Raw genomic sequence first — 45,644 nt, 5'->3', positions numbered from 1 at the left:
CTTCGAAGGACGCCGAAAAGTCGCCGCCGGACGGGTGGAGACGCTAAACGCCTCGTGGAGCGCCGGTAAGACCAGGACGAAAGTCCCGGCACAGCGCGGTGAAGCAGGAAGCCCCCGGAAGGGTCAGACGACCCAGACCGGAATCCCTGGACTTTAGGCCAAGGAGCACGTCAAGTATCTCCTCCCGAGATCGCACCGCACAGTGCCGGAGCAGCCGTCGACTTGACCCTCGTAGACGACAACGGCCGTGAACTCGACCTGGGCACCCGCATGAACGCGACTCCTGAGGAGAGCGCGGGCGCCTGTTACACCCAGGCCGACAACATCAGCGACGGGGCCCGCTCCCATCGGCACCTCCTGAGCAGTGCGCTCACCGCTGCCGGCCTGGTCAACTACCCCACGGAGTGGTGGCACTGGTCATACGGAGACCGCTACTGGGCCTTGATGACAGGAGCGGAATCCGCCCACTACGGCCCCAGGGAACTCGACTGACCGCTGACGTTCCTCTGGGCCGCTTGGGATGATGAGGGCGTGACTCGCAGTTCGGCCCGCCGTCGGCGCTCCACGGGGTTGAGTGGGATCTTTGCCGCAGATCTCCAGGTGTTCCGGTTCTATCGGGACGGAACCGTCCTCGATGTGTTGGTGCGTCCTGCCCCGGGCCCTCGTGACGCGGAGGACATCGCACGCTGGCTTCGACGTGAGGACCCTGTAGCGGGGGTCCGTACGGCTCACTACGAGATGCAGGGCCGGCGGGTGGCTCTCACCACGCGCAGCCATCTCAGGGACGAGGACGTCACGGTGCGGGGCACGTGGGTCAACGGCTCACTCTCACTCAGCAGTACCGGCCCGGGCTGGACAACCGGACCTCAGGACTTCGTACGCCTGGACGGTGGGAGGTGACTCGGGGAGAAGCGGCTCTGTCACCGCACCGTGTCAGGCCGGAACGCGGCGCGGTAGTCCCGCGGCCGCCGGCCCGTGTGCCGGGCGAAGATGGCGCTGAAGGTGCTCGTGTCCGCGTACCCGAGATCGGCGGCGATGCGCGCGATGGTCCTGTCGGTCGACTCCAGCAGATGACGAGCCCGGCGGACCCGGGCCGATTGCAAGTAGGCGAGCGGGGTCTGACCGGCCTCCTGACCGAAGCGGCGGAGCATGGTGCGCGTGCTCACGTGAAACGCTTCGGCCAGGACGGACAGGTCGTAGCGAGCCCCGAGGTTCTGGTCGAGCCACCGCTTCACAGCGAGTGAGAACTCACGGCCGACGGCGGGCATCAACTCCAGGTCGACGTAGGGAGCCTGGGTGGAGCGGGCGTCGTCGACGAGCGCGATGCGTGCGGTACTGCGGGCGACGCGGGAGCCGTCGTGCTCACGGATCAACTGGAGTGCGAAGTCGTACATGGCACTGAAGGCGGCGGTCGTCGTCACACCGCGATCGGTGACCACCAGGTGCTCGGGGCGTACCTTCACGTCGGCGTATCGACGGGCGAGTTGATCCGCGAACAGCCAGGCCGTCGTCGCCTCGCGCCCGTCGAGCAGGCCGGCCTCGGCGACGAGGAAGGCGCCGACACAGATTGACACGACAGCGGTACCGGAGGCGGCCTGCGACCGGATCGACGCCACTTCGGGCCTCAGGTTCGCGAGCGTGGCGTCGAGATCGAGCCTCGGCGAAAGCTCGAATCCCGGCACGATCAGGACGTCGACGGGCCGCAGCGCCGAGACCTCGATGGCCGATCCGCCGGACGCGACCACCCGCCGCCGGGGCGAGACGACGGACACCTCGTACGGCGGTCGGTCCGACCCGTGCGCCGCCGCGATGTGATCGGCCATGACCAGCAGGTCGGGGATCCCGAACACCTCCGAGGCGAAGCAGCCGGGATACGCCAGCACACCCAGGCGCAGCGGTTTCATCGCTCCTCCGGCTCCCGTGGGGATGGCGATATCACCGCACTTCATGGCGATGCCGCCGCTTCTCGCGAGGGCAGTGTCCCACCACACTCTCGATCATGACAACGATGCGAGCACGGCGCGACGACCCGCTGGACGACTTCTCCAAGAGGGCCGTCAGCGTCGATGACGTCAGCAAGACCGTGTACGTCGCCGGGAGGGGACCCGGCGTGATCCTGATGCCCGAGATGCCGGGCATCAGCCCCGACGTCGCGCGCTTGGCACGCTGGATACGCGACGCCGGCTTCTGCGTGTACCTGCCCTCTCTCTTCGGCGTCGACGGCGCCTACCCGACCACCGAGGCAGGCGAGGCCGTCGTCCGGCGCGCATGCGTCAGCGTCGAATTCCGTGCGTTCGCCGGCGGCGGCACCAGTCCCGTCGTGGCGTGGCTGCGCGGCCTCGCGCGTATCGCGCACACGGAGTGCGGCGGGCCGGGCGTCGGCGCGGTCGGACTGTGCTTCACCGGCAACTTCGCACTGACCATGGCACTCGAACCGGCCGTCATCGCCCCGGTCGTCAACCATCCCTCGCTGCCGCTCGACGACCCCGGAGGACTGGAGATCGCAGACGAAGACGCGGCTGCCCTCGCCGAACGCATCGAACGAGACGGACTGAAGGTACTCGCCTACCGCTTCGACAACGACAAGTGGTGCACGGGCCGGCGGTTCGCCGCCTACCAAGCACTGCTCGGCGAAGCGTTCGACGGCCGCGTCCTTCCCGCCGACGCGGCGAACACCAACCCTCCGCCCTTCTTCCGCGACGTCGTCGGCTGCGCCCACAGCGTCACCACGGCACATCTCGTGGACGAGCAGGGTCACCCGACGGCACGTGCCCGTGATGAGATCATCGCCTTCCTCACGGAGCGGCTCGGAAGGTGAGATGCGAGGCTTCCAGCGGGAGGCAGGCCGCCTCGCCGGCACGTGGCTGTCTCCTTGATACGGGATACCCCCCCAGTGCCGCGTCAGGATGGGCCGCAGCCGGTCCGCGAGTGTCCCGGCTCCGGCCCGCGACCGCCTTGCCCGCCAGGACGGCGGACTGGGCGAGGCGGCACCGTCGGAGTCAGGGGAGGAGGACGACCTTGCCCTCGTTGCGGCGGGCCAGTACGTGGCTGCAGCGGTCGTGCGTGTCGGCGGAACTGTCTCTCGAGTGTCTGTCACATCTTGGTGGGCTGGTGCGTCAGTGCAGTGAAGTCGCCGACCAGGCTGATGCGAAGGAGTGCAGTCATGACGAACACCTCGATCTCCCGGATGCCGAACCCGGCCGAGTTCGTACCCGAGTTGAACGACATCAGCGCGGCTCTCTTCCGGGCCACGGGTAACCGCTCGGTGCCGCGGACCACGATGAGCCTGGTTCACCTGCGTGCCGGGCAGATCGTCGGAAACACCTACCTGACGGTCCTGAACACCGGTTTCCTGCGCAAGGCCGGGGAGTCGGAGGAGCGCATCACCGCCGTCTCCTCCTGGCAGGACGCCCCCTACTTCAGCGACGCCGAGCGTGCTGCACTCGCCTTGGTGGAGGCTACCCTCCAGCCCGCCCCACACGGCAGGGAACGCGTTTCCGACGAACTGTATGCCGAGGTGGCCAAGCACTACGACCAGAAGGCGTTGGCCACCCTGACCATCGCGATCGGCCAGATCAGCTTCTTCATCGCCCTGGCCGTCATCGGCAAGCCGCAGCCGGTCAGCTCTCTCGCGGACGAGCAGTGGGACTGACCTGATCCGTTCATCACGGGGGGCGGAACTGCACCCATTACGGCCGCTCGCCGCAGCAAGACGGCGGCGGCGCTCGGTGCAGCTGTAGCCGAGCGGGCCGCCGACGCAGAACCCGCCACCGCCGTCCGTGGCACCCGGTGGCACCCCGCCGGTGCGTACGCCGGCGATGTATCCGTTGGTACTGGAGCCCGGAGCGCCGCAGGCTGCGCTCCTCGTCGGTCGCGCCCGTGATCGTGGGCCCCGTCGGCTTGGCGGGGCCTGATGTGCGGACCTTGATCGTGTGGTCGAGGTCGATCAGCGGCGTGCGGTCGATGGTCCAGCGGTGGCTCGTGGGGCTGCGCCACCAGCGGTGGGCCGTGGTGCCGTTGTCGTATTACGTCCACTGCCGGGTGGTGGCGTAGCTGTGGTGGTCGGTGCGCGAGTACAGGTACCTGTCGCTGTACCACTTGCTGTTGGTCTGCCAGCTCGTCGTGCTGGTGTGCTGCCTGGTGCCGGTGACGACCGGCTTGGTGGGGCGGGGGCGTCCGGGACTTGACCGGGGCGGTCGGCGGTGGCGGCGCCACGGCGGGGTCGGGGGCGCCGAGCTTCGCCGGGTCGACGCCGGCGGCTCCGGTGTCGGTTCAGGGATTGCCGACCCCGGGGTAGTAGTCGTACCCGAAGAGGCCTCCCCGCCCGCCCGCGAACAGAACTCGGCCGTCGGGGCTCCACGTGCAGCACCGCAGAGGGGTGTCTGTTCGCATCATGGTCAGCGCCTGTCTCGAAGCGCCGTCCCAAACACGCAGGGTCCCGTCGTCGCCCGCTGTGGTGAGCCGCTGCCGGTGGAACGCAAGAGCGTTGACGCGCATGGCATGACCTGTGAGCGCGCCTTGCACAACTCCAAGGCGCATGTCCCAGAGGTCGACCACTCCTGTGTCGTTGACCGTGGCCAGCGTCGTCCCGAGCCCACTGATGGCCATGGCACTCGTCCCACGGGCGGTGCCATCGGTGAAAGTCCGGAGTACGGCGCCCACGATCGGGTCACACAGGACGATGGTGCCTTGGTCGTTGGCAGTGACGAGGAGTGACCCGTCCAGGGTGAACGCCACCGCTCGCACGCCGCGGAATCTCTCTCCGGTCAACGCACGTTGGACGTTGCCCACGTCCGGATTCCACAGTTAGATGCCTCGGTCGACGGCAGCGGCGAGGATGGTTCCTGCGGGATGAAAGGCGGCCGCGGTCACGCCGCGGATGCTGTCGTCCGTGAACGGGTGGGCAGGTGTGCCCGTGAGAGGGGACCAGACCCACATCTGCCCGTCGTCCCCGACGGTGGCGAGCGTGGTCCCGTCGGGACGGAAGGCCAGAGTCCGTGCCCCCCCTGATGCGATTGGTGAGAGTGTGCCGTTGTGACCCTGTCTCCGGGTCCCAGAGACCTTCCCCGGGCCGTGCACTGCGAGGTTCGACGGCGCCGGCCGCGGCTGGCTCAGCCATCAGGACCCCGACACGGCAGGAGCAAAACCCGCCGACTCCCGATCAGGGACGTCACCCGCCCGAGCGCACGCTGCAATTCTGGCCACTGAAGGTCGGCTTCACTTCGAGTTGAGGACGACGGTGCAGTCCGTCCACCACAGCCCATGGTCGTGCGTGTCCGCGGACCATGCGGCCGACATGGCGTCGCTGGTGCCCCGTTCATAGGCGTCCGCGAATGCCTTTATGTCATCCGCGTCGTTTCGAAGTTCCCTCGCGATCTTTGGGTCCCGCGCGGAACTTGCGGCCAGGCTCAATTCTTGTGCGTATCTCCTGTCAATCTTGATGGACATGCTCTTGTCGGAGCCTGTACCCGCTGTCGCATGGTCGCTCCATGCATCTTGTGCCTGTCGACAGGCCGAGCGTGTCGCGTCAAGCCGGGACTGCTGTGCAAGATGATCATGCAGCCACCATGATCCGCCGCTGATGAGGCCGAGCATGACCACGACGCTCGGCCCCTTCTCCTTCACCGTCGCGATGATCTTGCTCCATGGAAGCGCCCCGATACCCCGCGCCGGACTATGGAAGTGGTTGTTCTGGACACTGTGCGATCCGCCTTGTATGGCAGTCGGACCGTGGAATTCCGTGTGCCCCGACGAATCCTCTCCGGGGACGCCGCGATTTGGTGCTGTCATGCACTGTGACCGAAGTGGTTGTCCTGGCGGTTGCCGCTGCCGGTCTGGACCGCAGTTGGTCCGTGGAAGACATTGCCACTGAGGTTCCCCCCGCCGTCCCGGCCTCGTACGGTGCTGCCTTCGACGAGGTCGCGAAGCTCTGCAATCGCAGAGTCGCGCTCAGCGCCGTGCAGGCGCTCAAGCAATGCCTCGAAGTGAGCCTGCCAGACGGCAATCTGGCGGATCTCCACTGCTTCCGCACGCTCGGTTGGCAGCAGGGCCGCAGTCCGGTCCAGCCGTTGCAACTCAACGAGCTCGGACTCGGGGCTACTCTGGGCCATCAAGCGCGCCACGCGGCGCCGCGTCTCAGTCCATGCATCCGTGCCGGCCGCTTGTACCACTGCGGCCCCTCCGGCAGCGGCCAGCGCCGCCAACGCCTCCGAGAGCATTCGCCGATCTCCCCTGTCAGTCCGCATTCGCCAACGGCAACGGTACCCCCAACTCATCAGCCCTCTGGGCGAGTTCCGGCGGCAAGGCCCTGTGAGGAGCTTCCTGTACTCGGGTGTCCGTGGATGGCTGATGCAGTCGAGCTCGACTGGTCCAGGCTTGAAGGCCAGGTCCTGGCCCGCGCCCTGGGCCACGGCCTCGAGCGGTTCGTCCCGTACCGCCGCCACCGCGCTCGCCGGCTCATCTCCACTGTGTCCCCCTCTTCGCCGGTCTGACGTCCGGAGCGGGGCAGCGCGTTGTGCAGGTCACTCACCGTGGAAGAAGACAAACGCACCGCTCAGCCATTTCCCCGGTGGCCGGAGGGGAGCCTGCGGCCGCAAGGCCCTGAGCAGGGCTTCTTCGGTAATGCGCTGCAGCAGAGCCGCTCGCTGTGTCGTTCGGTGGCTGCTTGGCGCGTCAGTGGGCCCGACTATGGATCTCGCTGTGAAGGGCTGCTCGGGCATTCCGGAGCCAGACTCGGATGATTGTCCTCGCGCGCTTCAGTTGTGCCCTGTTATGGGCAACGATCTCTGTCTGGTACCGGGTCACGGCTTTGCTCCAGCTGTCGTACAGGCTGGTCCGGGTGCGGCACTGGGCGTCGCTGACAGCTGTGGCGATCTCAGGGGCGCTTGGGGCGGTGTGGAATCGGCCGTCCATTGCCACGGGTCCGGCTGCGTCTTAACTACTTCCAGGCCACCGACGACGGGGCGGTGATGGGGCCGCAGCCGTATCCGCTGTCGCTCACTCCGACGAGATTCCCCGAAGCGGCGTCGGCGTCCACCAGTTGGTAGGTGCCGGCGTTCTCCAGATTCCAGCAGTCGTTGGGCCACGCCCCCGTCTGGATCTCACGCCACTGCTCGTTCTTCTGCCTGCTGTAAGCGCAGCTCCAGGTGTCGAGGTGATGGTTCGACCCGTTCACCTCCATGTACTGGTTGCCGTTGTAGGGCTTCTCCAGCCAGTTGCCGTTGGACAGATGGACGTCGTAGATCCTCTTCGCGCTGTCCGTGGTCAGACCGAAGCGGGCGCCGTTCCCATTGGCGCGGCTGTACAAGTACATGCCGTACTTCTTGCTCTTCCAGTGAACCCAGCCGCTCGCGGAAGCTTCCGTCGCCGACGTGGCGATGCCGGCCAGCGCCAGCACTCCGCACAACGCGAGGCGTGCGCCCCTTCGCTTCACCCTCATGTGGTGTCCCTCCGTGTCCAGTTCTTGTCTGAACGGATCGAACCGTGCGCTTGGACTTGCGCCTCACGCCGCCCGTGTTCCGTCGTGATCGAGTTCAGAGGGCCGTGGATCGAATGGGCAGCCGGCTTTGTCACCCTGATCAGTTGGCCGCACCGCAGGTCGGGGCCCGGAGCGTGCCGCTGGCCAAAGAGCGCGCTGCCGATTGCCCTGTCCCGGGGGGCGTGCATACCTTCAGGTCTGCACCGCGTCCACGGGGGAAGCGGGGCAGGGGGTGTTGTTGATGGCAGGGCGTCCGGAGAGTCCGCTGGATCCGAGCGCGGGGCCGGTGGCGCGGCTTGCTGCCGAGTTACGCAAGCTGCGGGCGGAGGCCGGCTCCCCGACATACCGGATGATGGCCGAGCGCACGAATCAGGGGGCGAGCACCCTGTCCCAGGCGGCTGCGGGGGAGCGGCTGCCGACGCTGCCGGTCGCGTTGGCCTACGTGCGCGCCTGCGGTGGCGACGAGGCCGAGTGGGAGGCGCGGTGGCACGAGGCGGCCGTGGCGGCAGCAGCCGAGCCGCGCCCCGAGGACGAGAACGCTGAGCCGCCCTACCGGGGTCTGACTCGCTTCGAGCCGGCCGACGCCGATCTGTTCTTCGGCCGCGACGAACTCACCGACCGCCTGCTGCAGACGGCCCGCTCGCGGCGGTTCACCGCGGTGTTCGGCCCATCGGGCAGCGGAAAGTCGTCCGTGCTGCGCGCCGGCCTGATCCCCCGCCTGCGCGACCCGGACGCCGCCGGTCCGCGCCCGGCCGCCCTGCGGGTCCTCACTCCCGGCGAGCACCCACTGCGCACCCACGCCCAGCGCCTGGTGCCGGCCGACGGGGAGGGGGACACGTGGCTGATCGTGGACCAGTTCGAAGAGCTCTACACCCTGTGCTCCGACCCGGGCGAACGCGAGGAGTTCATCGATCGGCTCCTGACCGCTACCGACCCGGCGAGGCGGCTCCGCGTCATCATCGTGGTGCGCGCCGACTTCCTCGCCCGCTGCGCCCAGCACCCGCAGCTGACCGCGACTTTGCAGGACGGCACCGTGCTGGTCGGCCCGATGAGCCGCGATGAACTGCGCCAGGCCATCGTCAAGCCGGCCCGGACAGCCGGGCTGACCGTCGAGCGCGCCCTGACTGCCCGTCTCATCGAGGACCTCGATGACGAGCCAGGCGCGTTGCCGTTGATGTCGCACGCGCTGCTGGAGACGTGGCGCCGCCGTAAAGGCCGCGCCCTCACGATCGAGGCATACGAGGCCGCCGGCTCCCTGCACGGCGCCCTCGCCCGGACGGCAGAGGACACCTATGCTCGCCTCACCCCGGTCCAGGCCGACCTCGCCGGCCGAATCCTGCTGCGGCTGGTAACCCCGGGCGAAGGGACCCCCGACACACGACGTCCCGCTCCGCGCACCGAGCTGGGCGTTTCCGGTGACACCGCAACTGTCCTGGAACGCCTTGCCCGCGCGCGGCTGATCACCCTCGACGGCGAGACCGTCGACCTCGCCCACGAAGCACTGATCACGGCCTGGCCGCGACTGCACGTCTGGATCGACGACGCCCGCGAACGGCTGCGCCTGCACCGTCGGCTCACCGAGGCAGCCTCCGTCTGGGATGAGGCGGGCCGTGACCCGGGAGTGTTGTACCGGGGCACACTCCTGGACGCCACCCAGGAGGCGTTCCCCGCCCAGGACCGCGCAGATGCCCTGACAGCGCCGGAGCGCGCGTTCGTCTCCGCCAGCCTGCAAGCCCGGCGCCGCCAGCGCACGCGCCGGCGGATCCTGGCCGCCGCACTGTCGGTCCTGGTTGCGGTGGCTATGACAGCGGGAGTGATCGCCTGGCAGCAGAACAGGACCAGTACCGTGCAACGCAACCAGGCCACCGCCCGCAGGATTGCCGCCCTCGCGGAGAGCCTGCGCTACACCGACCCGGTCACGGCCATGCGGCTCAGCGTCGCTGCCTGGCGGATTTCCGACACGATAGAGACGCGTTCCGCTCTTCTCGGCGCGCTGGCCCAGAAGGAACAGGACGTCTTCACCCCTTCCGGAGACGAGGACAGCCAGTACCTCCTCAGCGCCGATACCCGCACTCTGGTTGTCGTCGACAGCGACCGCGTCGTGCGCTGGGACGTCAGGACTCACCGCAAAACGGGTACCTTCCGTGGCCCGGGTGAGGACGGCGCACTGGATGCGATGCAGGTCAGTTCCGACGGGCAGTACCTGTTGATGTGGGGCGACAGCGCCCGGGTATGGGACATTGCCGCGGGCCGGTATGCCGGCGTCGGCTTCCGCCTCCGCAACGCTGTGCGTGGGGGGTTCAGCCCCAGCGGGCGCACGATCAACGTCACCGACAACCCCGGTGACATCGCCCGTGTCCGGGTGTGGGACTGGCGGCGGCACCGGTTGCTCTTCGAGCGACAGGGCCGCCGCGTCCAAGATGCCATCCTCAGCCCCGACGACCGCCTGGCCGCCGTGTGCGAGACGGGCAGGCCGATGCGGGTATGGGATATGGCCCGGCACCGCGCCCTGCCTTTGCCCGGGGCGCCCAAGGCGCCCGCCGACGGCGGATGCGGCCCTGCCGTCTTCAGCCCGACCAGCCACGGGATCGCGGCCGCCTTGCCGCACGGACAACTACGCCTGTGGAACCTGACACCTGGAGCGTCCGCGGTCCCCAAGGCCCACGACATTCCCAGCAGTTTCGGCGATGAACTCTCCGAAGATTCTTCCGACATCACAGACATGGCGTTCAGCCGAAACGGCCGCTTCGTGGCGACCACCAGCGACCACGAGGTCCGGCTGTGGCGGGTGTCGGCCGACGCATCCGGCCCCGTCTTTCGCTACCCGCTGCCCGCGGGTGGTGCCGACCGGCCTGGCATCATGCAGTTCGGCCTGGATCCGGACGGCCGCACGGTCCGCTACCTCACTGGGTACGAACCCGATTCAGCGACGGGATCCATGGTGCGCACTGTGTCAGCGAGCGACGCGACCGCAGCCGGCTGGCGCGATGAACCGCTGGAGCAGGCGCAGTTCAGCCCCGATGGCCGAATACTGGCAACTACGTGGCGGAGCAGGCATGAGAGCCGCTTCCGCCTGACGGACGCTCGCACAGGCAAGGACCAGGCCGACTTGCCGGGCATACCCTGCCCACAGCCCCACGACCCAGAGGCCGGCCCGCCTGTCTGCGGAGAACTGATGGCTTTCAGCGCCGACGGCAGGACCTTCGCCTACACGGCCAGCACCGGCGAAGACTCGCCCACCACACAGCGGGTCACCGTGTGGGACGTACGCGCCCACCGCGCCCGTGCGACCCTGGACCTCGGCCGCCCGACCGACGCCCGGGGTGCCACCCACGCCATCGCCCTCAGCCCGGACGGCCGAACACTGCTGGTCTCCCGACTGACGGACGATTTCCGCACCGAGACCTGGGACATCAAACGCGGCAGCAGAATCGGACCGTTCTCCGTCGGCGGAGGGTACTCGCTGGCCATCCGGCCCGACGGCAAGTCCTTTGCCACCTCGGACGGACACGTGGGCAAATTGCCCTCGAAGCACGTCATCAGCAGACAGCTCACGCCGGACACCACCGAAGCGCTGGCCTTCAGCCCGGACAGCCGATACCTGGCCGCCGGCGACCGTTCCGGCCGGGTGACCCTCTGGGACGGCCGAGCCGCGCACCGTCTCGCAGTGCTGGCCGGCACCTTCCCCGACGCCCGGCAGGACGCCGGTCCAAGCGTCCGGACCCTGGCCTTCTCTCCCGACAGCCGCACGCTCGCCGTAGGAGGCGGCGACGGCACGCTCCAGTTGTGGGGCGTCCCGTCCGGCCAGCGGCTGGGCGCGGCTCTGCCCACAGCCAACGAACTGATCCTGTCCGTGGGATTCGACACGGACGGGAGAACACTGCGAACGTCGAGCAGTTTCACGCCTTTGCATGCATATCCCGCCGACCCGTTCTCCATCTCGGCGCGGATCTGCCGCCGCACAGGAGGTAACCTCACGCACTCCGAGTGGCATGACTACCTTCCGGCACTGCCCTACCGAAACACCTGCTGATCCGGCAGGTCTGCGACCGGAGCGACTGGTGCCCACTTAGAAGCCAGTGGGCTTCGCGGCCATCCCGGCCTGCGTCCATGTCCGCACCCCGGCGACGATCACGCGTTTCATGCGCTTCGACCCTGCGGGGCCTCGATCTCTCGGCAGCCGACGTCCCCGACCTGCCGGTCCTGGCCGGCCTTCCGGACCTCCGCCATCCCTCACCGCTCGCCAGTGGTCCACCCTCCTGAACGAGGCCAAGGTGCCACTCACCCTGGCCGCGGCCCGTCTGGCCGACGCAAACGCCACCCTCGACGACGCCCTCGCCTGGGCAGCCCGCGCTGATAGAACGCCGGCCGCGAGCAGTCTCCTGTCGCCTCCATCACCACCAGGGCGACCTTCTCGGCGAGTAGCCACTCCCGCAGCTCGAGAAGGGAGTTGGTCATGGTCGGACAGGTGCGGATCTCCCGGCGTCGCGAGCGTCCACCGCTCGGATTCGGGGTGCGGACGCACGCCTGGAGGTCCTTCTTGCCGATGTCGAGTAGCGGCGCACCGCTCGTGCAGTACGTCCATGAACCCCACCTCCTGGAACAGCACTTGCCGAAGTGCCGTCCGCAGGAGCCACAGGGCTGGAAGAGTCTGGTCCGCGTGCTGCCGCAACAGTCAACGGTCCCTGTCAGCGGGTTCCCGACGTCATACTGACACGCGAGCTCACAAGGCATCACAGCTTCGTCGACGTACCGGACGGCTACGGCCCCCATTTTCCGCCACCACGGCGGGCAGGGCAGCGGCCTGGATTACTGATACGGAAATCCCTTGGAGCTTGACCTGTTGGACGTGCCAAGCTTGCACCCACCAAAGGGGTGTAGCTCAGAGGCCAGAGCGCCGGTCTCCAAAACCGGATGCCGCAGGTTCGACTCCTGCCGCCCCTGCCACTGACCATGTCCTCAGCGTTCGGGCAGCAAGCGGTCGATCGTGCTGCGGGAGATCGAGGTCAGAGTAAGCCGCGCGCGCCGCGCAGTCGTGCGGACTGGGGCGGGACTGACGCGGCGGCAGAACGTGACGGCAACAGGTAGAGCGGCCCAACAGTTGAGCCGGGCACGGCGGAAGATCCGCCAGGACTTGAATGGGGCAAAGGCCCGCTCAACCGGGTCGCGGAGTCAGGCGTGTGCGCGGTTGAAGGTTTCTGTGCACGTTCAGTTCATGGCGACAGTCCGGTTCGAAACGGGCAGTCGATCACTGACCGCTGTGAAGAAGCTCAATGAGAATAGAGACCTGCCTCCGAGGCGGGGCAGACGCCAAACCAGCGGGACTGCTGGGTGCTGACGTTGCTGAAGTTGTGCACGGCCCCCTCGGGAATCCTGATGTATTCGCCCGCCGAGACTCGGAATGATTCTTCGTTCACAGTCCACTCGAATTCGCCATCGAGGACGCAAATGTACTCCGCGCGGTCCGCGTGGATGTGCGGGCCAGGGCCATGGAATCCAGGCTCGGCAGTGAACTCCACGACAACACAGTCGTTCATGATGCCGGGCAGTCGGTCCTTGATGACGATCGAGGCGCCCGGCAGGGTGATGATTTCACCCTCTCCGGCTTTCAATACGTTCGTGGTCAACATGGCGCTTCCCCCTGGCGTAGGGTGATTCAACGATAGCGACCGGGCGAATTGATTCTGGCGTGGGTCGACGAGCCATGTCTACGGCACTATTCGGTCGCCGGGGGGGGTATGAACACTGCATTCCAGGACGGCTCTGCAGCTGTCAGTGGGCCCTTTACGGATCAGAGGCCCCCGGCGCCGCCGTACGCTTGCCTTGCCTCCCTGATCCTCTCGTCCAGTTCGGTAACCCGCTGGTCCAAGCCCATGTCGCTGCACAGCGCTCTGGCTTGCTCCCACACCGCGACGGCCCGTGCCGGATCCCCGCCTTCGAGCGCCGCCTTACCGATGCCGCTCAGCGCCGTGGCCTGTCCTGGCCTGTAACCGATCTGCTGGCAGAGATCATGGGCGGCCTGGTAGTGCGCAACCGCGGACTCACCGTTGCCGACAGCTTCTTCCAGGCTGCCCAGCCCGAGCAGGGCACCGGCCTGGCCTCGCAGGTTCCCGATCTCCGCACAGATCGCCCGGGTGCGTGCGTAATCGGCCCGGGCTCTGTCCCAGTCGTGGGTGGCTCGTGCGACCTCCGCCAGGCCGTACCTGGCGTTCGCGAGGCCACGGCGGTTCCCGATAGTGCGGCAGATGGCCTCTGCGCGTTCGAAGCGCTCACGCGCCGCCGCATGGTCCCGTGCGCCTTGCTCCACTTCCGCCAGGCCCAGGTAGGCGTACGCCTGCGCGTAGAAGTTGCCCGTCTCCTCGCTCAGGGAGAGGGACCGCCCGTAGTGCTGACGGGCGGACTCCAAATCGCCGAGCGCCTGCGCGACCTCGCCCATGCCCCGCAGGGCATCCGCCTGACCCGGCACATCACCGGCGTCGCAGCAGACGGCGTGCGCAGCCCCGTGGTACTGGAGGGCGGCGCCGAACCGCCCCGCCGTCCGCTCGATCTCCCCAAGGCCGTAGAGGGCACGCGCCAAGCCTGCCCCGTCCTCGAGTTCCGCACAAAGAGCGCGGGCCACCTCAAAGGAGTCACGCGCTGCGGCGACACGGCCTGCGAACCGTCCCACTTCGCCGAGGCCGAGCAGCGCGGCTGCCTCAGCTGTGCGATCCCCCAGCGCGCGAGCGGCCCCGAGGGCGGTCTCGTAAAGCGCCCCGGCGTCATCGGCGTACCCGAGCAGCAACAGGGGGCCTGCAGCGACCGTCAGGGTGAGGGTATGCACGCTCCGGCTCTCAAAGGCGGATTGCGCGCAGGCGACGATGTTGGCGTGTTCCGCGACCAACCACTGCCGGGCTTCGGAAGGGAAGAGTCCGGCAGCGCTTGCCGGCAGATCGGGGTGCTCGCCCGCTTCCGGCGTCCCGGTGCCAGCAACTGCGCGGGGAGGCAGGGGGGACAATTCCCGGTCGGCTGCCGCGGCCAACTCGGCGTAGCGCCCGAACAAGCGGTGAAGAGCGGCTGCCCGCTCGGCGGGTCGCTCGTCCTGCCGGGCGCGGTCGCGCGCGTAGTCCCGCAGGAGATCGTGCAGCGAGAACCTGCCGCTTTGCAGTTCCTGGACCAGGTTGTCCCCGAGGAGTTCCTCCAGGAGCCGCTCCGCGGTGTCCCGGGGCAGTTCGGCAAGCTCCGCGGCATCCGTTACCGTGGCGTCTTGGCCGGGGTGCATGCCGAGACGCCTGAACAGCCTTTGTGCGTCCGGTTCCAGCGCGTCGTAGGACACGCCGAAGGCCGCGCGCACGTCCCGCTCCGAACTGCGAAGCGCGCCGAGTCCGCCGTGGGCACCGGTCAGTTCGGTGATCAGGCCGGACAGTCCGAGCTGCGGCCGACGCCGCAGACGAGCGCCGGCGATCCGGATGGCGAGCGGTAGGTAGCCGCAGAGCCGGACCACCTCGCGCATCCGTTCGTCGTCCTCGTCAGCCACGGGGATCGTTCCCGCGGTGATCCGCTTGAGCAGCTCCACGGCAGAGGGCTCATCGAGCGTGTCCACGGTCACGAACTTCGCTCCCTCCAGATCGATCAGACGGCGTCGGCTGGTGATCAGAACGGCGCACTCCCTGTTGCCCGGTAGCAAGGGTGTGACCTGTTCGGCGGAGATGGCATTGTCGAGTATCAGCAGGGCACGGCGGCGAGCCAGGGTGGCACGCCAGAGCGCGGCGCGCTGCTCGAGCTCCGAAGGCACCTGTTCGGGCGCGATTCCGACCGCAATGAGCAGTGACTCCAGCGCGGAACCCGGCGGCACTGGGGACCGGTCCCGGCTGAACCCTTGGAGATCGATGAAGAGCTGAGCGTCGAGATAGTGGGCGGCCATCCGGTGCGCCGCATGCAAGGCCAGTTCCGTCTTGCCGACCCCGCCCATGCCGTCGATGGAAGCGACGCAAACGGCTCCGTCACCAGCCGTGGCATCGAGGAGGTCCCTCAGTGCGGTATCTCGTCCAGTGAAATCCGGCACCGATCGTGGCAGCGTATTGACGACAGAGGCGGCGGTTCCGGTGCCGGCTGCGGTCAGGACCGGGAGCTTCGCTGCGTCCTCCACTCCGAGCATCGCCCAGAATCTCTTCCGCACCTTGGGAGGCAGCAGCTCGAGTGCGGTCAGCGGCGTCACTGTCAGCGAGTTTTGCCCGGCCGCTACGTTGTGACTGCGGACCACGCCGATCACCGTGTCACTTAAGACAACGCCCGCTCCCGACATGCCTGCCCACGGCGACCGCGAATCCGCACACGCCCCCGTGCCGAGTCCTGTGTCGAGCAGAGAGCCCGTGGTGATCGCGGGTGCACCCGGCTCACGGTTGCCCACGAGCGTGAGTAGCCCTTCCGTTTCACCGGACGGCGCCGTGTAGGCCAGACCCTCAGCCGTGGGGATGGTGCCGTCCACCTGCGCTGTGCGCCGATGGCGGCTGTCTCGGCGCCAGCGCGGAAACCCCACCGTGCAGGCCTTGAGCATGCCAACAGAGGTCCGGTCGACACGGGCCACTTCCAGCGCGCCGAGACCCTTCACCGGCTCCGTGAGTGTGAGCAGCGCGAGGTCGATGGCCGACGACTCCGCTCGTAGCACCGAGGCGACGCTGCGGGGTCCGGCCGCGCATTCGACTCGGTGGTCTGTTCCTTCGGCCACGTGATGAGCCGTCAAAACGGTACGGTCGTTGACGAGCAGGCCGGACCCCACTCCGGTGCGGCCGTCGTGCGTTCTGAAGCGGATCAGTGCGATCCGGTCAGTGTTCAACGTTCTTCGTCACTGCTTGGGGGCTGGGGACTGTCAAGGTCCTCGACGTCGAAGATGAGCTGTTCGCCATCGTCGAGGCGGTCCCCCTGCGGGTCGTGCAGGACCGGCGTCAGTTGCAGTCGGAGTGTCTGGACGGAGGACGACTCCCTGCTGCGCTCGCCGCCCAGGGTGAGTACCTGCCAGTGGATGCCGGCCGATCCCTTGCCGAGGCGGGTCACTCCCACCTGGACCGTCAGTTCCACAGGCTCCGGCTTGAACCGAATGCTGCGGCCCTGGCCGCTGAGCCAGGCCCGTTCCAGACTGTCGCGGAGCGCCTCGATTGCCTCCGCAAGGTCGACCCCGGCGCCCTCGCCGCTTACCCCCACCCGCGCTCCTCCGGTCGTACCGATGCCTGCCGACGCCCAAGTTGTTCCCCGGTCCGGCCTTGCGCACGCTCTGCGGGCGCACTGTTGATGCTGCGAGATTCGAGCTTCCACCGAAGCATTGATCGACAAGAAGTGAACTTTTAGGACTGAGTTTGACCGAGTCGCCGATTGCTTCTTGTGCCCAGTCTTCGTGATACGCAAGGCTTTCGGCATTGACGCTCATTGAGGGGTGGCGTCTTCAAGCCGTAGCGGGGGTCGTAGGATGACTCTGAGTTCGCTTGAGAGGTCGCATCTTGTTATTCACTCGTGTGCCGTAGGCGCGGCCTTCTGGTCCGGGGCGTGGGGGAGCGTCCCCGTTCTGGGAGAGACTCCGGACACAGCCGGTCTCCTTGTCATCTGCAGTGTTATGGGGGGACTGCTGGCCCACGTGAACGGGCACCAGTCTGACCGCTGGCAGTTCATGGGGGTCGCCACTGCCGCTGGACAGTATTTCGCCGGGGCCCTGATCATCAAGGGCTTGTCCTCGTTCATTCCCGTCTTCGGGACCATCGTGAACGCAGGCGTATCCCTGGCCACCGTGGAAGCGGTCGGGTGGGCTTTCTACCTCATCCTGGAGGAGGGAGCCGATCCGTCGGCGCTCTCGAAGAAGGAGATCGAGGACTACCTGAAGCGCGGCAAGAAGCTGCGTGAGGAGAATTCTCGATCCGGCGCGTTCGCGTGGATGGACCGGATGTCCGCAGAGGACAAGAAAAGGCACGCAGCCCTCACGAAGGAACTGACGAACCCCGACCTCAGCCCCGAACGTCGCACAGATATCCTCCGGGAGTTGGAGCTTCTCTTCGAGGCCTATCGCCCTCCGGGCGACGAGCCGCAGGGAGCATGAGGGGCATGGACCTATTTCCAACCTCGCCAGGCTTGCTGACGTGGATCACCCCTGGCTGAGGCGGACGGAGGCGTTGAGCGCGATGGGTCCCACCCGGCCCGGGGATCACTCCTCGCGGTCGGGAGATGGCCGTCAGTGGTGGAACAGCCTCACCCCGGTGCGAGCCGGCATGATGTGGTGCTCGCGGCAGGCTTCCTCAGCTCCTTCGAAGTCGCCGTGGAGCTTGGCGGGTCGTCGTCTGCGGGGTCCTCGGCGGGGCCGGATGGCGGGAGACCGCACTCCCCGACGACCGATCGTCTTCGATCCCGGAAATGAGTTCCGGTCCGATGCAACCTGGCTCCGGGCCCGTGCGTATAGGAGGCGATAACCGCACCTCACATGGGGAGGGGATCCCATGCACTTGGACCGTTCGACCGGTGGGACTGCCGGCCGTCTCGGGCCCGGTATCGCGGCCCGTGTCGCCTGTGACCTCGCCGTCGGGGGGCCGACGTGAGCGGGATTTCGGTCCGGGGGTTCGCGGTGGCTTCGGCCACCGCGGTCACCGCTGTGGGCGCCGTTACTGGTGTTGCCTCAAGCAGCACCGGCCGGCCCGGCAGCGACGCCGGGGCGACGGCAGGCGACGCGACGCTTCTCGCTGACATCCCGGCGGGTCAGCAGGCTCAGGTGCAGACCGCGTCCCTGACGCGGCAGGCCGACGCGCAGGCCATCGCCGCTGATGCGAGTGCCAGGAAGGTCGCCGAGGAGTCGGCCCGCAGGCAGGCCGCCGCGGACGCGGTGGCCAAGCACAAGGCTGCTCAGAAGGCCGAAGAGGAAGTCATGGAGCGCAAGGGACGCAAGGGACGCAAGGAGCGCAAGGCGGGCCAGGAGGCGGCCGGCCGCTCCGCCACACGCGACGCCTCCAGCTTCCCGGTCCGGAGCTCCTACACCGTCGCGCAGATCCAGGCGATGGCGCGTCAGATCGTGGGCGCGGGCCAGTTCCAGTGCTTCAGCAACATCGTGGACCACGAGTCCACCTGGAACTATCGGGCGGCAAACCCTTCCGGCGCCTACGGTCTCGTCCAGGCGTACCCCGGCTCCAAGATGTCGAGCGCGGGCGCCGACTGGCCGACCAACCCGGCCACGCAGATCAAGTGGGGCCTCAACTACATGAACCAGAAGTACGGCGGCCCCTGCCAGGCCTGGTCGTACTGGCAGGCTCATCACTCGTACTGACAGGTCGTCTCGCTTGGTCTAGCGGCGGTGGCAGATGAGGGCGCCGGCGATGTCGACGAAGGCGGGGAAGTACTCGGCTTTGCGCCAGTAGCGGCTGTGGAGGCGGCGGCAGCCATCCCGCGGCCGTCTGTGTCTGCTCCGCGGCTCGCCCTCACTGCCGTCCGTAGCTCCATCCGTCGAGCCTGGACCACCCACCGCTGGGACACACGCCCTCGCCACCGCTCGTGACCTGCGCCTGCTTGCGAGAGTTCCTGGCTACTGCGACTCTGCGGGAACGAAGAAGGCGGGGTATCCCGGGAGCGGGGCCGCCTCCCATCCTCCGGCAACCTCGTGTAGCAGTCGCCGTATGGTCTCCGCGAATGCCGGGAACTCTTCCAACACGCTCGCCGTCTCCCAACGGTGTCTGAGCACCTGTCGCCTGGTGGGAACGGGCCGTCGTGTCCTGTGCATCGGCCCGTCCTGCACCGTGCGCGGAAGCAGACGCACTGTCGCGTCCACCGTCCACACCGCGATGGCTCGTCTCATCCCCGCCTGCCACACCGAATCCTCGGTCAAAGCCGGGTACGCCGCGACGATCTCGGCCCGAAAGGCCTCCTCGACCTCCAGCGCCATCCCCACTGGCAAGTTGAACACACACCAGCAGGTGGAGAACGGCATTCTGCAGTACGCGGCTGTCAGGAACACCGACTGGAAGCAGGCGGCTTCGAAGTCGAGCAGCCGCAGACCCTCCGGCGTGAGCAGGTTGTTGTCAGGACAGGTGTCACCCGGGGTGAATGCCGGATACGTCTCCGCACCCGCTGTTCCGATCAGGGCCAACTCCTCGCAGAGCCCGAGCGGAACCGCAATACCGGCAGTGTCGAGCACCCTGAGCAGGTCGGACGCGTTCTGCGCGATCCACGGCTCGTCGTCCCAGGGGGGCAGACCTTTGTCGTATCGCGCCCACAACTGCCTGAACTCCGCCCGCCGGTGTACCGACGCGGCGGCTAGCCGCCCGAGGCCGCGCGCCCATGCCAGCAACCCCTCGCCGGCCGCCTTCGAATCGCTTCCCAGCAACACATCGGCCAGCGTCGATGCGTCACCGAGATCCGCCATGACCAGCAGAGGGATCTCGGTCGACACGCCCAGCACCTCAGGGCCGGCGAGGCCGAGCGAGAGGCCGGCCACCTCCGCGGTAAAGCAGCGCAGGGCCTCCGGCTCGCCGGTGTACGCCTTGACGATCACCCTCCCCCCGTCACCAGTCCTGCAGCGCAGCACCGTGCTGCGTTTACTCCCACCCAGATCGACGGGCTCGGACAGTTCCGTAGCGAGCAGTTCTGCAGCGGCACGCAAGATCCAATCCACCCTGGCATCCTGCCACTTGGCCCCGGCGCGCCCGACGACGTTTTCCCGGCCCCGGCGGACGGGTCCACGGGCCGGGCCCCGTGCCGCGTCTACCTCCGGGTCCCGGAGTCCGCAACGCCCTGCCCCTCACCACAAACCTGAGTATTTACACGGATGCGCAGACTGCCGCCTCGCGGTTGCATCGGATCATGGCTGTCGTAGCAGCGGCGAAAGCCCCTTCACTCGGTAAGAGCATCCGGATCGGCATCACCATCGGCCTGCTGTCGGTGCTGGTGGGGCTGTTGGCGGCCTGGCAGACCACGTCGTACATCACCGAACACGCATCGGACAGAGAAGAGGTCTTCGGTAACTGGCCGCACTCGGCGCATCTGCACGCGGGAAGGGTCACGGTCTACAGCGAGGATTCCATCCCTCTGTCCCGCATCCGGATCACGGCCCCGGACGGCACGCTCATGCACCTGAGGGACTTCCGGGATTCCTGGGTGTTCGCGGGCTCGATGGCCCAGGTGCCCTCGATTGCCGTCTTCAGCGCACCAGAGGCCGGTGCCTACACCTACCAGACGTCCAATTCCGTCAAGGACGGGACGGGACTTGTCGTCTACCAGACGAAGACAACGGTCCACAGATCGATCCCCGGTGTCCTCATCGGCTTCATAGTGGCCCTCCCCGGCGTCATCGCGGCCACCGTCCGGATCCGACGAGCGCTGCGCAAGCCCCCTGCCCCTCCTGCGCCGCTGCCGGGGCCGCCTGCGCCACAGGGGCCGCAGCCTTGGTACAGCGCCCCGCCATCGCCGCATCCTCCGCCCTGGTTGCAACGCTGAACGCGCACGGCCGAGACGGCATTACGACACAACCAGCGCCTGCTGTGCTGAAATGCCCGGCAGGCTGCCTCCGGGATCCAGAGCACCTACTGAGCGCGCGCCTCGCGCCGGCAACTGCTGGTGTGCTCGCCCGGTCGGCCTGCCGGCCGCCGGCCCCAGTCGATGGTGAAAGCCTCCCGCCCGAATACGTGGTGCAGTACGTAGACTCCCTGATTCATTTCGACCGGGTTGTTTGCCAGGGTCGGTGCACTGCCTGATCACCCGGTCGGAAAGTGACGATGCAGGGTGCGGGTCTGGGCGAGAGGGGAGGACAAGTGCCTGGCAGAGCAGCCACCTTCGGGGTGGCGTCGCTGAATGTCTGTTGTGGGCTGGCGAACTCGCTGCCTCCGGTGAGGGAGCGGGCCGTCGAGTTCTGCAGGCGCCTTGAACAGGCGGATGTGGACATCGTGAACTTCCAGGAGGTCTGGACGCCCGGTCTGCTGGCCTTCCTGCGGACCCAGCTGCCGTCGTTCCGTTTCGTGGCCCGCAAGGTGGGGGCGCTCGGTCAACCGGCAGGTGGCCTGGCCTCGTTCTCCCGGCTGCCGCTGCGGTCGGTCCAGTACGTGTCGTTCCGTGGCACACGGCCGAAGGGCGGAAGCCCGTTCTTCCGCGCGGTCATGGCTGCGGGCGCCTGTCTCCAAGGTCTGCTGGTCTTCGAGGTCCCGGCCTTTCGCACGGTGATGGGGAACGTGCACCTGACCGCGAACAGGGACGGGCAGTGGTCGGCCGGCAACCGGTACGAAGCCCTTCAGATGCAGCAGGTAAGGCGGGTCCACGAAGTCCTGGACCATTCGCGCCGCATGGACACCGCACTGGTGATCGCCTGTGGTGACTTCAACCTCCCCAGTGAGTGCGGCCTGTACGGCGCAGTGGTGGACGGCGGCGTGTGGCAGGATCCGTTCGCCGCGGAGAACGTGCCCACCTTCCACGCCGACCTGCTGCCCGCCGGTGCGCGAGCCCACCGGATCGACTACCTGCTCGTCGACGGCGACCCCGATCGCCATCCGGTCACGGGGATCGATCTCCTGTTCAACGAGCCGGTAGCACTGCCCTCCGGGCGTACCGCCTACCTTTCCGATCATGTGTCGCAAGTGGTCCGGATCCCCGTGCCCGGACCGCCCGACTACGGACACCTCACCAACGCCAGGTCGTCCGCCCGGCGGTCCCTGCAGCCGCCGTACGGCCTTGATCCCGATGCAGGCCCGGAGGGCACCTACCCCCACGGGCCACCCAAAGGCTGGCACCGGTCTCCGGCCCGGCGCACGCCGATCACGGCATACGTCGGACCGGCCCGGACGGGAAAGACGATCCGGGCACTCTACGATTCGCGACGAACCCACCTGGGAAGGGAGGGACTCTTCTCCGGCGAGGTCTACTGGATCAACGCCCGCGACGAGGAGTCCCTGGAGACCGGCCTCACCCATCTGGCCATGGAAGCGGGTGCTACGCCGAGGCAACTGCAGGCGGCTCGGGACGGCAGGAAGCGGCTGGAGGACCTGGCCCTCGCCGCCCTGGAAGGGAAACGGGGCACGCGGGAAGGCCGGTTCCTCGTTCTGGACGGACTGGACGACCCTGAGATGCTCGCCCGGGCGCAATCCGCAACGGGGATTCTTCGCCAGGGCGTCCCACACCGCCGCTTCAGCCACATCATCGTGACCTCCCGCATCAGCGATCCTGGGGCCTGGAGGCCCTGGATCAGGCGGATGCCCGTCGGCAGATAGAAGCGCCGCCACGCCGCACGGTTGCTGAGACAACGAACGTCCGGCTCGGTGACGACAGCTTCCAGACCCGCGGTAATGACACCTGCCGCCTTGCGACCGGAACGCCCCTTGACCGCTCGACCTCTCATCGTCCGGCTACGTCCAGCTCGCCGGCCAACTGGGGCCAGGTGGACGCGAATCCGGGGTGCGGCCGCAGCGAGTCGATCTCGACGGGGAGCACCACCGGTGGGCGACGCCCTTTACCGGTCGCCACGGTGCCGGAGAAGCACGGCTCCACGACGTCTGCGACGACGGTGTGACACGCCCATCCGCCGTGGTCGTCGACGAAGCTGAGGACGGGACACAGTGCCGGAACGCTGCCGAGTTCTTCGGTGAACTCCCTGCAGGCCCGTCCGGTGGGCTTTCACCGGCTTTCGGCGCGCCCCCGGGATGCTCCAGGTGCGGCCGTGGTGGACCCGCCGGGAGCGGCGCTGAAGCAGGAATCGAGGACCTGAATCCGTGACCGGTGTCGGCCATGCCGTCTCCCGTAACGGATCTTTGGCATGTGGTCAGGACTGGATCCTGGGGCCACCGGTGGGCTCCGCCGTCGGCGCGACGGAGTTGCGGGCGGATCACCTGGGGAAATGAGCGGCAGAGCCCCCTGCTATCGTGCGCCGATGTCAGCGATCAAGAAGTTCCAAGTCACCTTTGACTGCGCAGAACCTGAGCGCCTCGCTCGCTTCTGGTGCGAGGTGTTGGGGTACGTCATACCGCCGCCACCGGACGGGTTTGCCACCTGGGACGATTTCAAGCGTTCGCAGCCACCTGAGCAGCGGGATTCATGGTTCACCTGCAGTGATCCCTCAGGCGTGGGCCCGCGACTGTACTTCCAGCGCGTCCCCGAAGGAAAGGCCGCCAAGAACCGGCTGCATCTTGATGTGCGGGTCGGCACCGGACTCGTGGGTGAAGAGCGCCTCGCCGCGCTCGAGGCCGAATGCGCCCGACTGGTCCCGCTCGGCGCGGTACACGTGCGAACGCTGTACGACGGCAATGATGCGTGCATCCCGATGCTGGACATCGAGGGCAACGAGTTCTGTATCGACTGAGCATTCTCCGAGCCGGGGAGGTGGGGAGCCGCCTCCCTTGGACTTCTCTGGTCTCGTACGGGGCGGGAGTTACCCCGTGAGGGCGAGGTTGTGCAGCCGGGCGATGCCGAGCACGGCGGTGTGAACGCCGTCGCCTTTCAGACGGCAGTCGTGAAGGATCTTCCAGGCCTTCATCCGCGCGAAGAGGTGCTCGACGCGGGCCCGGACCTTGCGGTGGGAGGTGTTGTGCTCCTCCTTCCAAGCTGGCAGCGTGGCCCGGCCGACAGCGGCCTTCGTACCGGACGGTTCCCACGCCTTGCATCGTTGCGGTTGCCCGTGACCGGCCGGCCGACGACGATGAGTCGGGTGTCGGCGTCGATGACGACCTGGCCGGGCAGCGGTCCGGCCCCCCCCGTGACGGGGCTGCCCCTGCTCGTGTCCCTTCCACCTGTGCACACCGCGCGCAGCGATAGGAAGGCGTTCGTCCAGCTCGTTGTGTCACTGCACGTCGCACATGGCGAGAAGTTCAATTGCTGCTCCGGACGATTCCAACAGCGGGGCAGCGGCGGAGCGCCGGGGGTCGGCCCGGTAGGCGGCGAAGTCCTCGTCGCTGGGAAAGCTCACGAGGTGGGCTTCGACACGGTCGTCCAGAGTACGCAACCGTCGTTCGAGTCGCCCCCCGTGCTCGGCGAGGAGCGGCAGAACAGCGCTCTCGTAGGCGTCGAAGGCACCCAGCCGTCCCTCTGGTAGCCGTGCGAGCATCAGGTAGGTGACAGCCATGAATCCCTCCCAGGTAAGTGAAAACGCCGGGAAATCGCGCCATGCGACACCGGTCCGCAGCACGTACGTGACGCCGGCGAGTGGGGCTGATACGGCAGTTGGAACAGGCCCTGGGTGGCCCTGGGCGGGGGCAGCCAGGGTCAGTTCGTGACGTGGAACTCGTTCCCGCCGGCGTCGAGGAACTCGCCGGGTTCCCAGTCGCGATGGGTGACCTCCAGGCGCAGCCTGTTCCGCGCCACCTTCGGCGCCGCAGGCGGCCCCATCACCAGCGAGACCGTACTGGTGGGCCTCCGGCGCAGCCGGACGCCCCAGTTGTGGTACTCGACCGCGTGCCAGTCGGCCTGGGACTGCCAGAAGGCCGACTGCGCGTGGCGGTCCTCCTCGGCGACGTCGAGGCAGATCGCGACGAGGCCGGAGCCGGCGAGCACGCCGGGGTGACCGGGACGCAGCACGCAGAACTCGTTGCCCTCCGGATCGGCCAGTACGTCCCACGGGACGTCCCCCTGGCCGATGTCGACCCGCGTCGCACCGAGTGCGAGCAGGCGTGCCACCTCGGCCTCCCAGTCCGGCCCCGCGGCCAGGGTGGAGTCGGTTCTTGTGCGCCGCCTTCGGCTTCGCGGTCGGCACGAACCGCAACTGCAGGCCGCCCGTCCGCCCCTGCGTCGCGTCCAACCAGAAGCGGTCCATGCGCACGACATCCAGCGCGTCGATCACGATCCTGGTCAGCATCTTGTTCCCCCAAGCCGTCGAACCTTTCACCTGCTCATTGTTGCCGCCGCTTTCGGCGTCAGGGCCGGGGCCCCAGGCCGGGACCGAGGATCAGCCCGAACAGGTCACCGACTGGCCGGAGAGTTCCCGGTCGCGCGCCGCCCGCCCTGCCAGGGCACCGCGACGGTCTCCTGGTCTCCCACCGCCACGAGCCCGAGCGCGGTGAGCCGAGCGATGAGCACAAGGCCCGCAGGAGTGCTGGATGCTGACCCGGCAGACAAGACATGCCTGGCAAGGCGTAGTGTCCTGTGCAGGACAACCTGAGCGGGAGGGTGTCATGGGATTCGGTTCACTACTCCTGTTCAGCATGGGCCTGGTCGTCATCGCCTCGGTGTGCGTGGGCTCGTTGGGCATTTATGCCTTCACCCGCAACCGTGTGCCCGGCCGACCGCTGCGCCGCATCGTGCGCAACCCCCGACTGTGGGGGCTGGGCCTCCTGCTCCAGGTCGCGAGTCTGCTCACCTACTCCTGGACCCTCCTGGTCCTGGGCTCGGCCTGCACCGTCTGCGGCCACGTCCTAAAGCCGACCGGATAGGACCGTGCCCTGCCGGTGGCCCTGCTGGTCCTGACGACTGTCGTGGCTGACCGGGGCAGCCATCGACCTGGCCTGGCAGGCCGCCTACGGCCACCTCGACACATGGCTGTCCACCTGGCTGAAGGACCCGTGGAACGCGGTCTTCGTGGCGGCCGCCACCTCATCGCTGACCTTCGCCCGCCGCCTGGACAAGCCCCTGCCGCGCTGGCGCGGCGCCCTGGTCGACGCCGGCATCTACCTGGCCGTGCTCCTGCTCATCTCGGGGACTGCCGCGTGGGCGGCCGGCGACGACGCACCCGCAGATGCCGCGTTCGTGACGGCCATCATCGCCCTGTTCACGTTCCAGCTCCCCGCTGCGTGGCTGCTGACCACATGGCGCTCCGGGCACCTGCAACTCGTGCTCAGCGACGGCCGGACAGACTCCACGAGCAGGAACCTGACCAACTGATGACGACGCCCCGACGAACCTACGCGGCCCTGGCCGTCCTCTGCGCGATCCTGGCCGGCTGCTCGACGCCCGCCCCGATCGGCGACACCACCTCGTCCGATCCCCTCACCCAGACCCTGAAAGAAGGCGAGCGCCCGGCCGCCCCTGACTTTTCCGGGACCACACTGGAGGGCCACACGGCCCACCTGACCGACTACCGGGGCAAGGTCGTCGTGGTCAACGCCTGGGTCTCCTGGTGCGGCCCCTGCCGGATCGAAGCGCCCGAACTGAAAAAGATCCAACAGACATGGGGTAGCCACGGGGTCCAGGTCCTCGGGCTCGACAACGACAAAAGCCGTACCGACGGACTCGCCTTCCAGAAAGACCACCACCTCGGCTACCCGTCCCTCCACGACCCGTCAGGACGCCAAGCCCTGAAGCTGCCACGCGGCCTCGTGAACCCGCAGTCCCTTCCCTTCACGATCGTCATCGACCCGGCAGGGAAGATAGCGGCCGCCCGGATGGGAGCAGTGACAGAGACCGGGCTAACAAAGATCATCACCCCGCTGCTTGCCGCAAGCGGGAAGAAGCCTAGGCAGTCCTGAGACAAGGCGGCGAGACCGCACGGCTTGCGCAGCCCCGTCCAGCGATCACTCGCCTGGCCCGGCTCACATGTGAGACCTCCGGACACGCCGATGCGCGGTGACGTCATACGCCGCGTGGATGCTCGGCCTGACCGCTTGGAGCGCGGTGAGGCTTTCGGTTGCTCGGGCGGGGGTGATGGAGATCGGTGAGCCGGAGCAGTCCGGCGTCGGGAAACTCGCGTGCGTCACGGTCCCGGCCCCGCTACCGTCCTTGCTGTGCAGGTGCGCAGGCTGCGGCTACTTCGCCTCTCAAGCGGGTAACGCGGGTTCGAATCCCGCCGCCGGTGTCACACCGGTGTCGTCCAGCGGCCCAGGACGCCTACAGTGCGCCGCCGCCGACCCTGAACTCTGCACACCGAAGGCACGAGCCGCCCGCCACGGGGGAATCCGGCGGGCGGCTTCGCCATACCCGGCCCGCCCAGCCCATATCGGCGGTGCACCTGGGCGGCTGGACACTGTCCGACGAGGACGGCCACACCTACACCTTCCACCACGTCCGCCTGGACGGCCGTTGCACTGTCCGCGACCACACCGGCGTCAGCCGTGACAGCCGCACGGACGTCAACCAGGACCGCCGCAACTACGTGTGGAACAACGACCAGGACACCGCGACCCTGTGCAACGACCGGGGCCGGTTCGTCGACGACGAGTCGTGGGGCTACCACGACGGCGACCGGGACGGCGGCCACCCCGGCGGCGACCGACACGGCGGCGGCGACCGCCACGTCGGGGGCGCGCGTCACTGACGAGACCGCGAGTGCCGTCTCAGCCGGTGACACCGGCCCGGCCCCCCTTGGCATCCGCACCGGTGGTGTGCTCCTTCGCTGTCCGTAGGGGCGCACCGCCGCTCACCGTGTGGGTGCCGTCTCCTCGCTCGCGGCCCGCCACCCCCAGCCCGGGGGTGGGCCGGTTGCTGTGCGGCAAGCGGGCGATCGTGACGGTGATGGGCTGGTCGGGGCAGGCGGTGCAGGAGACTCACTCATGGGGGGGACGAAACCCGGAGCCAGGACCGCCGCAAACTTGCGGCGATCGACTTCCGTTCCCCTGTCCTACGCTGGCGTGATGGGTGTGGGGATTGAGGTGCTGATCGTGGACTGGCCACGGGTGGAGGCTGCAGTGCCCGGCGATCGGGAAGAGATGCTGATCGATGCCGCCTTCGGAGAGGTGTACGGCGACGACCTCTTCGAGCATGGCTGGTCGTGGCCCACGCAGTCGGGTGAGGACTGGTACGGCAGGTATGCCTTGCGGAACACGCTTGGCTCGTACAAGCCGCACTTTTGGGCCGGCACCGCTGGGACCGCATCCGTGACTTCGTCGAGCCGAAGGTACGTGAGGTGCTGGACCGGTTCAATGACGCGCTGTTCTGGCCCGGTCTGGAGGAGACCACCGGCTTCGGCTCGGGGCTCCCGGAGCAGCCGTGCACCTGGGACGCGGACCTGTTGCTGTGGTGTCCGCCCGATCACGTGCCGCTGATCGCCGGATGGTGGCGGCAGGCGGCGCCCCAACTGGAAGTTCTGCGCGAGCCGTTCACCCGGCACGCTGCGGAGCCGGGTGGATGGATCACGACCTTCGAATCGTTTGCCGACCTCGTCACCGACTGGGGGAGGTGGTCACGGAGGCAGAGCGCCGCGGATGGGGCATCGTCGGCCTGCGCTGCTAGCCGCCACCTCTGTCCATCTACGGCGTGGCGGCGCGTCGCGGCGCCAGTGCGTCGCGATCCATCCTGACTGGAAGGCCGTTTCGAGGGCTCCGCCGGCTTCACCGGGCCGGGCATATGCTGGTGTGGGCGATCACACGGAAGTTGGGGGCCTCGAGGAACACGGTTCGCAGGGCGATTGCGGACGACGCGCCTCCGAAGTACCGGCGAGCGCTGAAGGGTTCGATCGTGGACGCGGTCGGGCCGTAGATCCGTGAACTGCTCGAGCTGCGGAAGTTGCCACTGCTGGGGAGTTTCGTGACCATAGGGCCTTTCCCTCGGCATCAGGCGGTGCAACTGGCCGCCGGCGGTGCAGTAGAAGCCGTTGGACGAGGCTGCGATGCGGGCACGCCCCCGGGGGTAACTCGGTGCGCTGACTGCGTTGTCCACGATTGTCGAGCGCGTAGACGTAGTTCTTGTTGTTCTTCTCACTGAACTGCGCCCCGACGAAGTGGGTGGTGCTGGAGAACCGCCCGAGACCATCCGATACCGAGCTCCTGTGCCGGGTGCGGTGTGCGGCGGTTGGGGGGAGGCAAGGCGGTGGGGGCAGACCTGTGTCGGGTCTGCCCCCATGGGTGTTCAGTGGTTCAGCTGGGGTTTTGGGTGGTTGTGGGTAGGGGGCGGCCTAGTCGGTGAACGGTGGTGATGGTGCTGGCGTTGCTGCGGTTTCCGTTGCTGTCGATGCCGAAGTGGCCGCTGGCTCCGGCTATGGCGCCGTTGCGCAGGGCGAAGAGTTCGTTCCTGACGGCGTAGCGGTTGGGCAGGCTGGTGGGGCTGTCGCCGTTTGCGGCGGCGTTGTGCAGGGCGGTTGCGGCGGTGAGGACGGCGTCGTGGGCGACGAGGGCCCAGTAGCCGCTGGTGAGATGGTCTGCAGCGAATTGCTGTCCGTGGTGGGGGGCCGTGAAGTCTTTCGCGAAGGCCTCGTAGAGACCGTGGTCGGGGTTGTCGCTGCTGCGGAACTGCGCTGGGCTGGGGAAGTTCGCGTACAGGACGGTGATCGGCGCGTCGTGCTCGTGGAGAGCCTGCGTCTTGGGGTCGAAGGATGATGCGTCGGATCCGGTGATGACGGTGATGGGCTGGGCGTGGCAGCTCCTGCTGGCCAGGGCGTTGAGGAAGTCGGGCAGGTACTTGACGCGGGCGGCGTAGTAGACGGTGTCGACCGTCTTGCCGGTGTTGCAGAGGTTCTGGCTGATGGTGGGCAGGATGGCGCCGGGCCCGCCGCGGGGGTCGAAGGTGAAGTCGGAGGTGTTGTCCAGGTATTTCTTGAGGCCTTCGACGGTGTGGAATCCGTGGTTGAGGGACTCGGTGTAGAGGTCCTTGGTCCCGTTGGGCGTCACCGGTGTGCGGACCAGGGCCGCGGTGCGCGGGGCGGTGCCGAGCTCCTTGCTGACGGCGGTGAGCTGATCGCTGTTGGTCAGGGTGACGCGGGCCAGCCCTTCGATCGCCCCCTTGCCGTCGACGGCGCCGGTGGCGTCGAAGCCATCGGCGGTGATCAAGTCACCGACCATGGGCAGATCGGCCTTGCTCAGGGCCCGGGCGGCGTCGACGGACTCCTGCTGGCTCAGCCCCAGGCCGGCGACCGCCACCAGGCGGCTGTCCTTCTTCATGGCGGTGAGCTGGCCGACGGCTTGCTCCCATTGGGTCTCCGCGCTGCCCATGTTGGCCACGAGCAGCTGGATCTTGGGTCGGCTGTTCTTCTCGTTCTCCTCCTCGAGGGCGGTGTAGGCGCCCTCGAGCTCGTCGACGTACTGGCCGACGGTCAAGTTGTTCGCACTTTTCGACGTCAGCGGGGCCAGGAACGCGACCGTCACATAGTCGCCACCCTTGATCACGTTGCGGTTCTCCGCGCCGATGGCGGTCATGACCGGCTTGAGATCGTTCCCGAAGACGGCTGAGTCGTCACTGCCGTCGGTGATGCCCGTGCACTCGCCGCCGACTCCGGTGACCAGGCTCGGGTTGTCAGTGCCGCAGTGCTGCTTCTTGAACCGTTCCCGGTTCTGCACCTGCTGGTCGTGCACCCGTCGATCGTGCACCCGTTGTTGATGCAGCTGCCATGCCCCGACCCCGATGGCGAGGGCAGCGGCCAGGGTGCAGGCGATCACTCCCGTGCGCAGCCTCGAAGCCCCGACTGGAAGACGCCACCTTCTGCCGTCCCCGGCGGGCGGCAGGGCCTGGCTGCCGTCGGCGGGAAGCGCGTCCTGCGGTGCGCCCGTCCCTGTTGGTCCAGCCGGCCCTGAGTTCTCCGGAGTACCAGCCCCTGCCGGATCGGCGGGAACCGGCTCTTCCCCTGTGCCCCGCTTTGCCGCCTCGTCCCGCAGTTCTTCCCAGCGCCTCAGCCACGGCTGGCGTTCCACCTCGCTCAGAGCGCAGCCGCGCAGAAACTTGATCACAAAGTCTCTGGCGGGCAGCGCGTCCTTGCTCAGCACCGTAGAGATCGTGGTGGTGGTCAGCCCCTTACCGGAACCGTCGTCACTGGCTTCTGCCACTTTCCTGTAGGTGACGTTCCGGCTCTCGCGTAACTTGCCCAGCGCCTCCCTGAACTCCTTTTGGGTACGAACGAGTTCCGGGTCGGGCCACACGCCGTGGCCGCCTGGCCAGTCCTCCTGTTGCGTCATCACGCGCCCCCGGGAGAGGCGTTGGCCGGGCGCTGCCCGCTCAGCCACAAACCGACCTGTCCGGCCGCGGCCCCAGCCGCCATGACCAGCCCGACAGCATCACTGACGGACTGACCGCTGCACACGAGCACGACTACCACCACAAAGATCACCGCGAAGATGCTGATCCGGTGGCCGGGTGTGAGATCCGCTCCGCAAAGCACCTGATCCGGTGATGCCGCCTGCCGGCGTCGCCATCGCGTCATTCCTACTGACACAGTTGCTCCCCTTCCTGGGCGCGGCGGAGATCCACCGCAAGTGAATACGGGGTCCGCTCCGGTTACCGGCCGTGATGCGGACATCGCTCAGTGAATTCCGTCGTCCGGACAGAGGCAACCCCTTGGGCATGAATGGAAGTAACCCGAACATTCACCGCCATCTCAGGAACCGCCGCTCTCGTTTTCCGCCCGATTCGCGGCCCTTCCCCAGCGTCCCGACAGGCCCCGTCAGAGCCCCGAAAACTCCTCACGGGGCAACCGGATGCCGACCGCACGACAGACGCCGGAAGTAGCGTCAGCCTGCCCTCGTGCACTCGGTTGCCTGCCCTGACCTGCCCGTTCGCGGTTCGGAACGCTTCCGAACGCTGAAAGATCTTGCAGCCTGGTCGAGACGGTGGTGAGCTGGACAAGCGGAACCCCTGCACCCGAAAACCGCCGTCCTCCCCTTCCTGGGCGCGGCAGTCATCATGCGGGGTGGAAGAGGGGACTCCTGTTACCGGCTGGAGTCCCCTCGCCGCACCAACCTTCACAGGGTAAGAACAGCTATTCCGAAGTCCGGAACAAGCTGGAGAAAGACTTTCGGAATCCGCAGCCAAATTTCCGACTCGACGCCGCCGTGCTCGCGCTGTGCGAGATGGGCGACGAGAAGACGGTGGCGGTGAGCGGTGATCCGGGACGCGGTGACGTGCGACCGGCCCGACTGCGGGGCCGCTCGGGCTGCCGCCATCGAGGCACCGGCAGCCCACTCGGCGATTGCGGTGCGGGACTTTGCTCCGGCCAGGACCGCTAGGGCGGCGACAGTCGCGACGTACGGCGGTAGGTCGCGGCGGCTCTGGCGGCGGCGCGGGTCGGGCAGGCGGGACAGCCGTGCCAGAGGGTCCGCGTTGCGCGTGCCCGATATCGGAAATGCCCACTGGGATACGCGGCGCTCGGGCGAGTGGACGCATCCGCCCGGCAGGGGCGAAGATCGGCCATCTTCATGCGAGGGATCCGAGCCACGGCATCACCCGTGCACACAGGAAGCACACGGAATCTCCTTGAAATCGCGGACCTCGGAGACTTGGGCGGACTCGGACGGCAAGTTACTGAACGGTTGGTGATTTCGCGCCCACACCTCCCCATGTGGCGCGAACACCTTTTCGATCAATGTTGTGTCTGCGTAGGGTGTGGCCGTGCGTGGCGGAGCCTGACCAGTTCCGCGTGCGGGTACATCGACCAGCGACCGGGGGAACGCCGTCGCTCACGGGGAGAGGTTGCATCGTCTTGCCGGCGTACCGGACGTACGTATGCGGCAAGTCATTCGTGAACCAGGGTTTCTGAGGGCTCATCAGCATCACGGGGAGCGCACTGGCACCGCCGCCCTGACTCTTCGGCCGCTCTTCCGGCACCCCCTCTGAAGGCACTGCGGACGGGTCCCTGCAGTCCGTGACCGCGCTGCGTGACCAGCCGGCGCTGGCCCCGCGTTCGGTCTACGACCTGACCGTCGACGGTCCGCACACGTTCTACGTCCGCCCGCAGGGCGGACACTCACATGTACCTGGTGTTCATGTGAGACGACTTCTCGGACGGCCTGCCTGAACTCATGGGTATCCCATCAGCAGGCACGAGTTGTCACGCTGCTTGATCCCTGCTTGTCAGAGGAGGGGCCCGGGGCGGAGAGGGGGGCTGTCCCGAGGTTTCGTAGGCAGCGCCAAGGCAAGGGGGAGCATCGGCGTTGCCGTAAAGGGAGCTACCCCTCTGTGCTGGCCGAGCAGTTTCTCGATCAACGCCCACAGAGCACGAGCTGCCACGGCGACAGCGAGTCGACCGGCCATCTCGCGAATCTTCCCCGTGTCTGCCGGGGAAGTCTCGGATTTTCCCATCACTCCACCTCATCTCAGGGGCTGCGTCTGGTCGCCGTGTGCGACGAGGCGCCCCCTCTGGCAGAGATGAGGGCAGATCAGGGAGATGAGGCCCCATCAGGCCGGCGCCCTCTTCGCGGCCTTCCGCAGGATCTCGCGTTCCTACTCCAGTTCGCGGACCTTCGTGCGCAGTGCCGCAAGCTCGGCCTCCACCGCCGTCTGCGGGTGCACCGGCACCTCCGCCCGACGGAGTTGATGGACAGCACCAGGGACCACGAGGGCGCGGGCCTTGCCGAAGTGTCGATGCCACAGATCGGTGCTGCGTTCCGCGCAGGACACGACTGACGCCCGCCCACAGGGCCGGGTGGTCGAGTTCTCCGGCGCCGTCGCCGCCCAGCGCGGGTGTCCCGCTTGAAGGGGTTCGAACGCGCGCAATGAGCGACTACCCCTCCGCCGACAGTCCCGTCGTGCGCAGCCGACCCACCGTCTGCGCCGAAGTCACGCGGGGCGCCTGGGCGGCCAACGCTGACAGCAGACCTTCCCAGGCGTCGGGGAGCCCCGCGTCCACGGCCGACCGGTATGCGACGCAGGCCTCGTGCGTCCGTCCCTGTTCCAGGTACAGGGAACCGAGCGCGGCGTACGCCTCCGTGTCACCGGCTTCACAGCCGCGGACGTAGGCGCGCTCAGCCGCGGCGATGTCACCGAGTTGCTCTCGCACGCCGCCCAGCGCCGTCCAGGGGGCCGAGGCGCCCAGGGCGGCAGCCCGCACTACCGCGCGCCGGGAGCCGTCCCGGTCCCCGGCGCGTTCCCGCATACGGGACAGTGCGGACCAGGCATCGGTCGCACCCCGCTCGGCCGCCAGGTCGGCGGCGAGCTCTGCGCCCCGTCTGTCTCCGGCAATCTCCCGGGCCCGCGCCAGCATGATCCACGCGTCCACGTCACCGGCGCGCGCCGCCTCCGCCGCGGCCTGGGCGGCACCCTCGTCATCCCCGATTTCCTCGCGGGCTTCCGCCAGCGCGGTCCAGGCTTCCGGGTCACCGGTGCGTGCCGCCTGGGCGGCGGCCTCCTCGGCGGCCACGCTGTCACCGTCCGACTCGGCGAGCAGGGCCAGTTCGCGCCAGGCGGCACCGACGCCCAAGGCCTCCGCCTCTCGATGTGCCGCTGCGGCCCCCGACCGGTCACCAGCCGCGTCACGCAGTCGTGCCAGGAGGGACCACCCTTCGGGATGCCCCGCGTCCGCGCCGCTCGTGGCGGCTCCCAGCGCGGACGCATGGTCACCGAGGGTCCAGTACAGCCGTACCAGAGCCGCCCAGGCAGCGCTGACCCCCATGTCCGTCGCCCGAATGGCGTGTGCCACCGCCGCAGCGAGGTCGCCGGACCGTTCGGCGACCTGCGCGAGCCCCATGTTCCCCCAGCCGTCTCCGGCGCTTGCCGCCCGCTCGAACGCCTGGGCCGCCACCGCACCTTGCGCCGCCCGCATCCGGCCGAGCGTAAGCCAGGCCAGCTGCTCGCCTTCCGTCGCCGCCCGGGCCGCGACCGCGTCCGCCGCGTCCGAGCCCCCCTCCGCCTCGCGGATCCGGGCCATGGCCGCCCAGGCCCACGCATCGCCCGACTCTGCCGCGCGCCGATACGCGTCGTAGGAACCCGGCCCGTCGCCGGCTGCTTCCCTCGTCACTGCGAGAGCCGCCCAGGCGGCGGGATCCGCCGCGGCCGTCTCCTCGGCGGCGGCACGCCCTTCGGTAGTCGCCCGGAGCACGGCCAGGGCGGTCCGCGCCCGGCTGTGGCCCAGCTCGATGGCCTGCTCGTACAAGGGGGCGGCGCTGCCGTGGACACGCCGCTGCTCGGCGGCCCGGCCGAGAGCGTAGACGTCGTCGGCGGTCCTGGCCCAGCGTGCCCCGGACCAGAACTCGGCGGGCGGCGCACGGTGGGGGCGGACCCGGCGGATGTGCTGTTCGAGATAGTCGTCTGGGCGATAGCTGTCCGGCTCGCCGACACCCGGCTCGTGCCGTTCCGCGATCAGCGGCGCGGGGCCACCTTCCGTGGTCGTCAGGGCGCCGATGGCAGCCGGGAACCACTCCTTGCCCGCGGTCGCGCGCGCGGTGGAGTCCATAAAACCGGCCGCCGCCTCCATCAGCATGCGCGCGGGCCCACAGGCATTGGTCAAGCCGAGAATTTGGCAGTGCAGTAGGTATCGGCTCCATTCACCCCTGCGCAGACCTGGTAAGCGGTGATGGTGCTGCCGTCTCGGGACGACTCCTCACCGCACCCGCTTTTACTCCCGTTTGCATCGCCCACCGCGTACAAGCCTCCCGCCGCGGTCCAGTACCAGGTGCGGACGCCGCGGTTGTCGGCAAGCGTGTCGCATGCATAGGCGCGGGTATGACTCGACTTGACCCCACCGTGCCCGATGGCCACCCATACGGTCCCTCCACCGATCCACACGGTACTGAAGGAATCATGGGCGGCTGCCGGACCGGCTCCCGCGAAAATCGTCGCGGCTGCCGCTATCGGCGCCGAGATCACGGCAATCCGCCGTTTGAACGAACTCATTGGAACCTTCTCTCGCGTAGTCTCCGGCATCGACCGGTGTCCCTTCGTGGGCGGTGGCCCGGAAGCCCATCGATACCCCCGCGATCCTGGGCTTCCGGGCCCCGCTTCCCTCCAGCCCGCGTCCGTGGATCCCCCCGCGGCAGGCTGTGGAAGGACAGTGGCATGACAGGGCTGTGAGGAAGCTGAAGGTTCCTGAAGGGTCTTCAGGTTCCTCACAGGACAAGGCGGTCATGCTGGGGTTATGCGGATACTGGTGGTCGAGGACGACCGGCGGATGGCCGAATTACTGCGCCGGGGCCTGGTCGGCGAGGGGTACGCGGTCGACTCCGCGCATGACGGGGTCCGTGGTCTGGAACTGGCGCTCGAGAACGACTACGACGCGCTCGTGCTGGATGTGATGCTGCCCCGGCTGAACGGGTTTCGACTCTGCGGGCGGCTTCGCGAGGCCGGAATGTGGACGCCGGTGCTGATGCTTACCGCCAAGGACGGCGAGTACGACCAGGCCGAGGGCCTGGACACCGGGGCGGACGACTACGTCACCAAACCGTTTTCCTTCGTCGCACTTGCGGCACGGCTGCGTGCTCTGATCCGGCGGGGACGTCCCGAGCGGCCCGCCGTCCTACGCGTCAGCGACCTGGAGATCGACCCTGCAGCGCATCGCTGCCGGCGCGGCAGCACCGAGGTCGCCCTGACTGCCCGCGAGTTCGCCGTCCTGGAATACCTCGCCCGTCGCTGCGGGGAAACGGTCTCCAAGAGCGAGGTCCTCGAGCACGTCTGGGACGACCGGTTCGACGGTGACGTCAATATCGTCGAGGTCTACATCAGTGCCCTGCGCCGAAAACTCGACGCCCCTTTCCAGCGGCACACCATCCGCACCGTCCGTGGCGCCGGATACCGCCTGGACACGGGCGAAGGGGCGTACCGGTGAAGCGCGTTCACCGCTGGCTGTCCCCCCTGCGCCGCCTGCAGCCCGCTACTGTGCGCATGCGGCTCACTCTTCTGGCCGCAGTGATCGCCGTCGTCCCTCTGGCCGCGGCTGCCGTCGGTGTGACGCTGGCGGCGCGGGCCTCGATACTGCAGCAGGCCCGGCAGCACAGTGCCGAAGCAACGCCGTGGTTCCGCGTGGAGGTGAAAGGACAACGCGCCCTCCATGACGGCAAGCCCGTGCGCGAGTGCGGCTCCGCCTCTCCCGGGCCGTTCGACGGCCAACAGGTGAGCTTCTGCAAGTATCCGTACAACATGGACCTCCCTCCGTCGTTGTCGGGGCGTCCGGCGGGGTACGACTCGGTGAGCAGCCAGGGTGACCTGTCCCTCAAGCCCTGGACCGATCCGGCACACGGGCCGAAGCCGGTTCGGGTGCCTGAGAGCTACCCCGAATTCGACGGCTACGTCGTTTTGATCTACTCGACGCAGGCGGCACAGGCTCAACTGAACACCATCGTGTGGTCCGTCATCGGTGGGACACTGGCGCTGACTGTGCTGATCGCCGGCAGTACCTGGATGGCCGTCGGACGGGTGCTACGCCCCGTCGAGGCGATGCGCGCAGAGTTCGCCGACGTCAGTGCCCATCACCTCGGCCGACGTGTATCCGTTCCCCGGTCCGGGAACGAGATTGCCCGCCTGGCCGCAACGATGAACACCACACTCGATCAGCTGCAGACTGTGGTCGACCAGCAGCGCCAGTTCACCGCCGACGCCTCACACGAGTTGCGCACGCCCCTCGCCTGCCTGCGCACCGAACTGGAACTTGCCCTCAACCGGCCCGACACCGCCGACTGGCCACGTGTTGTCCACGACGCCCATCAGGACACCATGCGTTTGCAGGACCTGACCGAGAACCTGCTGCTCCTGGCCCGCCTCGACGACGAACACACCGATCTGAAACGCTACGGGACCACCGCGGACCTCACCGACATCGTGCGCGAGGCGACCGCCCGCCGTCCCACTCCTAACAGCCTGGTCATCGATGTGAGGGCCGAGCCCAGTTCCGTCATCGTGCGCGGACGCCCGGCCCTGCTGGCCCGCATCCTGAGCAACCTCCTCGACAACGCCGAGCGCCACGCCACCAGTACGATCACTGTGCGCCTGACCCACGACACCGACCGCGGCGAAGCGGTCCTCGACGTCCAGGACGACGGCCCCGGAATTCCCCCGGAAGACCACCAGCGGATTTTCGAACGCTTCACCCGGCTCGACGACGCCCGCACCCGTGACACCGGCGGCACAGGTCTCGGCCTCGCCATCGCCCACCGCATCACCACTATCCATCAGGGCATCCTCCACATAACTCCGAGCTCGCACGGCGCACACTTCACCCTCCGCCTCCCCACCTGCCCTCCCTGACAGTCACCGAGGCATGAGCCGCCTGACCAGGCCCGCCCGTCACCGCGGGCGCCGTCGCCGGTGATCCAGGTGCTGCATCCGAGCGCAGCGAACAACCTCGGCCGCACCAGCCGGCCCCATCCTGTCGGCCCCGGCGTCGCCAATCCGGGGTCCCGTGCCGGTGGGCAGCGCTCTGGCCGCTGCGGAGCGGGGTGAGTTCGAGGGCCTCGGCTTCGAGGGCCTCCTACATGTCGGTGAACATGACCGACCCCTACGCGGCGATGCCGCGGGCCTTGCGCTGAGCGAGGTCCAGGAGCTCGCGGTTGCGCCTCTGCTGGCCGGGGGCGAGCGGCCGGGGCTGCGCGCGGCACGCCGACGCCAGTTCGGGTGAGCGGGGGGCTCGCGGTAGGCGAGGGCGTCGTTGTCCGGCCGCTGACGTCGCACGGGCCCGTCATGGAACTGGTCCGCGCCTCGATGGATCCGGCGAGTCGCACCGCGCGGCATCCCGTCGACTCACCCGCCGGCGCGTCGTGTCGGCGGTCGCGCGCGCCGATGCGGACGAGAACGGCCCCGACCGCACCTTCCTGCTCGCCAGTGGTGCGACGGCCGCCGCGACCGGGCTCGCGCTCGTGGTCGCGGAGGACACCGAGCAGTCGGTCGACGAATTCCTCTCCGCCCCGGAGAAAGCTGCCGAGCGCCGGGCGGCAGAGGGAGGGGCGAAGCTGAACGCCCTGCCAGTGATCCGGGCACTGCTGGCGGACCCAAGCGAGGGCGGGCGAAGTGCTCGGGGCGACCTTCGCCCGCGACCAGGGAAGTTCTTCGACCTGATCCTCGAACTCGCGCACTTCACCGCCACGTGCATCACCATCCGCCAGGCGCGCTCCGGAACCCCGGTCGCCGCGACGCTGGCCCACTCGGAGGAGATGCTCGTGGAGTTCGTCGAGGCATGACGCACCTCGGTGGCCAGGCGGCGGAGGCGATGACTCGGCTTGGCTGACTTGCCCGCCAGGCCCTCGAGCGGTAGGCGTGCAGCTCCCGGTCAGCTGCGATTGCCGTGCTGGGCCAGCCGCTTGAGGAGGGTGACGGACTCCGCGAGCTGCTGCTGTTCGGCGGGGGTCAGCTCTGCCTTGATGGCCTCGGCGAGCCAGTCGGCTCGGTGGCCGCGACGTGTCTGGAGTGCCTGCAGGCCTGGATCGGTCAGTATGACGAGGATCTTGCGCCTGTCGTCCGGATGGGGTTCCTGGCGGGCGAGGCCCAGTTCCACGAGCTGGCCGACGACCCGCGCTGCCGACTGGTGGCGCACCTGCTGCCGGGCTGCGAGCTCGCTGGTGGTCATGGGCCCGTCGCGGTCGAGGAAGCCCAGCACCGCGGCCTGCGCCTGTGGCATGGCGTCGGTGGCCCGTGCGCGCCGCACCAGGTTTCCGACGACGGCTCGCAGGTCGCTCGCGATCTCCTGCTCGTTCACGGCACCACCGTACCTGCAGCTCAGTTGTACAGCAATGCTGTACAGTTTGGCTGTGTAAATAGAAGGGAGACCAGTCATGCAGATGACCTCACTGGGGCATTCCTGCATACGGCTGCAGCACGAGGGCTGCACCGTCGTCATCGACCCCGGCTGCTTCAGCGAGCCGGACGCACTGGAGGGAGCCGACGCGGTGCTCGTCACCCACGAACACGTAGATCACTTCGTCCCCGATCGGCTGCTCGAGGCCGGCGGCAACATCGACATCTGGACCAACCCGGCGGTTGCCCGCCACCTCACCGAGCTCGGCGGGCGCGTCCACACGGTCCGGCACGGCGACGTCTTCGACGTCGGCCCTCTGGAATTTCACGTGTACGGGGAAAAGCACGCCACCATCCACCGCGACTTCACCGAGTTCGACAACGTCGGCTTCCTGGTTGACGGGGTTTTCCACCCGGGCGACGCGCTCACTGTCCCGGAGGAGGAGGTACGCACGCTCCTCGCGCCGGCCGGTGCGCCGTGGGTGAAGCTGGCCGAGGTCGTCGACTACGTCCGGGAGGTCGGACCCGGTGAGGTCTTCCTCGTGCACGACGCGGTGCTGAGCCCTCCAGCGCTGGCCGTCCACACTCAGGTCCTGAGCAGCTTGGTCGGTGGACCGCACGGCCCGGCCGTCCGCACCTGGCCCGCAGGGGACGGAGTCGACCTGTCAGGAGCCGGCGGCTCCTCGGGCCAGGGGGTTCCTCGGACCTGACGGCTGACTGGGCCGAGGCGAGGAGATGCCTCGGCCCGGGGTAGCGGGGGAGAGGGCACCTCAACGCCCTCGTGCTGTTCAACCCCCGGTTCTTCGAGGCCGAAGTTCTCCGGCAGGTCCATCATGGAAGCCCGCATGTCGGGTGGTGACTCGTTCTGCGCCGCTTCACTGAAGAGTGTTGCCAGTCTCAGGCGGTCGGCCGAGGTGATCGGCGAGCTGTACGCGCACGCCGACGGCGTGCCGTACCTCCCGATGTACCGGCAGCCGGTCCTCGTCTTCGACGGCACCAAGGAGACCCCTCACCGCGGCCCACAGCCGGGCCCTGGCCCGCGTTCCTGCCCCGTGCCGACGGAGGAGGGGACCTGGTGGGGCTGGCGGTTTGCAGGCCGCGGAGCGTGGTGGACAAGGTGCTGAAGGGTGCGCGGATGCATACACGACTGAATCTGCAACTGAATCTACACAGCGAAGGCGCAACTGCGGCACAGATGAGTTCTGTTGATGCGGAGTTGTCCTGGTCGGAGCAGCCGTGGCAATAGCTGTCGTTTTCCTGTGCGGCGCTACATGTAGAGAAGCTGCCCTCAATTCGTGTGCATGCACGCACGGATGAGTAGCCGAGTGTTTCAACTGCCCTGCTGGGAGCAACGACCGACTGGATGCGGGGCACACTCCGTGATTTGATCCTTCGTGCCGCCGGGATCGCGCCAAGGTGTCCGGAAACGGATGGTGCGGGTCGCGGTCGCGGCCCACCGTCTGTCCCCAGCTTGGCCGCTCCCCCTTGTGGAACATCCATACGAAGGGCAGTTTCATCATGAACTCCGCTCCCCAGGTTCAGACCCTTGAAATCTCCGACGCCGAGCTCGATACCGTCTCCGGCGGCCTGAGCCCGCAGGCCGGCATCGCTGCCGGCCCCACGGCGATCAGCAGCTCGGACCTGGTGGCTCAGTTCGGCGCGGTCAAGGACGAGCTCCAGGACACCATCGGCCAGTACCACCAGGCAGGCGTCACTGTCTCCTTCTGATCGCCAGATCGCGGGACTTCCTAGTCGCGTGATCGCTGATGGCCTGACCGGCAGCCTGACCGCCGATCGGCGACCACAGCAACAAGCCCCCTACCCGCGGGTCTCCACCGGTAGGGGGCTTGATCACGGCCTGGGGGCAAGTCCGGGACGGCGTCTTAGGGGTGACGGCTGCCCCTGCCGGGGAGCAAGGGCGGCCGCCCCACCCAGCTCGACGAATGGGCCTACCACCGGCCCTACACCTCAGACGCCCAACGCCAGGCAGCGTTTCCCGACTGGCTGGACTGGTACAACTACCACCGACCCCACACCGGAATCAGCCGCCACACCCCAGCCAGCCGCGTCACCAACCTGCCGGACAACACATCCAGGGCGTGTATCGAATGCGCTGTTCCATGGCCACTCGTTGATGGCCGCGACGAGTACGCTCGCCGCGTAGCGGACCGCCAACATGTCGTACTGGGTGGCCACGGCCCGGTGCCTCTTGAGGCGATTGATGCCGCACTCGACCGCATGCCTCGCCTTGCAGTCCTCGGGGTCGAACGTCACCGGACAACATGACGTAGGCGATATCCGTCTGCCCCGCGTCGGAGTGCCCCCACCCCGGTCACGCCGCTCTCGCGTCCTCGCCGGCCAGGAACGGACGCAGCAGCGTGAGCAGCTCGCGCGGCCGGTGCAGCGGGATGATGTGGCCGCAGTCTTCGATGACGTGTCCGGTGAGATCGTCGGTGACCGGGCGGAGCTGGCGTTCCAGCGCAGCCCCGACAGGCCGGGCGCCGAGCGCCATCGTCGGCACCGTCAAGCGGGCAGTGGTGACCGCCTGCTCGATCTGTACAGCGCTCTCGGGCAGGGCCCGGTAGTACGAGAAGGCACAGCTCAACGCCTGGCGGCCGGTGTATGCGCGGACGAAGGCGTCCCGGACGGCGGGGCGCACCCCGTCGCCGAGCGTGCCGGCTCGTAGAAACCAGTCGACGTAAGCGGCCTCGTGGCCCTCCAGCACGGTCTCGGCGAGGCCGGGCGCTGCGGAATGGAAGCCGAACCACCACGGCGGTCCGTCGGCAAGGAAGTCCTCGGCGCCGGGCAGCCTGCCCAGCAGGGACTCCATGACGACCAGGCGCCGGACGAGACCGGGACGGCGCAGGGCGAGGAGGAAGGCCGGCGCGGTGCCTGCGTCGATGCCCACCACTGCGGACGAGGACACGCCGAGCGTGGTGAGAAGTGCCGCGGCGTCCTCGGCCAAGGTGCCCGCGTCGTACCCCGAGGCGGCCCGGCTGCTCGCGCCGAAACCGCGCAGGTCCGGCGCGATGACGCGGTAGCAGCAGGACAGATCGGCCATGACGTCCGTCCACAGCTCCCAGGTATGCGGGAAGCCGTGCAGGAGCAGGACGGCTGGGCCCGATCCGGCGACGGCGACGTTCAGTTCGACACCGTTGACAGGGACGCATCGCAGCTCGGGCATGGAGGGACTCCGTGTGGTGAGAAAAAGTGACAAGGTCACGCTAGGGAACTAGCCTGGTCCGCCCAAGACGGCACTTTCTCTTCAGGTGGTGAACCCCGGGTGACCACGTCGAGGCCCGGCGAACATGACCAGCGGACCGGTGGACGCGGCGACCTGCTGGATCCGCGCTGCCCGACCCGCCAGCTACTCGACCGCATCGGCACCAAGTGGACGTCGATGGCAGTAAAGATGCTGGCCGAGGAGGCTCCAGGCGAGCTCCGCTTCGCGGAACTGCGGCGCCGCATCCCGGGCATCTCACAGAAGATGCTGTCCGCCACCCTGCAGAGCCTGGTCCGCGACGGCCTGGTCGCGCGCCGCGTGGAACCCACCGTGCCGCCCGCCGTCCACTACCGGCTCACCGAGCTCGGCCTGTCCCTCGAAAGACCGCTCTCCGCCCTGCGGGTCTGGGCCGAGACACACATGCCAGAGATCGACCGCAACAACCAGCTCGCCGACGAGTCACCCCCCAACTAGGGCGTGTCCGATGGGTCCCGTAAAGGGGCGGGCGGTGGATCCGTTAGTGAGAACGAGGAAAGAGATCAAGCTCAGCGCATGAGCACGCACCCAAGCGCGACGCCGAGCAAGAGCATGCCTCCGAAGAACAGGCCGACCATCGGAGACAGACGGTACTTCCGGGTGAAGGCCCTTGCGCTTTCCGGCCTTTCGGGCAGGTAGACGACCGGTACATGGGTTCCGAGGGCCAGCCCCGTCCCCGTCGCGGCGGGCCGGAACCTGACGGGCCGGCCCTGCCGGTCGGTGAACTCGATGACGGGCGTCGAATAATCGTCCCCCGGCCGATGCTCCTGGTGCACCACCCCCTCGGCGTACACCCCGTTGCGGCTCAGCCGCATCTGCAGCCGTGCCTCCCGGGCACCGGCCCACAGACTCACCAGGCCCACCAGTACGGCCAGCCCGATACCGATCGTTTCACCCGTCATCCGTCCCCTGCTCTCCCTCGCACAGCGCCCGCCCGGCACCGGCCGCGCATCAGGAGGACGCGGCACGCAGCCCGATGGTGCACGAAGGTGCGCGGGCACACCGGCTCCTCGGGCTTACGTGGTCGCGGCGGGGGGCCACGAAGGGGATGCGGGTGCGGCCGGATTCGTACGGGCATGCGATGGTCGACGCCTGGTGGCTTGCCGGGGCCAGAAGCAGGCCCATTCCATTGGCAAGGTGTCGTTCGAGAAGGGGCTATGCCGAAGGGGGGAGGGCCCAGATACTGAAGGCGGCGCCTTGCGGGTCGCGTAGCGCTGCCAAGGGGCCCACGGGGGTGTCGATGGGTCCGTGGACCACCGTGCCGCCGAGCGCCTTGGCGCGTTCCGCGGACTTGTAGGCGTCCGCTACGGCGAAGTAGACGATCCACCGGTGCTCGACGCCTTCGCGTTGGGGAGGGATGATCCCGCCGACCATGTCTTCGCCGACCATGAGACCCGTGAAGGGCGAGCCGGCCATGTCGACGGTCTTGGCGGTGAGGCCGAAGACGTCCTTGTAGAACGCGAGGGCAACTTCCCTGTCGTCGGTCATGAGCTCGCTCCAGGTGTACGCTCCCGGTTCGTTCACGATGGTCGCGCCGACGTGTGCCCTTGCCTGCCGAAGGCCGATGGTCACGCCCGTGGGATCCAAGGCGATGGCAGTCCGTCCGGCCTCCGTGGCGTCGAGCGGCGGCATCAGCAGTCGTCCACCCGTCGCCTCAACCTTGGCCGCCGCGGCATCGAGGTCATCGACGGCCAAGTATGTTCTCCATGTGGGCTGCCTGCTCTGTACGGCTGTCTCGGGGGTTTGCGCGGCGATCGCGGTGACGACATCTCCGTTCATGGTGGCCAGTGACCATGCCGACCCTTGGGACCTAGGAAGGTCGTTGAACGCCCAGCCGAACAGCTGACCGTAATAGGACTTGGCGGCGTTCTGGTCAGTGGTGAGCAGGTCCACCCAGATGGGTGTTCCATGGCGGTACGAAGTACGTCGCGGCATAGCGGTTTCCTTTCTGCTTCAGGGCAGCATGGAGGGCGCGACCGGTGAACGCCGCAGGGGCGTATTGAGTCGGCCGCGCTGGGTGTGCGCTGGGATTGCGGGGCCCGAACGCATCCGCCCCCTGCTCACCGGAGCGAGCAGGGGGCGGATGCGAACGTTCTGCTTTCAGCCTACCGGAGCGACAGCGGCGCATGCCTGAATGGCTCGGAGCGGGCCGTAGTGGCTGCGAGGCCGCACGATCAGTTCGTAAGTCATGTCACGTGTGTAACGCAGGACCGTCGTGCTGTCGAAGTTCAGTGTCTTCATGATTACACCGGCTCCGACGCCCTTGTCATACGACTCGTAGATGACAGCGCGTGGTTGGCGCGTGTTCTCGATGCACTCGCCGTCTCGCGCACGCGGTGGTGCATGCTGCTGGAACGACGCATCGTCCTGGACCGGTCGGCGTAAGGGCGTCTCCACCACCCGTCCGCGTCCAGCAACTTGCGGTCGCTCATCCGCACAAGGCGGCCGTCTCGGATGTATGACTCGATGATCCTGCACAAGTCCCCGCCCCGGGCGTCGCCGGACAGGCTTGCGTCGAGCGCGAGAACCGCCCCCCCGCGCACGCACGCCCCGCTGGAACCGCCCGCTCCCTGTGGTCGTCTTGCGCGCTGACTGTGTACGAAGCAGGGATGCGGGGGACGTTGTGACGCGGAACGTGACGAAGGCCGGTCTCATGGTGGTGGCCATGGCGACGGTGCTCGGGGCCTCGGCCTGCGGCGGGGAAGCCGGCGC

39 protein-coding genes, 1 tRNA gene and 6 pseudogenes are annotated in these 45,644 nt (G+C 68.1%); 25 read left to right on the top strand and 21 right to left on the bottom strand.

The annotated features are described in order from the left end of the window. Nucleotides 1–165 precede the first annotated feature (165 nt). Nucleotides 166–492, top strand: a pseudogene (locus tag Q8A52_RS47650) (M15 family metallopeptidase); the annotation flags it as partial. A gap of 428 nt (nt 493–920) precedes the next feature. Here Q8A52_RS47650 and Q8A52_RS47645 read toward each other — a convergent pair. Then, on the bottom strand, nt 921–1,991 hold the full coding sequence (locus tag Q8A52_RS47645) for a GlxA family transcriptional regulator (protein ID WP_316764813.1): 1,071 nt from the start codon (nt 1,989–1,991) through the stop codon (nt 921–923). An 8-nt stretch (nt 1,992–1,999) separates the two neighbouring features. Between Q8A52_RS47645 and Q8A52_RS47640 the strand changes: the two genes are divergently transcribed. Then, nucleotides 2,000–2,818: a dienelactone hydrolase family protein gene (locus tag Q8A52_RS47640; protein ID WP_316764811.1), complete on the top strand. Its 819-nt coding sequence runs from the start codon at nt 2,000–2,002 to the stop codon at nt 2,816–2,818. A gap of 345 nt (nt 2,819–3,163) precedes the next feature. After that, nucleotides 3,164–3,652: a carboxymuconolactone decarboxylase family protein gene (locus tag Q8A52_RS47635; RefSeq protein WP_316764809.1), complete on the top strand. Its 489-nt coding sequence runs from the start codon at nt 3,164–3,166 to the stop codon at nt 3,650–3,652. 620 nt (nt 3,653–4,272) lie between these two features. On the opposite strand, the gene Q8A52_RS47630 is transcribed toward Q8A52_RS47635, so the two are convergent. The 4 genes from Q8A52_RS47630 to Q8A52_RS47620 all read right to left on the bottom strand — a co-directional run bounded on the left by Q8A52_RS47630 (nt 4,273) and on the right by Q8A52_RS47620 (nt 6,218). Continuing rightward, nucleotides 4,273–4,791 carry a WD40 repeat domain-containing protein gene (locus tag Q8A52_RS47630; protein WP_316764807.1) on the bottom strand — a complete coding sequence of 173 codons (519 nt, stop codon included), beginning with the start codon at nt 4,789–4,791 and terminating at the stop codon, nt 4,273–4,275. A gap of 15 nt (nt 4,792–4,806) precedes the next feature. Further along, nucleotides 4,807–5,079, bottom strand: coding sequence for a WD40 repeat domain-containing protein (locus Q8A52_RS49410; RefSeq protein WP_361619379.1), 273 nt, complete (start codon nt 5,077–5,079; stop codon nt 4,807–4,809). Between the two features lie 138 nt (nt 5,080–5,217). Further along, a complete protein-coding gene (locus tag Q8A52_RS47625; RefSeq protein ID WP_316764804.1) occupies nt 5,218–5,625 on the bottom strand; it encodes a hypothetical protein in 408 nt (135 codons plus the stop codon). A gap of 161 nt (nt 5,626–5,786) precedes the next feature. Further along, nucleotides 5,787–6,218, bottom strand: a complete 432-nt coding sequence (locus Q8A52_RS47620) for a hypothetical protein (protein ID WP_316764801.1) — start codon at nt 6,216–6,218, stop codon at nt 5,787–5,789. A gap of 123 nt (nt 6,219–6,341) precedes the next feature. Between Q8A52_RS47620 and Q8A52_RS47615 the strand changes: the two genes are divergently transcribed. Continuing rightward, nucleotides 6,342–6,491: a hypothetical protein gene (locus Q8A52_RS47615; RefSeq protein WP_316764798.1), complete on the top strand. Its 150-nt coding sequence runs from the start codon at nt 6,342–6,344 to the stop codon at nt 6,489–6,491. 446 nt (nt 6,492–6,937) lie between these two features. On the opposite strand, the gene Q8A52_RS47610 is transcribed toward Q8A52_RS47615, so the two are convergent. Further along, complete coding sequence (locus Q8A52_RS47610; protein WP_316764795.1) at nt 6,938–7,438, bottom strand: hypothetical protein; 501 nt, start codon at nt 7,436–7,438, stop codon at nt 6,938–6,940. A 280-nt stretch (nt 7,439–7,718) separates the two neighbouring features. Between Q8A52_RS47610 and Q8A52_RS47605 the strand changes: the two genes are divergently transcribed. After that, the gene (locus Q8A52_RS47605) at nt 7,719–11,510 is read left to right on the top strand and encodes an nSTAND1 domain-containing NTPase (RefSeq protein WP_316764793.1); all 3,792 of its coding nucleotides are present in this window, start codon (nt 7,719–7,721) and stop codon (nt 11,508–11,510) included. An 838-nt stretch (nt 11,511–12,348) separates the two neighbouring features. Then, nucleotides 12,349–12,424, top strand: a tRNA-Trp gene (locus tag Q8A52_RS47600). 323 nt (nt 12,425–12,747) lie between these two features. On the opposite strand, the gene Q8A52_RS47595 is transcribed toward Q8A52_RS47600, so the two are convergent. From Q8A52_RS47595 to Q8A52_RS47585, 3 genes are all read right to left on the bottom strand, one after another. Continuing rightward, nucleotides 12,748–13,107 (bottom strand): cupin domain-containing protein, encoded by a 360-nt coding sequence (locus Q8A52_RS47595; RefSeq protein ID WP_316764791.1) that lies wholly within the window; start codon nt 13,105–13,107, stop codon nt 12,748–12,750. 161 nt (nt 13,108–13,268) lie between these two features. Beyond that, nucleotides 13,269–16,289: a tetratricopeptide repeat protein gene (locus Q8A52_RS47590; protein ID WP_316764789.1), complete on the bottom strand. Its 3,021-nt coding sequence runs from the start codon at nt 16,287–16,289 to the stop codon at nt 13,269–13,271. Next, a complete protein-coding gene (locus tag Q8A52_RS47585) occupies nt 16,286–16,654 on the bottom strand; it encodes a trypco2 family protein (RefSeq protein WP_316764787.1) in 369 nt (122 codons plus the stop codon). Before Q8A52_RS47585 ends, Q8A52_RS47590 begins: the two co-directional genes overlap by 4 nt. A 262-nt stretch (nt 16,655–16,916) precedes the next feature. Between Q8A52_RS47585 and Q8A52_RS47580 the strand changes: the two genes are divergently transcribed. Further along, nucleotides 16,917–17,537 carry a hypothetical protein gene (locus Q8A52_RS47580; protein WP_316764785.1) on the top strand — a complete coding sequence of 207 codons (621 nt, stop codon included), beginning with the start codon at nt 16,917–16,919 and terminating at the stop codon, nt 17,535–17,537. Nucleotides 17,538–18,026: 489 nt separating this feature from the next. Continuing rightward, complete coding sequence (locus Q8A52_RS47575; RefSeq protein WP_316764782.1) at nt 18,027–18,749, top strand: aggregation-promoting factor C-terminal-like domain-containing protein; 723 nt, start codon at nt 18,027–18,029, stop codon at nt 18,747–18,749. Nucleotides 18,750–19,004: 255 nt separating this feature from the next. Here Q8A52_RS47575 and Q8A52_RS47565 read toward each other — a convergent pair whose 3' ends face one another. Further along, nucleotides 19,005–20,090 carry a hypothetical protein gene (locus Q8A52_RS47565; protein WP_316764779.1) on the bottom strand — a complete coding sequence of 362 codons (1,086 nt, stop codon included), beginning with the start codon at nt 20,088–20,090 and terminating at the stop codon, nt 19,005–19,007. Between the two features lie 188 nt (nt 20,091–20,278). Here Q8A52_RS47565 and Q8A52_RS47560 point away from each other — a divergent pair, with 188 nt between their 5' ends. The 3 genes from Q8A52_RS47560 (at nt 20,279) to Q8A52_RS47550 (ending at nt 23,756) form a co-directional block, all read left to right on the top strand. After that, nucleotides 20,279–20,911 (top strand): hypothetical protein, encoded by a 633-nt coding sequence (locus Q8A52_RS47560; RefSeq protein ID WP_316764777.1) that lies wholly within the window; start codon nt 20,279–20,281, stop codon nt 20,909–20,911. A gap of 314 nt (nt 20,912–21,225) precedes the next feature. Then, nucleotides 21,226–22,671 (top strand): endonuclease/exonuclease/phosphatase family protein, encoded by a 1,446-nt coding sequence (locus Q8A52_RS47555; protein ID WP_316764775.1) that lies wholly within the window; start codon nt 21,226–21,228, stop codon nt 22,669–22,671. Nucleotides 22,672–23,327: 656 nt separating this feature from the next. Then, on the top strand, nt 23,328–23,756 hold the full coding sequence (locus Q8A52_RS47550; protein WP_316764773.1) for a VOC family protein: 429 nt from the start codon (nt 23,328–23,330) through the stop codon (nt 23,754–23,756). Nucleotides 23,757–23,825: 69 nt separating this feature from the next. On the opposite strand, the pseudogene Q8A52_RS47545 reads toward Q8A52_RS47550, so the two are convergent. The 3 genes and pseudogenes from Q8A52_RS47545 to Q8A52_RS47535 form a co-directional block, all read right to left on the bottom strand. Then, nucleotides 23,826–24,124: pseudogene (locus Q8A52_RS47545) on the bottom strand (transposase); the annotation flags it as partial. Nucleotides 24,125–24,233: 109 nt separating this feature from the next. Continuing rightward, nucleotides 24,234–24,515, bottom strand: a complete 282-nt coding sequence (locus Q8A52_RS47540; RefSeq protein ID WP_316764770.1) for a hypothetical protein — start codon at nt 24,513–24,515, stop codon at nt 24,234–24,236. A 140-nt stretch (nt 24,516–24,655) separates the two neighbouring features. Then, nucleotides 24,656–25,244 (bottom strand): annotated as a pseudogene (locus Q8A52_RS47535) (VOC family protein). A gap of 316 nt (nt 25,245–25,560) precedes the next feature. On the opposite strand from Q8A52_RS47535, the gene Q8A52_RS47530 reads away from it, so the two are divergent. From Q8A52_RS47530 to Q8A52_RS47515, 4 genes and pseudogenes are all read left to right on the top strand, one after another. After that, nucleotides 25,561–25,818, top strand: a complete 258-nt coding sequence (locus Q8A52_RS47530; protein WP_316764767.1) for a hypothetical protein — start codon at nt 25,561–25,563, stop codon at nt 25,816–25,818. 145 nt (nt 25,819–25,963) lie between these two features. Beyond that, nucleotides 25,964–26,266, top strand: a complete 303-nt coding sequence (locus Q8A52_RS47525; protein WP_316764764.1) for a hypothetical protein — start codon at nt 25,964–25,966, stop codon at nt 26,264–26,266. After that, nucleotides 26,266–26,850: a TlpA family protein disulfide reductase gene (locus Q8A52_RS47520; protein WP_316764762.1), complete on the top strand. Its 585-nt coding sequence runs from the start codon at nt 26,266–26,268 to the stop codon at nt 26,848–26,850. Before Q8A52_RS47525 ends, Q8A52_RS47520 begins: the two co-directional genes overlap by 1 nt. A gap of 473 nt (nt 26,851–27,323) precedes the next feature. After that, nucleotides 27,324–27,635, top strand: a pseudogene (locus tag Q8A52_RS47515) (lamin tail domain-containing protein); the annotation flags it as partial. 19 nt (nt 27,636–27,654) lie between these two features. Here the strand turns inward: Q8A52_RS47515 and Q8A52_RS47510 are convergent. Then, the gene (locus tag Q8A52_RS47510) at nt 27,655–27,813 is read right to left on the bottom strand and encodes a hypothetical protein (protein WP_316764760.1); all 159 of its coding nucleotides are present in this window, start codon (nt 27,811–27,813) and stop codon (nt 27,655–27,657) included. Nucleotides 27,814–28,166: 353 nt separating this feature from the next. Between Q8A52_RS47510 and Q8A52_RS47505 the strand changes: the two genes are divergently transcribed. Continuing rightward, nucleotides 28,167–28,616, top strand: coding sequence for a hypothetical protein (locus tag Q8A52_RS47505; RefSeq protein WP_316764757.1), 450 nt, complete (start codon nt 28,167–28,169; stop codon nt 28,614–28,616). 556 nt (nt 28,617–29,172) lie between these two features. Here the strand turns inward: Q8A52_RS47505 and Q8A52_RS47500 are convergent. Next, the gene (locus tag Q8A52_RS47500) at nt 29,173–30,603 is read right to left on the bottom strand and encodes a hypothetical protein (RefSeq protein ID WP_316764754.1); all 1,431 of its coding nucleotides are present in this window, start codon (nt 30,601–30,603) and stop codon (nt 29,173–29,175) included. Between the two features lie 2,279 nt (nt 30,604–32,882). Between Q8A52_RS47500 and Q8A52_RS49405 the strand changes: the two genes are divergently transcribed. Further along, the gene (locus Q8A52_RS49405; protein ID WP_408649389.1) at nt 32,883–33,035 is read left to right on the top strand and encodes a hypothetical protein; all 153 of its coding nucleotides are present in this window, start codon (nt 32,883–32,885) and stop codon (nt 33,033–33,035) included. A 425-nt stretch (nt 33,036–33,460) separates the two neighbouring features. Here the strand turns inward: Q8A52_RS49405 and Q8A52_RS47495 are convergent, their stop codons facing one another. Both Q8A52_RS47495 and Q8A52_RS47490 read right to left on the bottom strand, forming a co-directional pair. Then, entirely contained in the window at nt 33,461–33,637 is a 177-nt protein-coding gene (locus Q8A52_RS47495; protein WP_316764752.1) for a hypothetical protein, read from the bottom strand. Between the two features lie 103 nt (nt 33,638–33,740). Then, nucleotides 33,741–35,462, bottom strand: a complete 1,722-nt coding sequence (locus Q8A52_RS47490; RefSeq protein ID WP_316764751.1) for a hypothetical protein — start codon at nt 35,460–35,462, stop codon at nt 33,741–33,743. 627 nt (nt 35,463–36,089) lie between these two features. On the opposite strand from Q8A52_RS47490, the gene Q8A52_RS47485 reads away from it, so the two are divergent. The 3 genes from Q8A52_RS47485 to Q8A52_RS47475 all read left to right on the top strand — a co-directional run bounded on the left by Q8A52_RS47485 (nt 36,090) and on the right by Q8A52_RS47475 (nt 39,120). Then, the gene (locus tag Q8A52_RS47485) at nt 36,090–36,776 is read left to right on the top strand and encodes a response regulator transcription factor (protein ID WP_316764750.1); all 687 of its coding nucleotides are present in this window, start codon (nt 36,090–36,092) and stop codon (nt 36,774–36,776) included. Nucleotides 36,777–36,856: 80 nt separating this feature from the next. Continuing rightward, nucleotides 36,857–38,191, top strand: coding sequence for a sensor histidine kinase (locus tag Q8A52_RS47480; RefSeq protein ID WP_316764748.1), 1,335 nt, complete (start codon nt 36,857–36,859; stop codon nt 38,189–38,191). Between the two features lie 509 nt (nt 38,192–38,700). Next, nucleotides 38,701–39,120, top strand: coding sequence for a hypothetical protein (locus Q8A52_RS47475; RefSeq protein WP_316764745.1), 420 nt, complete (start codon nt 38,701–38,703; stop codon nt 39,118–39,120). An 89-nt stretch (nt 39,121–39,209) separates the two neighbouring features. Here the strand turns inward: Q8A52_RS47475 and Q8A52_RS47470 are convergent, their stop codons facing one another. Beyond that, nucleotides 39,210–39,635, bottom strand: coding sequence for a MarR family winged helix-turn-helix transcriptional regulator (locus tag Q8A52_RS47470; protein WP_316764742.1), 426 nt, complete (start codon nt 39,633–39,635; stop codon nt 39,210–39,212). A gap of 76 nt (nt 39,636–39,711) precedes the next feature. Here Q8A52_RS47470 and Q8A52_RS47465 point away from each other — a divergent pair, with 76 nt between their 5' ends. From Q8A52_RS47465 to Q8A52_RS47450, 4 genes and pseudogenes are all read left to right on the top strand, one after another. After that, complete coding sequence (locus Q8A52_RS47465; RefSeq protein ID WP_316764741.1) at nt 39,712–40,383, top strand: MBL fold metallo-hydrolase; 672 nt, start codon at nt 39,712–39,714, stop codon at nt 40,381–40,383. A 192-nt stretch (nt 40,384–40,575) separates the two neighbouring features. Continuing rightward, nucleotides 40,576–40,919 (top strand): annotated as a pseudogene (locus Q8A52_RS47460) (DUF2000 family protein); the annotation flags it as partial. A 272-nt stretch (nt 40,920–41,191) separates the two neighbouring features. Continuing rightward, complete coding sequence (locus Q8A52_RS47455) at nt 41,192–41,401, top strand: hypothetical protein (RefSeq protein ID WP_316764739.1); 210 nt, start codon at nt 41,192–41,194, stop codon at nt 41,399–41,401. Nucleotides 41,402–41,602: 201 nt separating this feature from the next. Then, nucleotides 41,603–41,758, top strand: a pseudogene (locus tag Q8A52_RS47450) (integrase core domain-containing protein); the annotation flags it as partial. Nucleotides 41,759–42,005: 247 nt separating this feature from the next. On the opposite strand, the gene Q8A52_RS47445 reads toward Q8A52_RS47450, so the two are convergent. Continuing rightward, a complete protein-coding gene (locus Q8A52_RS47445) occupies nt 42,006–42,857 on the bottom strand; it encodes an alpha/beta fold hydrolase (RefSeq protein ID WP_316764737.1) in 852 nt (283 codons plus the stop codon). Between the two features lie 99 nt (nt 42,858–42,956). Here Q8A52_RS47445 and Q8A52_RS47440 point away from each other — a divergent pair, with 99 nt between their 5' ends. Beyond that, nucleotides 42,957–43,370 carry a winged helix-turn-helix transcriptional regulator gene (locus Q8A52_RS47440; RefSeq protein ID WP_316764735.1) on the top strand — a complete coding sequence of 138 codons (414 nt, stop codon included), beginning with the start codon at nt 42,957–42,959 and terminating at the stop codon, nt 43,368–43,370. A 71-nt stretch (nt 43,371–43,441) separates the two neighbouring features. Here Q8A52_RS47440 and Q8A52_RS47435 read toward each other — a convergent pair whose 3' ends face one another. Beyond that, the gene (locus Q8A52_RS47435) at nt 43,442–43,834 is read right to left on the bottom strand and encodes a DUF3592 domain-containing protein (RefSeq protein ID WP_316764733.1); all 393 of its coding nucleotides are present in this window, start codon (nt 43,832–43,834) and stop codon (nt 43,442–43,444) included. Between the two features lie 253 nt (nt 43,835–44,087). Further along, nucleotides 44,088–44,825, bottom strand: a complete 738-nt coding sequence (locus Q8A52_RS47430) for a VOC family protein (RefSeq protein ID WP_316764731.1) — start codon at nt 44,823–44,825, stop codon at nt 44,088–44,090. Nucleotides 44,826–45,644: the final 819 nt, after the last annotated feature.

Origin of the sequence: Streptomyces herbicida (genome assembly GCF_032656585.1) — a bacterium.
Lineage (GTDB): Bacteria > Actinomycetota > Actinomycetes > Streptomycetales > Streptomycetaceae > Streptomyces > Streptomyces herbicida.
The sequence above is the reverse complement of the archived record's forward strand: the minus strand, read 5'-3'. Positions and strand labels throughout refer to the sequence as shown.

What these genes read in the sequence shown, in the direction of transcription:
- Q8A52_RS47640 (WP_316764811.1), top strand. Translation starts at nt 2,000, where the DNA reads ATGACAACGATGCGAGCACGGCGCGACGACCCGCTGGACGACTTCTCC.
- Q8A52_RS47635 (WP_316764809.1), top strand. Translation starts at nt 3,164, where the DNA reads ATGACGAACACCTCGATCTCCCGGATGCCGAACCCGGCCGAGTTCGTA.
- Q8A52_RS47620 (WP_316764801.1), bottom strand. Translation starts at nt 6,218, where the DNA reads ATGCTCTCGGAGGCGTTGGCGGCGCTGGCCGCTGCCGGAGGGGCCGCA.
- Q8A52_RS47615 (WP_316764798.1), top strand. Translation starts at nt 6,342, where the DNA reads ATGGCTGATGCAGTCGAGCTCGACTGGTCCAGGCTTGAAGGCCAGGTC.
- Q8A52_RS47610 (WP_316764795.1), bottom strand. Translation starts at nt 7,438, where the DNA reads ATGAGGGTGAAGCGAAGGGGCGCACGCCTCGCGTTGTGCGGAGTGCTG.
- Q8A52_RS47605 (WP_316764793.1), top strand. Translation starts at nt 7,719, where the DNA reads ATGGCAGGGCGTCCGGAGAGTCCGCTGGATCCGAGCGCGGGGCCGGTG.
- Q8A52_RS47595 (WP_316764791.1), bottom strand. Translation starts at nt 13,107, where the DNA reads ATGTTGACCACGAACGTATTGAAAGCCGGAGAGGGTGAAATCATCACC.
- Q8A52_RS47580 (WP_316764785.1), top strand. Translation starts at nt 16,917, where the DNA reads ATGACTCTGAGTTCGCTTGAGAGGTCGCATCTTGTTATTCACTCGTGT.
- Q8A52_RS47560 (WP_316764777.1), top strand. Translation starts at nt 20,279, where the DNA reads ATGGCTGTCGTAGCAGCGGCGAAAGCCCCTTCACTCGGTAAGAGCATC.
- Q8A52_RS47550 (WP_316764773.1), top strand. Translation starts at nt 23,328, where the DNA reads ATGTCAGCGATCAAGAAGTTCCAAGTCACCTTTGACTGCGCAGAACCT.
- Q8A52_RS47540 (WP_316764770.1), bottom strand. Translation starts at nt 24,515, where the DNA reads ATGGCTGTCACCTACCTGATGCTCGCACGGCTACCAGAGGGACGGCTG.
- Q8A52_RS47530 (WP_316764767.1), top strand. Translation starts at nt 25,561, where the DNA reads ATGGGATTCGGTTCACTACTCCTGTTCAGCATGGGCCTGGTCGTCATC.
- Q8A52_RS47520 (WP_316764762.1), top strand. Translation starts at nt 26,266, where the DNA reads ATGACGACGCCCCGACGAACCTACGCGGCCCTGGCCGTCCTCTGCGCG.
- Q8A52_RS47485 (WP_316764750.1), top strand. Translation starts at nt 36,090, where the DNA reads ATGCGGATACTGGTGGTCGAGGACGACCGGCGGATGGCCGAATTACTG.
- Q8A52_RS47465 (WP_316764741.1), top strand. Translation starts at nt 39,712, where the DNA reads ATGCAGATGACCTCACTGGGGCATTCCTGCATACGGCTGCAGCACGAG.
- Q8A52_RS47455 (WP_316764739.1), top strand. Translation starts at nt 41,192, where the DNA reads ATGAACTCCGCTCCCCAGGTTCAGACCCTTGAAATCTCCGACGCCGAG.
- Q8A52_RS47445 (WP_316764737.1), bottom strand. Translation starts at nt 42,857, where the DNA reads ATGCCCGAGCTGCGATGCGTCCCTGTCAACGGTGTCGAACTGAACGTC.
- Q8A52_RS47435 (WP_316764733.1), bottom strand. Translation starts at nt 43,834, where the DNA reads ATGACGGGTGAAACGATCGGTATCGGGCTGGCCGTACTGGTGGGCCTG.